Origin of the sequence: Sporomusa sp., assembly GCF_035561155.1 — a bacterium.
GTDB lineage: Bacteria > Bacillota > Negativicutes > Sporomusales > Sporomusaceae > Sporomusa.
The window spans coordinates 1-42,067 of sequence record NZ_DATMYD010000158.1 but is presented as its reverse complement, the minus strand read 5'-3'; the positions used below and the strand labels follow the sequence as shown (position 1 = coordinate 42,067).

Below are 42,067 nucleotides of genomic sequence, written 5' to 3'. Positions count from 1 at the left end.
CTCAGCCCGTTTAGTCTCACGCCTCAATCTACAGCCATGGTATCCACCGGAAGCACCGCTGCAGCCTGAGCTATATGCGCCGGAGCGGGTGAGCATTCCTTTACACCAACATATTGGGGCTCCGTCAGTCCCGGTTGTCAAAGAAGGGGACACGGTTACCGCAGGACAATTGATCGCTGAGATGCCGGCTGGTGCCTTAGGCGCTCCGGTTCATGCCAGCATAACGGGGATTTTTGAGCAGGTTTCACTGCAAGCGATTACGATTCGAAAAGGGGGTGGCTCCGAATGATTAATGCCATTGGCGTTGTTGAGTTTACCAGTATAGCGAAAGGAATTGAGGCCTCTGATATCATGGCGAAGACGGCTGACGTGACCCTGCTAGTGGCTAAACACCTTTGCCCTGGTAAATATATGGTGCTCGTGAGCGGGGATGTCTCGTCAGTCAGGCAATCGATCAATGCCGGCATTGAACTGGGGGCACAGCACACGGTGGATCACTTTGTCATCCCCAATGTGCATCCGTCCATTCTACCAGCCATCGGGGGCGGCAATGACTTAACCAATGTGAAAGCAATTGGCATTATTGAAACCTATAGTGTGGCGGCGTCGATTGAGGCCACCGATGCGGCTGTCAAAATGGCTGCAGTCATGCCGGTTAGGCTGCATATGGCGTTTGGCATCGGAGGAAAAAGCTACAGTATCGTGACCGGCGAAGTAGCTGCCGTCAAAGCGGCTGTTGCTGCCGGCAGCGAACTGGCAGCAAGCAAGGGGATGTTGGTATATAGCATAGTCATTCCCCGTCCTAATCAGCAGGTAATTGACAGCTTTAAATAAAGTCGGAAGGCGGGTGACAGGGGAATGACTACAGGACAAAAACAGCGAATGATTCAAGAATATGTTCCAGGCAAACAGGTAACTATGGCCCATATCCTGCCTAATCCGCAAGGAAACTTGCATGAGCGGCTGGGGATTGGCGGTGACGGAGCCTTGGGCATTATGACAATTACCCCCAGTGAGGCAGCTATTATTGCCGCCGATGCTGCATCAAAGGCCGGCAATGTTGAAATCGGATTTGTTGACCGGTTTACCGGCTCGCTCGTACTAACCGGGGACGTAGCCGATGTCGAGGCGGCTGTCCGGGCGGCAGTGAATACTCTTGTTACCATATTAGGGTTTTCAGCGGCGGAAGTGACACGGAGTTGACGATGAAAAACAAGATTCTTCTTATGGGCGGTATCGGCGCTGGCAAAACTACCTTAAAACAAAGGCTGTTGAACGAGTCGCTGGTATATTTAAAAACGCAATCATTGGATTACTCCAGCATTTTTATTGATTGTCCGGGTGAATATTTAGAAATACCGCGCTATTATCATGTGTTGATTGACGCCAGTTTTGGAGCAGTTGAAGTCTGGGCCTTGCATGATGCAACCCGCCGCAACTGTCCTTTTCCGCCTAAATTTGCCACAGCCTTCCGCAGGCCGGTTATTGGGATCGTTACCAAAGTAGATCATCATGATGCTTGCCCGGATATTGCCGAGAATAATTTGCGTAAAGCCGGTATTGTTGGCCGGATATATCATGTATCTGCTAAGAATGGCGATGGTATACAAGAACTTGCTCTACATATGTCAAGATTGACAAGTCAATCAGAATAATGAAAAGGGGGTGTGGGCGTGAAAAAACTAATTTCTGCTACAACCTTGCGGCAAATGGCTGAAACCGGTAAGCGAGTGGTAATTCCGCCACAGAGTGTATTGACTCCCTCGGCACAGGACCTAGCCAAAGAGCTTGGTATTCAGATTGTCCGGGGAAACTCCAAAGAGCTACAGGGCGAAAGTAGTCGGCAGGACATAACCAGCAATAGCGATGCTAAGCCTGCGGACACAGCCGGTGCTCTTGAAACAGAAGTTCGTAAAGTGTTATCCGAGCTTTTAAAACCAGCTTGCACTAATCCCAAAGTTACCCAAGTGAAAGGTGCAAGCGTAGTATTGCAGCCTTTTGATCAGGCACCTCCCGGACAAAATATAAAACTGATAGATGTAATTACTGCCAGGGAGGCCAATCTCGCCGCAGGCTTTATGGCATTTGACTGTTCTGAGCTTCCCTGGAATTTAACATATGATGAAGTGGATTATGTGGTAGAAGGTACTTTTACAGTAGAAACCGGCGGCAAAGTGTATACCTGTGTAGCCGGCGATGTACTCTATATACCAAAGGACACTCGGGTAGTTTTTGGGTCGCCGAATCAAGCCAAAGTATTTTATGTTACCTACCCAGCAAATTGGTCTGATTTATAAAGGGCAAATTACTGCATCTGAGGCACAGACGATTGTTTGGATTTTTAATACTACTCTTCAAAAAAAGGGGCTGACCTATTTTAATTAGGTTAGCCCTTGGGACTCTAAAGACAAAGCAAGCTTGTTTAAAGGCAGGGATAGCAAATGTATAAGCTAATCGTAGTAGATGATGAAGAATTGGAGCGGCAGGCCATTCGCTTTATTATAGACAGGCATTGCCCGGAAATATCGGTTGTAGGTGAGGCCAGTGACGGTGCACTGGCTTTGCAGGTTGCAGCCCAGGTACAGCCCGATATTGTTCTTATGGATATCCGTATGCCGGAAATGACCGGTCTGGATGCTGCTAAATATATGCGTGCAATCGTACCGGAGGCTAAAATAATTTTTTTAACTGCATCCGGCAATTCGAATTATGTAAAGGCTGCCGCTAAATTGGGGGCAGTCGATTATATGCTGAAACCTGTCCGTCCGGAGAAATTGGTGCGTAGTTTACATTGTATTACACATAGTAAGTCAGGTTAAGCAAAGCGGCTATTATCCTCCAAATATTCAAAGGTAGTATGGAACAATCAGAGACTGGCCATAGTCAACAGGAGGAAGATTTTTGAACTTACAATCAAATGTTTTAGCGGCTTTGTTTATCGCACTGAGTTTTATCGGGGCTAATGTAAAGGTGCTAGGGAGCATTGCCTTTGATTCCCTGCCAGGATTTTTGGGAACACTGGTCCTTGGCCCGGCGTATGGCGCCGTCATCGGTGCAGCCGGACATTTCCTCACTGCTGTGCTGTCCGGGTTTCCTTTGTCACTGCCTGTTCATTTGATAACTATGTGTATTATGGCGGCTACCATGGCTATTTTCGGCATAATATATAGGCGCTTGGCCGATGGTATCCAATTCTCTGTAAAAGGGGCGTTATTGTCCGGTGGAGCGGCAGTTTTAATCAATGGACCGATAGGACTACTTGTTTTATCGCCGTTACTGGTACCGATTATAGGGCAAACCGGAATAATCTATTTTGTGCCGATACTTTCCGGCGTCGCTGCACTTAATGTTTTAGTAGCATTTGTTATATACCGGTTGCTGGGCAAGGCTGTGCTAGAGTATAAAGGTTAAAAAATGAATATCAAAAAAGTAAGAGATTTAGCTTTAGTGGATCTGGGGCAGGGAAAACCATGGTGATTCCTGTGACAGTGGTGGGGTAGTATAGGGATGAAAGAAGGGGATGTGCTTAAGGATTCACCCTTTAATAGATAAATAATTAGACAATAATTAGATTATTAATATTGACATGACAGCAATTTGGTTATATTATAACAAATAATATATATGTGTGCATATACACGTTGGCTTTTGTAATATATAGGAAAGGCGTTAGTGCAATGAAGCATATTGCTGGATACTATCCTAAAAGTCCTAGCCCCTGTCTATGTCTTAATATACGGCGGGCTTCCCGGGCGGTGACCGAATTTTATGAAAAGGTTTTGGAACCAAGCGGAATTAAAATTACGCAGTATTCACTATTGCGGCATCTTGAGCAGGTGGAGCCGGTTACAATCAGTGACCTGGCCAAAGCCATGCGCATTGACCGAACTACTCTAAACCGGAATATGAAGCCGCTCGTTGAGATTGGTCTCATAGAGGTCAACACTGGTGAAGATCCCCGTTCCAGGATAGTAATGCTTACCGAAGCTGGAAAGTCTGCACTAAGTACCGCGTCGACGTTATGGGACGAAGCGCAGGCATCACTGCAGGAATACCTGGGTGATACAGAGGTAGAGCAGTTTAAGTATTTGATCTCAAAACTAGAAGCGCTAGTGCAATAATTTTTTTTTCATAAATTAGTGCATATACACATATATAATAAATGGGGAGTGATAGGTAATGGACAAACAAATTAGAGATTATATTTTGGAGTTAGGGGTGGATGACGTTGGTTTTGCCTGTGTCAAGGATTATCAAAGCCCGAAGTCATATGAAATTACAAAGTTTTTGCCTGATGCAAAATCGATTATTGTGTTGGCATTTAAACCGCTGACAAGTTGTGAAAGTCCCAGTATGAGTGCAGCTCAGAATGGTTATTTGGATTTAGGGTCATTTGCAAGAACTTCTAGCTACCGGATTGCGCGACTTTTGGAGAACAAATACAATGCAAAAGTGGCTACGATACCGCTTTCGTATCCTTTTGAAATGCATAATGACCGAAGAGCTATAGCTGATTTTTCCCAACGGCATGCAGCCATTGCTGCTGGCTTAGGAACTTTTGGCCGCCATAATCTCGTTATTCATCCCCGGTTTGGCACACGTGTTATTTTTACCAGTATTATTACTAATCTTGAATTACAGCCCTCTGCAAAATGCGACCAAGACTTTTGTATTCATTGTAATCTTTGTGTTGAAAATTGCCCTGCAAGAGCGTTAGATGAAGAAGGAAAAACAGATGTAATGAAATGCTTAGGCCATTCGCAACCTTATGGCTTGGGAGCCGATATTACTTTCCAAATGAAGCGTTTAGGTAGTTCGCCTGAAGAACAAAAAAATATGCTTATGGATGAACAATACGCCCGGCTGAGACAAGCGGCGTATTTAGGAAATCAGTATATGTGTTTCAACTGTCTGAAGAGTTGCCCTATAGGATTATCTTAGAGGGTGCAAAGACGGGAAGTGGAGTAGTCCGGTACAAAAGCACGCCACTGGCGTGCTTTTGTTGTAATCCAGCAAAACGAGGGGCACTGTCCTATAATAAAACTGTTAAAAACTGATTGCGGTATGGAAAAAGTTGTATTATAATAAGAAACGGGTCACACATATTTAAACCTCACAGACGAGGCGCCACATGGCGCCTCTATTTTTTTATTAAAGGGGGGGGAAAAAATGAATATACTAAAAATAATCTTAACGCTGATTCCTTTTATTTGGATCGTTGGCATGATTCCCTTTGTGAATAGGGTACACCCAATTATAATGGGTCTGCCTTTCTTAGCGTTTTGGTTAGTAGCCGGAATATTTGTAGCCTTTACCTGCTTACGAATAATCTACAAGATTGATTCACGCAACGGCAGCAATTCTTTAGAATAATGTTTAGAGGTGGTATGGAATTATGGGGGATGAAATAGTTTCACTTATAGTTATCTTTTTGTTTATAATTAGTGCCACGATTGTTGGTATAATGCCTGGTATGAAGAAGAAAATGAACCTTGAAGAATGGGCGGTTGGTGGCCGTAATTTTGGCAGATGGTTAAGTTGGTTTGTACTAGCTGGCGAAATCTATACCGCTTTTGCTTTTCTTGGTGCTAGCGGTTGGGCTTACAACCGGGGGGCTCCGACGTTTTATATGATAGGTTATGGTGCTTTGGCATACGTTGTAGGCTATTATGTATTGCCGAAGATTTCTCCACTTGGTAAAAAGTACGGATTAATGACCCAACCGGATTTAGTCGAACATTTATATAAAAGCAGAACATTAGCCGTAATTACCGCTATAATTGGAGTGGCATTCCTGCTGCCCTATTTGCAGCTACAGCTAACTGGATTAGGATTGATCATTGAAACTTGCTCTTATGGTCAACTTACACGTATTCCCGCTATGTTAATTGCCTTCGTTCTAGTGGCATCTTTTGTTTATTTAAGCGGGTTAAAAGGCGTTGCGGCAACGGCCGTGATTAAAGACGTTGCGATGATTGTTGCGGTTGCCTTCTTTGGCCTTTATCTTCCTATTCATTATTTTGGCAGTGTAGGCGGTATGTTTGAGGCTTTGGATGCCGCGAAGCCAGGATTCCTGACGCTGCCAGGGGGCACTAAGAATTTTGACGTAAGTTGGGTTATGTCCACTTTAACGCTTACAGGCTTAGGGTTCTATATGTGGCCACATTTTGTACCCAACAGCTTTAGCGCCCGTAATCCTGACGTTCTCCGGCACAATGCCGTTTACTTACCGCTTTATCAAATATGTTTCCTTTTTCCTATGTTAGTTGGCTTTACTGCTTTATTGGTTCTGGATTCGCCGTTAAAAACGCCGGATATGGCTTTTATGACAATGGTACAGAAGACTTTTCCTGGCTGGGCTCTTGGGCTGGTTGGAGGTGCCGGTGCATTAGCTTGTATGATTCCAGCGGCTGATTTGCTCCTATCTACTTCAATGCTGTTCACCAGGGGGATTTATTGCAAAACCATTGGGCAAGATGCTACCCCCGAGCACTTGGCCCGTCTCGCCCGTGCCACAGTATTGGTGATTACAGCGATCGCTTTATGTTTGGCTATATATCTTCCTAATATGCTGGTTAACTTACTTCTTACCGGCTACTCAGGTGTAACCCAGTTCTTCCCAATGATTGTATTGGGTCTTTTCTGGAAAAAGGCGACTAAACTAGGCGCATATACTGGATTAATTATTGGCGAAATTTTAGTATTCGCTTTAATTCTGGGTAAAATGGATCCGTTCCCAATTGCCGGAATGAATTTGAATGCCGGGTTTGTTGCTTTGGTTGTCAACTTGGTTAGTTATGTTGCGGTCAGCTTGATAACCTATAGTCCGGTAAAAGTCGAGAGTGAAAAGCACAACTACGCGGGTGCCGGGGTAGTTAGCAAGAAATAGTTATTTTAAGATGCGACAGGAGATGCGGCTCTCTTGTCGTATTTCTTTTTGTGTAATTACTAAAGGAAAATTAAGTCTACTAAAGAAATAGCAGTTAAAAGGTAGCATTCGACATCCTGTCAAGAAAGGAAATGTGATAAATGGAATTGAATCTCAAACAAGATGAAGTTATTGACCGGTATTTTACCGAAGCGGTAGCTTGGCGGCGTCAACTGCACCGCTGTCCACAGCCAGCTTGGCTGGAGTATTATGCCACCGGCCTGGTAGCTGAGAAACTTACCGAATGGGGCTATACAGTGTCCTTGGGGAAAGATGTGGTTGATTCAGAAAAACTAATACTTTCACCAACTACGGAGAAACACAACGAAGAGTTTCAGCGGGCGTTGCAGTTTGGCGTTAAAGAGAAGTTCATTACTCCTGCCAAGGGCGGGCTTACCGGTGTAGTCGGGGTATTGAAGGGAAGCCAGCCCGGCCCCACCATTGGTTTTAGGTTTGATATTGACTCCAATGAGGTGTGTGAAGCTAGTGATCCAGGACACCGGCCGGCGCGCGAAGGATTTGCCTCGCAAAATCCTGGCTATGCTCACATGTGCGGACATGATGTGCACACTGCTATGGGCCTGTTACTGGCCCGCTATTTTGCGGAAAACCGAGAGGCTGTGAAGGGCACAATCAAATTTATCTTCCAGCCTAACGAAGAAAATCTTTCCGGTGCGGCGGCCATGGTCTCGGCCGGGGTTGTGGATGACTTAGATTACTTGTTTTCGGGACATGTTGGCATAAATGTGAAACGAACTGGGCAAATCGCTTTAAATGTAAACAACTTCTATGCATTGTCGCGTTTTGAGGTTACATACCGTGGCCGGGCGTCCCATGCGGCGCTCCGTCCTGATGAAGGTATGAATGCCTTGCTTGGTGCTTGTGCGGCTGTGACGAACCTGTATGCTATTGCTCGCCATGGCACTGGGGCCTCTCGCATTAACGTGGGGACGATGACAGCCGGCACTGACTGGAATGTTATTCCTGATCGGGCTAGCTTCAAGCTAGAGACTCGGGGGGTTACTGACGAGATTAACAACTATATGGTCACCAAGGTACATGAAGTACTCAAAGGCGCTGCGGTAATGTATGGTTTAGAGCTTGAGATTAAGCCAGGAGCCGTATCCTGCGGGGGTAGCAATTCTCCTGAGTTGGTCGCAATAAGTTCAAAAGTAGCTCAAGTGCTTCCTTCTGTGAAGGAGGTTGTAGCTGAAGCCAGCCTAAATGCTTCAGAAGATGTAACGGCGATGATGGAGCGGGTGCAGAGCCGCGGGGGAAAGGCTATGTATGTATTATTTGGCACTCCTGTCGCTGGCGGCCACCACAACGCTGCCTTTGATGTTGATGAGAATGTAATTGCCAATGGCGCAAAATTTCTTGCGTCAGTTTATAAGGAAATTATGAATGGATGAGCAGGCAAACAGGATGATCAAGACTTTCAGCCCTTGGTAACTCTGATAGAATGTCAAGAATTGAAAAATATTAAATAGATAAGGAGGGCAATATGAATTATAAAGTATTAGGGAGAACGGGCGTCCTGGTTTCTAATCTTTGCTTTGGGACGATGACATTTGGCAGCGAGGCGGATGAAGGGGAAGCAACTCGCATGTTTCAGAAGTGCAGGGATGCCGGTGTTAACTTCTTTGATTGTTCTAACAACTATAGCGAGGGTAGGGCGGAAGAGATTCTCGGAAAAGTCATTGCAGATTGCCGGGATGATGTCATTATAACGACGAAGGTTTCACAACGTGTGGGCAAAGACGTTAATGCAGTAGGAGCGTCACGTCGCCACATCATGTGTTCGGTAGAACAAAGTCTCAAAAGACTAAAAACAGACCACATTGACCTATATTTTATTCATTACTTCGACCCAATTACAGCAATGGATGAGACCTTACGGGCGCTTGATGATTTAGTGCACCAGGGAAAGGTGCTCTATCTTGGCGCAAGTAACTGGGCTGCCTGGCAGGTAGCCAAGGCATTAGGTATTTCCGCCAAGGATGCCCTAGCCCGTTTTGAATGTATTGAGCCAATGTACAATCTTGTCAAAAGACAGGCGGAGGTAGAGTTACTTCCGCTAGCGGAATCGGAACAGTTAGGAGTTATTGCCTATAACCCCCTGGGTGCCGGCTTGTTAAGCGGTAAATACTCAAACAGTGTAAGGCCGCAGGCAGGACGAATTGTTGAAAAGGACCTCTATAGTAAGCGGTATAGTGATCCTTCATACTACGCGATAGCGGAGCGTTTTATTAATTATGCAAAGCAGATAGGGGTACACCCTGTAACTTTAGCTATTGCTTGGGTTCAGTCACACCCGGCGGTTACTGCTCCGATTATTGGTGCCAGGGATGTAAGCCAGTTAGAAGCATCATTGGCTGCAGTTGATTTCTCTATGAATCCCGAAATGCGTGAGGAAATCTCTAAGCTTTCTATAAGTCCGGGAAGTGCAACAGATCGGTTAGAAGAAGAACTTGAGTCAAAGTATAAACTCAGGAACAGATAGAGAACGGTATCCCGTAAATGACAAAATCGCTATTTGCCTTAGGATGGGCGAATAGCGATTTTGTATTTAACAAAGACGTTCGGCTAAAATTGAGTCTCGCAAAAGCACAAAGACTTAAGGCGCTCAATCGCAAAGTTTGAATTTGTCAGAATCTCTGGCCAGTATTTAATATTGTTAATAATCTTGTTCTGGGAAGTGGCACTTAGATTATCCCAGGGAATCAATAAAGGATGCGATTTTTTCTGCTCATTTAATATATCACAATATTTCCAGCCTGCTTCCTTCTTTTCCAGAGACCAGCGTTTATGTTCATATTCCGCTAATATCTGTAATTCCCTGTCGGTAAATTCAATAGCTGCTGGCTTTTCTTTTACAGAGACAACATCATAGTTTATTTTACGCAAAGCATTGGGGATATGCTTTACCAGGTTGCGGGCAGAAATTTTACACTCTTCATTAAGCTCATCCCAGGGCTGCATGCAGCTTAAATTTGGATTGTCAGTATCTTGGGTAGGGAGCACACATTTATTATGTAGATCCATAGCCAGCTGTTCAATCTTTTCACTGAAGAAGGCATCCTGCATTAGGTGACGTGAAAATTGTTCTTCATCTACATGGAGTTTTAGCTGCTCCTTGGAGGGCAGATGCGATTGTTCCCATTTTTTTGCATTGGATAGCCGGCTCATATCGAGTATAGCTTCCATTGATCTTGATTCATGTTTATATCTTGGTGCTTTAAGGAGGGCCCGTAACACCCCGTCATCGATTTGAGCTTGCCTGCTCTCATTGATAAGATGGGGCGTTTTGCGTTCTAACAGTGAGCGGAGCAGCATGGCCCTGCGGATGACAAATAAGTGATCCCAGTGTTCATCTGTTTGATTTGGTCCTAAAATATTGACATAGCCTCTGAGGCGGCTTACAAAGTCCGGTCCTTTGGCGCTTTGAAACTGCTTGAAAAACTGTTTGTACTCTGCCTCATCGTGAAGCGTTTCTCCGCAAAACTCAGTAAACGTACTGCTCGTGCCGCCGGCAAATACGAAAATGGCTTTACCGAGCGGATGCAGAGAATCTCCTTCACGAAATACTCCGTCTTGCATAGGTGCCAGAAAATACTTTAGCCATCCCAGGTTCCCATTAAACGCTGAATCAAACTCGTCAAAAAAGACGAGTGGAAGTTTACCTTCCAGTGAAAGGTCCCGCACTTTATGAAAGGCGGCTATTAAGTCAGACAGGCTCTGTAGTTGGGATAAATTAAAGTTCAATTTTTGAATTAAATTGGGGGCAATACTAGAAGCTACTTCAGTGACGCCAAACGACTTCCCTGATCCTGGGGTCCCAAAAACGGCGATCGATAGTGGACGGACGATGCTTTTGGCAGAAATATATTCCAGGATGAGGTTTTTAATGCTTCGATAGCCTTCAATCTCCGTTCTGTCCACAGTGATTAAATTTCCAAACTTGGCTATCGGGATGAATTTAAGCGCGCTCTTTTCTCCATTTTTTACGATGTCATACGCAATTTCCGACAAACCGGTAGAGCTTTTGTCTTTAATTATGTACCAGCAGGCCCGGCATTTTGGGTTATTTGAATTGCGAATCGGTACATCCTGGATATGCTCTTTGTAGATAAAGTCACTTTCGCCTTCAACAAATATCAAAGGATTGGGAAAATCGCTTTCCTCGATATTTTCACCAAAACCGTAATTATAGTATTTCTGGGCGGCGACAATCCCTTCGCGAATTCCTTCCTCAATTGACTTGCTTAGTTCCTCTTGGACTTGCATCCCGGAAACAATGCTATGGGCAAGACCTGCTACAAAGCAAGACGAAAGACCATACATTTTGCCTTGAGATTCTTTGATGAAACTACCCTCAAATTCATTTGTCATGAAGAATAAGCGAGATTCGGCTGCTATTCCGTCATTTCTATAATATATAGCGCCTTCCAACCCCAGCGGCACGATGAGATGACGGGAATTGGCCAGAAAGGCGAGATTGGGGTTATTATTAATCTGCCAAACAAAGTCCAATGCAGTTTTTTCCCAGGAGAGACCTTTACTTATATTAACTCCTTTGGCACGTAAGTCATCCCCATAGATAACCACAATGGTATTATCCATATGGAAGTTCTCTATTCGTTTCCAAATAGGATTTGAGCTGGTAGGATTATTCGTTTTATAGATAACAATAGGTGATGCATCAGGTGATTTTAAAGCTAAGGGCCAGTATTCTTCATGTGAGTTAAAACCGTCATTGTTATCGTCTAATATAACCATCCCGGCGTTTACATCATCGTCGATAATGGGTAGCAATGTAGGTGCTCCGGAAGCCGGCCCGGTAAAGCCAAGAAATTGTGCGATTCGATAAACTTTACTGTTGTTTTTTTCATTATTAGTTACAGGAAAAAGGTCTAATTCCAAAGTGGAACGCAGAATCTCCGGGGGCAGGCTCTGGCCCATATCTTGTATCTTGGGCGAATGTATGGAAGCTCCTGTCGATAAGGCGACAAGTTTTGCTAATAATAATGCTGTGCCACTCTTCATATCGTGGTGCAATTGCGGGAAATACTGCCAGTTAAACCCGGAGGTGGATTTGTGCCTAGTTCTCCACTGATGTACATTTACACATATATCGCCAGAGACTACAATATTTATTTTCGTACTTTTCACAGTTTGCTGCCTCCCTCTAGAGCGAATTTCAATTATATAATCAATACTTAACCATATGTATGCATAGTAATATTTATATTAAATAAGAATGTATCAATATAATGGTATTATGTCAAACAAATTATTAAAAGACAAGGGATACTATTTTCGGATGGTACACCCAAGTAAAAAAGGGCGTTAGCTACTAAGAGGGATTAGTTCAAACGGAGAGAATATATATTGATACATTTGTCCCTCAACGCCAAAAATGATATACTGAACCTCGAGGTGTTTGCTATGCCAAGGCAAGCAGGTGAATTATTGACGCTCAAAAAAAAGGTGATAGGATTAATTCTGATAGGATTGATGCTGTTCTCGGGACTTGTCGCCAGCGCTGACTTTGAAGCTGGCATTCCTGTCCTGCTGTACCATCATGTTGGAAATGACGACGGCGGATTACCCCGGCTGACAGTTACTGCTGATGAATTCGAACGGCAAATGTTACTGTTTCATCAGGCCGGTTTCGAGACCATCTCGCCGGAGCAATTGGTTGCCTACATGAAAGGGGAAGAGGTGTCCCTGCCGGAAAAGCCGATTATGTTTACTTTTGACGACGGCTATGATGACAATTACTCCTACGCTTTGCCCATCTTGAAAAAATATGGGTTTAAGGCTGTTTTTTTTGTGGTGGGAACTAATGTTGACAGCAACCGTCGGCTTTCGGCCCAACAATTACGGGAAATTGCCCAATCCGGGTTCAGCGTCAGCGGACATTCCATGACTCACCGTGATCTAACCAAATTGACCGAAGCGGAGCTAAGAAACGAAATCTATGGTAATAAACGCCAGCTTGAGCAGATAACCCACCGGGAAGCTGTGCTCTTTTCCTATCCCTACGGTTATTATAATCTGCCTGTCTGGGAAGCGGTGGAAGCTAGTGGCTATCAAGGGGCATTTACGGTATTAAGTGGCCTGAATAAACCGAGCAGGGACAATATCTTCTTACTAAGGCGAATTCCAATCTTCAATACTACTGATTTTGACACATTATTTAGGAGACTTAATAAAAATCAGACGAAATCGAATCTACTGGATTATTTACCTGAGGTTATGGATTCCAGTATATATTATTAGAATCTAACAAATGTCGGTGAAAATAGGGTGATGATTAATGGATAAAATTGTGGATGTCACAGGGGGAAAAGGCGGCAACGCTTTTTTAATACTGGGTGAAGAAAAAACAGCTTTAGTTGATTGTGGCATGGCATATTGCGCGTCTAATCTTATCAGCAACATTAAGCAAGTACTCAATACAAGGACGTTAAATTATATACTTATCAGTCATTCTCATTACGATCACATCGGTGCTATCCCCTATTTAAAAAAGGAATGGCCTAATAGTGAGGTGCTTGGGGCAGAATATGCCAAACAAATTTTAAATAGGCAAAATGCTTTAAACACAATTAAGAGTCTTAGTATGCAAGCTGCCGAGCTTTATGGTGCAGATGACCTAATCGAATATGATGATGCATTGCTGAAAGTAGATAACAGCATCGGTGATGGAGACATACTGGATCTAGGTGGCTTGAGCATTAAGGTGATTGAAACACAAGGTCATACAAAATGTTCATTATCATTTTTAATTAATAATGAGACTCTATTTCCGAGCGAAACGACTGGATATATGAGTAAATCCGGAAAGATTTATCCTGGCTTTATAACCAGTTGTTCTGATGCAATTGACTCCATTCATAAATGTCAGGCAACAAATCCTCGATTTATTATTTCTCCACATTTCGGTCTGGTGAATGAAAGTGATATGCTTGGTTACTGGACAAACTGTATCTCTGCCATAAAAGAAACCAAAAATTTTATTCTCCATTTGTCTGAGCAGGGATATAATGAAGAGGAAATTTTAACCGAATATGAAAAAATATTTCGTGATGAACAAAGCAGGCTGGAGCAGCCAACAAACGCCTTTAGATTGAATGCACAGGGCATGATAAAAACTGTATTAAAAGAAAAAATTTATACAAGAAACCGGCCATTCTGTTAATTTCAAGCAGCATGGCCAATTTTTTTTAGATTAATTGATTTAGACAGTAAGAGGATTCTTTGACTTACCCGGAACGATGTATTAAGCGAATAAAGGAGTTTTTATCAAAGGTTAATCCTATTCCTTAGCTGCGTGGTAATTGACTTTAAAAATAAAATTATATATCATGAATTATAGTTGCATAAATTTTACATTTATTAAATTTGCTATATTATTGGATTGGGGGGGAGAGAGTTGCGAATCAAGTTGATTGGCTGTCATTCCACTAAGAACGAAGTAGTGGAGTTGGGGCTTTCAACAAATGTCGACTGTGAGTTTCTGGACTTTTCATTACATGCCTTCCCAGAAGAATTGCGTGAAGAGATCCAGCGCAGAATTGATGACAGTCAGGCCTATGACATGATTATCCTGACCTACGGAAGGTGTTCTCATGCATTGGAGGGGCTGGTCTCCAGCGCAGTACCGATGGTGCTGCCTGTTGCCCACGATTGTGTCAGCTTATTATTAGGTTCAGACCTGCGGCGACAGCAACTTTCTGAACTTAATCCAGCGGTCTATTATTTTAGCCAGGGATGGCTGGACTATGGACGAGACCCTTATACTGAATACCTGGAATATGTAGATAAATACGGGGAGGCTGATGCTACATATCTAATCCAGACACTTTATGGCAGATATCAACAAGCTGTATTTATCCAGACCTGTGAGGGGGAAAAACTTGAACAATGCCGGCAGAAAGTAAGGCAGATAGCCGAATTCTTCGGCTGGGACGTTAGCGAGATTGTGGGGGATCTTGCCCTGTTGACTGCAGTTATTAACAGGAAACAACATCCGGATGTCATCCGGCTTGCTCCTGGCAAACCCATAGTACTAGAGGAGGGGAAATGGTATGCAGATCAAAGTAAACTCTGAAACGGTGCTTGTGTCAGAGGGGGAAAGTCTAATGGCGGCCTTGCTTCGCCATAATCTACCTGTAACTAATATCTGCAATGGGCAGGGGACTTGTGGGAAATGTAAAATAAGAATAGTAAGTGAAGCGCCGGAACCATCCGAAGTGGAATACCAAAAACTGAGTGCCGGGGAGATTGCCACTGGAATTCGCCTTGCCTGCCATGTTCAGCCCTATGAAGGAATGGCTCTGGTCTGTGGAGCGAGTGGACATGTGGACCGGAAGGAAGGACTCTTGTTTATTACAGAACAAGCAAGCAGTCAGCATTGCGGTTTACTCCAGGTACAAGTTAACCTGGATCAACCAACGCTCGCAGATGAGCGGGGCGATGGGGACCGGCTGTTTGCGAAATTGCAGGAAACCTGCTCACTTACTGACCTGACTATCGGGTTGCCGCAGTTGCAAACCTTGGCCCCTTTGATGAGACAAGAAAACTTTGCTGTTACGGCTATTTTATGGGACCGGCATATTTTGAATGTCTTACCAGGGGCAGGGAAAACTCCTGTTTACGGTGTGGCCATTGACATCGGCACAACTAACATTGCCGTTGCGCTATACGACTTGGAGACAGGTGGTCTGGTGCGGTTGGCGGCGGCGGAGAATGGTCAGACCGTTTTTGGGGCTGATGTAATTTCCCGTATTGAGTTTGCTAATCATAGCCAGAGCAATCGCGATTTACTTCGGAAAGCGGTAACCGATACCATTAATGGATTGTTGAATAAACTGTGTACTACGGCAGAAATTGACATCACCCAAATTTATAAGGTGGTTGTGGTGGGCAACACTACGATGCATCATCTGTTTCTGGGGCTTGATGTCTCCTATTTGGCTCTCTCTCCTTTTGTGTCGGTGTGTAATGCTTCTTTGGAACTCTATGCTACCGAGGTGGGGCTTGGTCTACATCCCCAGGCTAAAGTTTTTTTATTTCCCAATGTGGGTGGTTTCGTCGGTGGCGATACTCTGGGGGCAGTGCTTGGGGCAGAGGAACTTTTGGCCAATGGCCGCCATCTTTTAATTGATATCGGCACAAACTGCGAATTATATTTGCAAGACGGCTCACGGATGTGGGCTTGCTCCACTGCTGCCGGTCCCGCCTTTGAAGGGGCTGGAATTACCTATGGCATGCGGGCTCAGCCTGGGGCAATTGAACGGGTAATGATCAACGAACAGGGAGTAGCGATTTCTGTCATCGGTGGTGGAACAGCGACAGGCATATGCGGGTCCGGGCTCATTGAGGTAGTGCAGCAGATGCGACGGGCCGGTATAATCAATGAGCAGGGGGGCATTCAAGATCCTAATGATCCGGAGGTACAAGCCGAGTTGAATCCCGGACTGATAAAACATATTCGCGATGGACAGCAGGGCAGGGAGTTTGTCCTGGCCTATAACGCAAATGGCAATGATGTTGTTTTAACCCAACGTGATATCAGTCAATTACAATTGGCTAAAGGCGCGGTTTGTGCGGGTATCCGGACGTTACTGGATATTGCCGGATTGAAGGTTGGGGATCTGGACTCGGTAGTGCTGGCCGGAACCTTCGCGTCGCATCTTAATTTAGCAAGTACGGTGGACATTGGTCTTATTCCGCAGATGAGCATGCACAAACTGAAGACAGCAGGAAATGCGGCTCATGCCGGGGCAGTTAAGGCGCTGTTAGACCAGCGGGCGTTTAATAACCTGCGTCAGCGGGCGAATCATATTACTCACGTGGAATTGGGTGGCAGTGCTACGTTTAGTATGTATTTTATGGAGAGCATGTACATAGCACCATGCCAGATATAGTTTGTTTACCCCGATGCAATGTAAGACGTTTTGATGAGACTACGGATTGGGGTGAGTGAAGCCAATGATTGACAGAAATCTGGTCGACCTGCAATATCTCCAGGAAGTATTGGAGAACTTTTCTAAAGCAACCGGCCTGCATGTGGCGATTGTAAACAAAAATGGAGAGTCTTTCGGGCTGTTTGACACAGTCGAGCGTTGTGAATTTTGCCGGTATATTCGCAGTAAGCCCAGCGGGGTAGCAAAATGCCGGGCTTCTTATAAGCAAGCTACTCAGGAAGCATCCAAATGGGAGGAACCTTATTTCTTCCGCTGCCGTGCCGGCCTGGTTATCTGGGTTGTACCAATTAGCTTGCGAGGGATTTCGCTGGGGAGTATTATTTGCAGCCAAGTGTTACTGTGGAAACCTGACCGTTTTTTTTATCAGGAGCTGCGCGAATTGAACCCGGAAGTCGATGACTTTGCGGAAGTAGAAAGAAAAATAAACCAACTGGATATTATTTCCCCGGACCGTTTCCAGGCTGCGGCCGACGTTTTATATGTCACTGTCAATCAACTGATGCAACGGGACCTGCTTGTTTTGGAAAAAGTTGATACATATAAGATGCAGCAGCGGATTCGCAAAGAGTTGGAAGACCGCAAAAAGCAGCAGTTGTCGACCGCAAAAGAGGGAAATGATTATGGTGCATATCTCCAACGAGAGCGAAGCTTTCTCCGCTATATCCGGCTAGGGGATAAACCACGGGCCGAAAAAAACCTGCACACATTGCTGACCCAGCTTTTTGTTAAAGCAACCGGAGAGCAAACGACCATCAAAATGCGGATTATCGAATTGGCAGCTTTGGTTTCCCGAGCCGCTGTGGAAGGTGGCGCTGAACCTGAAGTAGTGATGGTAATGCTGCATCAATTTAATGAAAAGATCAATGAATGTCGCCAGATGGAAGAATTTTTTTTCCGCATGCAGAAGTTGGTTACCGCATTCTTGGATCAAAGCCTGTCGCTAGAGGACAAAAAACACTGCGGTTTGGTTAATGAGGCCAAAGGTTTTATCCTGGAAAACTATTCTCAGCCTATTAAAATCGACGATGTAGCGGCACAATTATTCATCAGCCCGTCTTACCTGTCACGTTTGTTCAGGCAAGAACTCAAATGTACCGTCAATGACTATATTACCCGGGTACGAGTAGAACAAGCAGTTGAGTTGATGAAAAAACCGGAGCTTAGTGTTGCCCAGGTATCTCAAGCAGTCGGTTTTCAAAGCCAAAGTTATTTTGCTAAGGTGTTTTGCAAACACATCGGTGTTGCGCCGTTGATTTATCGTAATAGCTTGTTTTAACGGGAGGGATGGCCATGATTTATGCCGAAATTACCGAAAAAGTCAAGGCCGGCGATGCAGAAGCCGTAATAGAACTTTGTTGCAAAGCTTTATCCCAGGGGTATCCGGCCCTTGCTGTTCTGGAGAAAGGGCTAATAGTCGGTATGGACAAGGTTGCCGATAAATTTAGTCACCGGAGGGTCATCGTACCTGAAGTATTAATGTCCTCTCGAGCTATGCATGCCGGCCTGACCGTCTTGGAACCGCAGCTGAAATATAAAGTAAAGCGTCAGACAACTGGCACCATTGTGATTGGTACTGTGGCCGGTGACCTGCATGACATTGGGAAAAATTTGGTGAAATTGACAGTAATGGGCACTGGTGCCCACATCGTCGATTTGGGGATTGATGTCACGCCACAAAAGTTTATCCAGGCAGTAGACAAAACAAAGGCGGAGATTCTGATGATGGCCGCATTATTGACGACTACTATGCCTGTAATGAGAAAAGTGATTAATGCTTTAGAAGATGCCGGTATGCGACAAGGAATGATTGTTGCCATCGGTGGTGCTCCGGTGGATGAAGCCTTTGCCCGTGCTATTGGTGCTGATTGCTATTTTAAATGTGCCAAGGACGCCAAAAGCTTTTTGGAACACAATTTAAATAAGATTGTACTGAGACGGAAGCTGGCCACATAAGAAGCAAACAGCCGCCCTTTAATAAGGGGCGGCTGTTTTGCTTTTTGGGGAGGTTTACTAAGCTGCTTTGTATTATTAATAATGGACTTTTAGCTGATACAGACGAATTCAACTTGTTTTTTTCTTCACAATATTGATTATGCACGGATTGCACTCAAAAGTACACAACTGTTGCGAATTTTCAAAACAGCAGTAATGATATAATGAAAACAGTTAAAGGAAATATATGGAACAGTATGGTCAGAAGGAGGTGGATACGCCGATTCCAGATGACGGAGCATATATGGACAATGGCGACTTAAGTGTGATGAATGTAGAAGAACACCATCAGAAAACAAGGGGAGGAAGAAAAATGGATCTAAATCAACTTTCACTTAATGTACAAAAAGGAAGTGCCGCAAAGGTAAAAGAAATGGTATCTGAGGCCCTGGCACAGAATGTACCGCCGACAGAAATATTAAATACCGGGTTGATTCAGGCTATGGCCGTAGTAGGAGAAAAATTCAAAAATAACGAAATGTATGTACCAGAGATGTTAATGGCAGCAAAAGCCATGAATGCAGGTATGCAAGTACTAGAACCGATTTTGACGGCTACAGGGGTCAAACCTATCGGCAAGGCTGTTATCGGTACTGTAAAAGGAGATTTGCATGATATTGGTAAAAATTTGGTACGTATGATGCTAAAAGGCGCCGGTATCGAAATGTATGATTTGGGGATTGACGTATCTGCCCAGGCGTTTTTAGATAAAGCCAAAGAGGTTGGGGCCGATATGGTTTGCCTCTCCGCCTTGCTTACTACAACAATGCCGTATATGGACAGTGTAATCAAAGAATTCGAAAAAGCCGGCGTACGGAGCCAGTTTGTATTCATGATTGGCGGGGCTCCTGTTAGCGAAACCTACGCCCGGAGCATTAATGCAGACTATTATGCTGAAGATGCTGTTGTGGCGGTTGATGTTGCCAAAAAAATACTGGCGAAAAAACAGTAATGATTTTGGGGAGGTATATCTAAATGGCTAGAACTTTTGATAAATTGGCTTATAATTCATTAAACGATTTTGTATATGGCAGCGCGCCCAATCCTGTTAAATGCAAAAACGGGATGGTTATCGGTGGCGGCGAAATCTATCCTGAGCTTAATTTTACCTTGCCACCCATGGAAGTTAATGCAGGCACCATGCCGGAAATCAAAGAAATTTATAGCGAAATGATTAATGGGGTTCTAAAACGGGCCAAAGAGTTATATGCACCCGGACTTGTGGTAGAATTCGAAATGTTGCCTGAGATGACTCTTGTACCCGAATGGGGCATCGAAATCAGCAATCTTCTCCGCAATGCCATGTCTGAGTATGAAGCCAAATATGGGCTAAAAAGCGCTCTGCGCAGCACGCCCGGCGATGTGCGGGAATTTAAGCGTCCGCCGCTTATGCGCAGCGGTGAAATTTTTGATAATCTTCTTAAGACAATTGAAGGATCTGCCAAGGGCGGGGCTGACTTTATCGCCATTGAATCAACCGGCGGCAAGGAAATCCACGATGACGCACTTGTTAATGCCGACCTGACTAAAGTTATTTTTGCCTTGGGAATTATGGGTACGCGGGATATGAAGTTCCTTTGGGAGCACATCGTACGGATTTCCAAGGAAAATGGCGCCCAGGCTGCTGGTGATACCGCTTGTGGCTTTGCCAACACCGCCATGGTCTTAGCACACAAAGGCTTTATCCCCAATGTATTTGCGGCAGTAGTACGGGTAGCAAGTGCGGCGAGAACCCTCGCTGCTTATGAAGCCGGCGCTGTTGGTCCGAATAAGGATTGTGGTTATGAAGGCGTTTATGCAAAAGCCATCGCCGGAATACCGATTGCCATGGAAGGAAAGTCGGCAGCCTGTGCTCATTTAAGCGCTGTAGGCAATATCGCCGCCGCTGTAGCCGACCTGTGGAGCAATGAATCGGTAACTAATGTTCGTCTCTTATCAGACATCGCACCTGTTGTTTCTATTGAACAGTTGATTTATGATTGCCGGCTGATGAATGTGGCCAAGCAAAAAGGCTATGGCATTACCTTCCGGGATCTACTGGCTGACTCTGATTCCAAATGGGATCCCCAGGCTTATATTCTGCGGCCTGATGTGGTCTTTGATATCAGTAAAGAACTGGTCAAAGCCAAGACTCCTTTCCTGAGAACAAAAGCCGGGGCTAAGTTAGCTATTGACGCAATCAGAAAAGCCGTGGATAACAAGGAAGTCTTTATTGCAGAACGGGAGAAAAACTGGCTGGATATTATGGATGATCAGGTGGCTGCTATTCCTGATGATGAAGAAAAATTCTGGCACGAATTAAAGGGCGAGTTAGAACTGGATAAGTTTATCCCTTCCGAGTACGATCTTGACTAACAGTTAATCGAGAAACCGGAAATCAGCGGGAGACGTATGGAGAAGGAGGACAAAAAATCACATGATAGTTGTTGGTGAGTTGATCAATTCCAGTCGCAAAGCCATCGCTGCGGCTATAGAAGCTCAGGATGTTGAACATATTCAAAAAGTGGCCAAAGACGAGTTAGCAGCCGGAGCAAATTATATTGACGTAAACGCCGGAATTTTTGTGGGAAAAGAAGCAGATTACCTCAAATGGCTGGTTAAAGTAGTGCAAGAAGCAGTAGATGCGCCCTGTTGCATTGATAGTCCTGACCCGAAATGCGTAGAGCAGGCTCTTGCGGTCCATAAGGGAACAGCGATGGTCAACTCGATCTCTTTGGAAAAAGAGCGGTATAATGCTTTACTGCCTGTTGTCGCCGGAACGGACCTCAAAGTAGTGGCATTGTGCATGAGTGATGACGGTATGCCGGAGACCACTGAGGCTAGGTTGAGAATTGCTGATAAGTTGATTAATAACTTAACAAAACACAATATACCTATAGACAACATTTACGTGGATGCTTTGGTTCAGCCAATAGCTACAAGTGACTCTTTTGGTATCGAATTTTTGGATGCTATCCAGGCCATTACAGCCAATTATCCAGGAGTACATACAATTTGTGGTCTATCCAACATTTCCTACGGGTTACCTAACCGTAAATTTATGAATCAGATGTTTGCGGTGATGGGGATTGCCAAGGGGTTGGACGGGTTGATTATTAACCCACTGGATAAAGCCATGATGGCCAGTATCGTTACGGCTGAAACACTGGCCGGACGCGATAATTTCTGTGTAAACTATCTTGAGGCCCATCGCCGGGATGCTTTTGTCTGGTAGCCATTATATTTGCAAGGGGGCTGTCTCCAACAGTGTGGGGATAGCCCCTTACTGCCGTAAGGGTACAATCCTTTATGAAGGAGGAAAATATGCGGATTTTGCTTTTTGGCGGTTTTTTAGGATCTGGCAAGACGACAACTATTCTGCAGGTAGCGAAATACCTAACAACCACTCGCCAAGAAACAGTAGCCATTGTCGAAAATGAGATCGGTGCAGCCGGGGTTGACGACAAACTTTTTTCTGACAGTGGTTTGCAAGTGAAACGGCTATTTGGCGGATGTGTATGCTGTCAAATTACCAGCGACTTGATAAGTGCTATGGATGAAATTCATGCGACCATTAAACCGGATTGGCTGATGATCGAAATGACCGGTCTGGCGTATCCCTCCAAGACGGCCAAGATGATCAAAAAATATAGTAGGGTGTACTCCGCTTTCAAAACCGTCACTATTGTCGATCGGGGACGATGGTCGGAACTTGTAGCGATGTTAAAGCCGCTTGTTATTGGACAGGTGGAAGGGAGCGATCTAATTGTGCTCAACAAAGCCGATCTTGCCGGTGATGACACCCAGAAGATTGAAAGAGATTTACGGGAAATTGACGCCAACTTGAAGGTTGTAATTACCAGCGCAGCAAAAGAGTTGCCTGTTACCATACTAGAGGAGGTCGTTTGCTGTGAATAGTGACGCAACAGTCTTTAGCCAGAACCATCGTATTGTTTTTGAGAAGTCACTTACAACCCTGGAGGTTGAAGGCTTATTACAAGACTTCATAGCATCGATTGGTAGAGCACTGTCACGTAATGAGGTTATTTTAGGACATATTAAAGTGTTAGCCAAATTGTCAGAATCAGCGCCAGAACAGTTTCTCTTTTTGTCACATACCAGCTTAACCCGGGTAGATATCACCCCCTCAAAGTGTTGGCCTAACGGAGAAGAGGTTAGCTTAAATAGTTTAGAACTGTGTGTGAACGTTCTTGTCTTTGGATACACAATGAGTGAAGTAGTAAAAGTAGTAACTGAAGCACTCGACGATCTGGGAGGGTGTGTCTATAGAACACGAAGCAAATCTCCTTATACAGCGGGCGGCAGGAAGCGGATTATATATTAATCATTTTGATCTTTATATTAAATATGACCTTACCGCAATTTTAATGTATCACACATGTTACCTGTGTTCATAAAATCGCGGTAAGGTCAACATTTATACCGATGATCGTAATAAGAACCGCCTAAATCAATATATCAAAAGACAAAATCAACATCGGATAGGCGTTGTTTTATCTCAGTAATAATTCGGCGTTCGTCTTCTAAGTCTTTGGCTTCGAAAGTGACGGAGAATCGAATATAGGATCCGGCATCATCCCAGGGAACAGTCGAAATTAGCTTTTCAGTAATAAGATATTCGGAAAAATCCTCTGCAGAATTAAATACCCGCCCAGCCCTTGTTCCTTGCGGGATGCGAACGTAGAGATAAAACGAAGCCTTGGGTTTTCTCACAGAAAAACCAATACTACTCAACGCTGCAACAAGCATGTCGTGACGACGGGAGTACTTTAAGGCCGTTTTCTCCGTTATTTCCGGGTGTTGCAGGCAGTAGACACCTGCTTTTTGGATTGCAGCAAATTGGCCTGAATCATTGTTGTCCTTTACTGCGGCAAAGCCTTTGACAACTAGCTCGTTACCGCAGATGAAGGCTAATCGCCAACCTGTCATGTTATAGGCTTTAGACAATGAGTGAATCTCTACGCCCACGTCTTTAGCTCCGTCTACTGACAAAAAGCTCAGTGGTTTTTCCCCGTCAAAAGTAAGGGATGCATAGGCTGCATCAGCGACGACGATAATTTCGTTTTCACGGGCGAATTTGACTACTTTTTCGTAGAATTCCTTAGTTGCCGTTACGCCTGTTGGGTTATTTGGATAATTAATATATAATAATTTGGCTTTACGGCGTTGTTCGGCAGTGAGTGAATCCAAGTCAGGCAGGAACGCATTTTCTTCTAGTAGTGGTAAATTTAGAACTTCGCCATACAAAGCTTTTGTCATGGTACCCATAACAGGATAACCTGGCACCGTCATGATCGTAATGTCGCCGGGGTTAATAAATGCCAGCGGCAGGAGTGCCAAAATTGGTTTGGAACCAATGCCATGGTTTACTTCAGTTATAGGATCTAAACCGGTAACTTGATATACGGACTCCATATAGCTGACGGCTGCATCCTTAAAATCCTGAATTCCGTTATCGGTATAGCCGCGATTTTCTTTTTGTTTGGCTTGATTGTATAAGATTTCAACAACCTCTGGTTCTGCCATCCAGTCAGGTTCCCCGACTCCCAAATCGATCAGGGCCATTCCAGGATTCTTTGCTATTGCGGCCCGTTTGGCTCTTTTTATTTTTTCGAACTTATACAAAACCGTATCTTTACCAAACAAATTGCCCCCAATGCGTTGAGCAAACAACTGTTGAATAAAATTGTTTACCATTTGTTTAACTCCTTTCAACTAAACTAGTAATGCCGTACTAAATCTTCTAACGTTTCTCTGCGACGGATCAGCACATCATCGCCGTGGTTTGTGATCAGAACTTCGGCAGGGCGAAGACGATTGTTGTAATTGGATGCCATGGAATAGCCGTAGGCGCCAGCATCCAGCACCCCAATAATGTCTTCTTCAAAGATTTCCGGTAGTTTTCGATCCTCGGCGATAATATCGCCACTTTCACAAATGTTTCCGACAATAGTGACTGCCTCCTGGTTGCGTGACTGCGCATTACTGCTGCGGTAGATTTCGATATCATGATAGGAATTATACAGAACCGGCCGCATGAGTACATTAAAGCCGATATCTGTCCCAATATACTTTGTTGAATAATTAGTCTTTATAGTATGGATATTTCCCAGGAGAATACCGCATTCGGCTACCAAATACCGGCCAGGTTCGACTTTAAATCGCACCTGTTTACCGTATTCATTTACCCAATCGGTGAGAACTTTGCTTAATTTTTCGCTCAAAGCAGCCAAGTCCAGGCGCGGTTCATTTTGGTATTTATGATATGGTATGCCAAACCCGCCGCCGAGGTCGACAAATTCCAGGTTCGAAAATTGCGCTGCAACGTCCAGCAGTGCTTGAACACCGCTTATATATGAATCAGTATCCATAAATAGTGATCCGATATGTTGATTAATTCCGATGAGGCGCAGATGATATTTTTTAAGAATATCCTTTACCTCTGGTATGAAAGCAGACTCGATCCCAAATTTGGTTTTTTTGCCCCCGGTGACTACTTTTTGGTGGTGCCCGGCACCAACTCCGGTATTAAACCGGGCAACGACATTGCTGTGTGGGTTGATTTTCCCATATAACTCTAATTGCGACAGCGAATCAACGCTCACCAGAATGCCCTGATTACTGGCGTATTTCATTTCCTCTGCCGAGACATTGTTGCCAATGTAAAGAATTTGTTCGGGTTTAAATCCTGCCTGCAATTGAACGTAGATTTCACCAGGTGACATAGCGTCCACACAACAGCCTTCATCGTGGATGATTTTTAATAATGCCAGATTGCTATTGGCCTTTGCCGAGTAATTTACAATAAAATCCGGACCTTTCACTAGCTTCTTGATGTCCCGGCACCGTTCCCGTAGTATTCGCTCGTTGTAAACGTATAGCGGGCTCCCATACTTTTTGATGAGATCGACCGGGTTGTGCTTACCATAGAAATTTGTTTGCTGGGTCACTTTGGCTTGAACATACTGCATAAGTTTTATACCTCCTAACGTTTTATAATATTTGTATAATACAAGTATTGATGAAAAAATTATCTGCTCTGATTATTTGACTGTTCTACTGCTGTCAGCAGCAGTTCAACTGCGCTCATTACTTCTCGTACATGACCGGGTGGGAGATGGGATATTACGTTTTTATAATAGTCACGGATGCTTTCACGTAATTTGTTGGCTTCATGCTTTCCCTTCTCGGTAAGAGCCGCTTCAACAACTCTTTTGTCATGACTAAGCCGGTTGCGTACAAGGAGTTGGTCTCGCACCAGATTGTCCATAATTCTCGTAATGGTGCTTATCTCCAAATTCATCTTGGTGCTGATTTCATTTATCGTCAATGTATCGTTCTTGAGAATCTCCAGTAGTATATAGCATTGTGAACTGGTAAATCCATGGACTTTGATTTGCTCGCGTTCAAATAGTTGGCAGATCCGTACTGTCCGTTGCAGTAATTCGCCGATGTCTTCTACGCAGCGATTGTATTTATCTATATCAATAGTGTGATCTGTCATTTATTGGATCGCCCCTTTATGTTATTTGTATCATACAAACAAATATTTGTCAATGATGTCCTTATACTAATAAGCAAATATATATGAAACTAAAATTCTGGCTCTCGTGCATTGATCTGAAAGGGTTGGAAGGAAATGGTGGATTCTTCCCGAAGTATAAAGCAAATACGATTATAATATAAGAAGGTGATTTTTCGATGAAAATGCCAGTACTGTTTGTTGGGCATGGATCCCCTATAAATATCATTGAAGACAACAGTTATACGCGTAGCCTAGCTGATTTGGGAAAAAAGCTTCCAAAGCCAGAGGCTATTGTTGTCGTTTCGGCCCATTGGCAGACCAGAGGAACCTATATTACAGGTTCTAAGGCGCCACCAACTATCTATGATTTCTATGGCTTTCCTGAAGCGTTATATCAGGCAACATACACTTGCCCTGGGTCGCCGGAAATGGCAGCCTTAGTGCAGGAAATTACGCAAAGGGAGATTCAAGTCGATAATAATCGGGGAATTGACCATGCGGCTTGGGCAGTTTTGAAACATATGTATCCGAGTGCCGATATTCCTGTCCTGGAAATAAGCCTTGATGTAAGAAAATCTCCTCGTGATCATTATGAAATGGGAAGACAACTTGCACCTTTAAGACAAGAGGGGGTTCTTATTATCGGGAGTGGTAATATTGTGCATAATCTTTCAAGGATAGATTTTTCGCAGCTATATAGTGATGTCTATTCCTGGGCTGCGGAGATTGACGGTCAAATAGCGGAGGCGCTAGTAAATCGTGACCATGCAAGCTTAATTAACTATGAAAAATTGCCTTATGCAAATATAGCTGTTCCTACCAATGAGCACTATTTGCCAATGCTTTATTCAATAGCATTACAAGAAGAAAGCGATAATTTGCATTTTACCTGCACCGACATCCAGAATGGGTCAATATCTATGCGCAGTTTTATTATTAGTGACTGAGAGTAATAGATTTTATTACTGCCAAGTGTACGAATATTAAGATTGAAACAAGATGTCGTGCTGCAAAAGCCGAAAGGATGGATAATGCAATGAATCACTTAGACTGTAAGGCGAAATTATTAGAAAGGTTCTTTCGATACGCCGCAGTTGAGAGCCAGAGCAAGGCAGGGGGCGCCACTATTCCCAGCACCCCTGGACAAATGGAGTTAGCGCAATTGATCAAAGGTGATCTGGATGATCTGGGACTTATTGATATCAAGCTTACTGAACAGGCGATCCTCACGGCGAAGCTGCCCGCTAACTTTCCACAGGGTTATGCTGGACAAGTACCTCCCCTCGGATTTCTGGCCCACCTGGATACCGTGGATGTCAGCATAAGTCCAGTCGTTAACCCACGCGTAGTGAAAAACTATGCCGGGGGCGATATTCTGCTCAATAAGGAGTTGGATATTTGGATGAAAGCCTCTGAGCATGAGGAACTCCTAAAATATATAGGCCAAGACCTTGTTGTCACAGATGGTACTAGCGTGCTGGGAGCCGATAATAAGGCCGCGATCGCCTCGATCATGGTGGCCCTCGAAAAACTTACAGCAAATCCTTCTTGCTACCATGGCGATATCTACGTGGCTTTCGTTCCGGATGAGGAGATAGGATTATGCGGTTCTAAGACTATGGATCTAGCTGACTTTCCTGTTGCTTTCGCCTATACCATAGATTCCTGTGAGATTGGTGAAATCGTCTACGAAACATTCAACGCTGGCAGTGTGATGATCAATATTACAGGGGTAACGGCTCATCCCATGTCGGCAAAAGGAGTACTGGTCAATCCGATTTTGATCGCGAATGACATCATCAACCATTTGGATCGGAAAGATACGCCCGAGCATACCGATGGAAAAGAAGGTTATTTTTGGGTAAATAGACTAACAGCCAGCCAGAATGCCGCCGAAATGAACATCAATATCCGGGATTTTGATAAGAATCTTTATGAAGCAAGGAAAATATATATCGCCGATTTGGTGAAACTTATCTCTGCACGTCACCCGAAAGCGCAGATTTCCTGCGAGATTAAGGATACATATGGAAATATTGCAGATTCATTAACAACTGAGAGCAGGCAATGCATCGATTATATTTATATGGCGATGGAGAACTTGGCGATTACCCCCAAATTGATTGCCATGCGCGGAGGAACAGATGGTTCAGCTCTCTCGGTACGGGGAATACCTACACCTAACTTTTTTACGGGCGCTCATAATTTTCACTCAAATTGCGAGTTCTTACCTGTTAATGCTTTTGAAAAGTCTTGTCTTATGGTAGTAGAGATTGCCAAATTGGTTTATGAAAAAAGTCGTAGATAATAACCGATTATAGGTTAAAAATGATAGCAGCTCTATCAAAAGCGCTTTTGATAGAGCTGCTATCGTTTTAGCTTATAATGAGCGATCGCTACCCCTTATGGCTAATCAAGTGCAGACGGATTAAGGCAGAGTAATCTTGGTGAGACAAAGACACCGTTTTTGCGGATCAGCACGTCATCGAAGTATATCTCACCGCCACCATACTCGGGCGTCTGAATGGACAGTTTCATTCTCCCTTTCTATGGTAAGTCGAATTGGCTAGGCCTTCATGAATATGTGTGTTCCACGTCAGATTACAACCTAGCGCCATACCTGTCAACTAAGAATGCGGTTAATAAGCGAAAACATTTAATTTTCATAATCTTCGAATTCGCTAGCAAACCAGCCATTGTGGTGTGATTTTGTGGGAACTATCGAAAAAACCGGGAAACCCAAGGATTGACAACTGTGGACATAATATCCTATTGTGGTAATATATAGTTTTTACATAAAAAGGCAAAAATCAAAGGGGTGGTAACTTGTTCATTAAACACAAATGTAAGGCCGTTTTAGCAGTTGTTCTCAGTATTATTTTATCTGCTTCACTTTTCGCGGGGTGCGGCGCTGGGGAAAAAACCGCCGGCAAGGTGAAGGACGTCGTTACTGTCGGCACTGGGTATGACGCCAAGACGCTCGATCCAATTGCCACTAATGACGTAGCATCCTCTAATGTAATGAACCAGATTTATGGGACTCTCGTGGAGGTAAATGAAAAAGGTGAGCTTGTACCAATGCTTGCTGAATCGTTTAAAAAAATCGATGATACGACGTATGAGTTCAAACTGAAAAAGGGCGTGAAATTCCACAACGGTGAAGAAATGAAAGCAAGCGACGTGAAATTCACGCTCGAAAGGGCAGCTTCTCCTCTCGGCGCAGCTGTTGCTCATTTGTTCGAGCCGCTGGATGTAAGTGCTTTAAAGGTTATAGACGACTATACCATACAAATTAAATTAAAGTACGTTTTCCCGCCGTTTATTAGTACATCTCTCACACATACGGGCGGCAGCATCTTGAATGAAAAGGCAGTCAAAGCCGCAGGCAAAGATTATGGACAAAATCCTGTCGGAACCGGCCCTTTCAAGTTCGAAAAATGGATTAAGGGCGATCGTATCGAGCTTACTCGCTATGATGGCTTCTATGGCAATAAACCCGCATTTAAAACGCTTGTTATTCGTCCCATTCCGGAGGTCACTAACAGGGCGATCGAATTGGAAAGCGGCGGCATTGACGTCTGTTATGAGGTTTCGGCAAATGATTTGAAACGGCTCCAGGACAACAAGGAGGTAAAGGTCCTCCGTGTACTTGACAATGGCACTGCCTTCATGGGGATGAACACGAAGAAGAAACCCTTCGATGATGTCCGTGTGCGTCAGGCCATCAGCTATGCGATAGATACTCCGACTGTTGTCAACACCGTGTGGAGAGGCATAGGCCAACCAGCTGCCAGCCCGGTTCCTCCCAACATCAAGTATCATAATCCAGCGTTGAAAACCCATGAGTACAATGTGGATAAGGCTAAACAACTGCTGAAAGAAGCAGGCTATCCAGATGGCTTCAAGACATCGATCTGGACGAATGATCGAAAAGAACGGATTGATATGGCCACAATTATGCAGAGCCAATTGGCACAGGTTGGCATAAGCGCTGAAATCAAGGTAGTTGAGTGGGGTGCTTACCTCGAAGGCACTGCCAGAGGCGATCAAGACATGTACATCATCGGCTGGACCGCGTCCGGTAATGATCCCGACATTTCTCTATTTGCCATGTTCCACAGCTCAAAACACGGCGCAGGCGGTAACCGTGCATTCTACAGTAATGAGAAAGTGGATGCACTGCTAACGCAGGGGCGCCAGATGGAAGACTCTGATGCTCGTAAAAAGATTTATTTTGATCTGCAAGATATGGTTAAAGCAGATGCTCCCTGGGTCTTCCTCAACAATAGTGAACAGGTCGTTGCTGTCCGGAAAAACATCAGTGGGTTCCAGCCAAGTCCTGTCGGTTACCATGTGTTATACAATATTAAGTTCGAAGGTCAATAACCTGTAGAAGGTCTCACATAGACTGTTAATGTTGCAGGGGGTAGATTTATGCCCCCTGCACAAGTTTTTAATCGAAAGAGGGGATTGAGTCTATGATCAGGTACGTGCTGCGCAGGATGCTATTCCTGATCCCTGTGCTATTCGGTGTTACATTTATCGTATTTACTTTGATGTATATTACTCCTGGTGACCCTGCGAAACTGATCCTCGGTGAACAGGCTTCTCCAGAGACCATTCAAGCCATGCGCGAGGAAATGGGGCTTGACCAGCCTTATCTCGTTCAGTATTACAACTATGTTAAAAAGGCCATATTGCAGCAGGATATAGGCCGATCCTATGTGACCAATAGACCTGTCCTGCAAGAGATCATGGGAGTATTTCCGGCGACGTTCAAACTGGCAACATCCGCAATGCTGGTCGCTATCCTTATAGGCATTCCTATCGGAATTATTTCTGCCATCAGGCAGTATTCCATATTTGATACTGTATCAATGCTTATTGCGCTTCTCGGTGTTTCCATGCCGGTTTTCTGGCTGGGGCTGCTGCTGATCATCTTGTTCACCGTTAAACTGGGCTGGTTGCCGGCTTCAGGCTTCAGCAGCGTCAAGCATATGATTCTGCCGGCGTTGGCGCTCGGCGCAATGACAGCAGCTATCGTTACCCGTATGACACGTTCAAGTATGCTTGAGGTCATTAGGCAGGACTACATTCGTACGGCTCGGGCTAAAGGTCAGAAGGAGTCAGTAGTTGTCTTGAAGCACGCCCTTGGCAATGCGCTTATTCCGATTATTGCTGTTATCGGGCTTCAATTCGGCCAACTATTAGGCGGCGCGGTATTAACAGAATCTATATTCTCTATACCTGGCGTCGGACGGCTGATGGTAGACTCTATAAAGATGCGCGACTTCCCGGTTGTGCAGGGCGGTGTTTTATTTATTGCCATTTCGTTCAGCATGATTAATCTGCTGGTCGACCTGCTATATGCATACGTTGATCCGCGGATTCGGTCCCAATACAAATAACGGCGCTAAAGGAGTGCAAAGTATGGAACATCATGAAATAATAGAAGAAATTGTTGCGCCGAAAAAAAAGAAAAGCTATCTAAACGAAATATGGCGTCGTATCAAGCGCAGCAAGCTGGCCGTTGCTGGCCTCATCATCATCGTCGTCTTGATCTTCACTGCAATATTTGCCGATATAATTGCTCCTTATCCCTATGACAAGCAAAATCTACAGGAGAACTTCCAGTCTCCAAGTTTACAACATCTATTTGGTACGGATGAATTCGGGCGTGACATTTTCAGCCGCGTCGTCTATGGATCGCGTATCTCGCTGCAGGTTGGCTTCATCGCAGTCGGGATTTCACTGGTTGCCGGCGGATTGCTTGGCGCACTTGCTGGTTATTATGGGGGTAAGGTTGATCAAGTTATCATGCGGGCTATGGATGTTTTGCTTTCCATTCCTGGCATCTTGCTTGCTATCTCTATCGTTGCAGCTCTTGGCCCAGGCCTCGTAAACCTGATGATTGCCGTTGGTATCTCTTCTATCCCTCAATACGCCCGCATCGTGCAGGCTTCGGTTCTGTCGATCAGGGGGCAAGAATTTGTCGAAGCAGCCAAAGCTGTAGGATCAAGCGATCTTCGGATTATTTTTAAGCATATTATCCCCAATGTCCTGGCACCGCTAATTGTCCAGTCTACACTTGGTATTGCTACCGCCATTTTGACGGCCGCCGGCCTTAGTTTTATCGGCCTTGGCATACAACCGCCCACACCGGAGTGGGGCGCTATGTTGTCTGGGGGCAGGGGCTATATCCGCAACTACTGGTTTATGACCATGTTCCCCGGTTTGGCGATTATGATCACGATTTTTGGTTTGAATCTTCTTGGCGACGGCTTACGGGACGCGCTTGATCCGCGGCTGAAAAACTGATTGAAAGGGAGAGGTGAAATATTGTGAACGAAGCGCCGCTCTTAGACATTAGAGACCTTACAATCCACTATGTGACACATGAAGGGACCGTTCGTGCCGTGGAAGACTTAAACCTCCGCCTCGGTCATGGCGAAACCTTAGGCTTCGTTGGTGAGACAGGTGCCGGAAAAACCACGACGGCCCTCGGCATCATGCAGCTTATTCCGAATCCGCCCGGTAGGATCGTTAAAGGACAAATCCTGCTGAATGGGGAGGATTTACTAAAAAAAAGCGATAAAGAAATGCGGGAAATACGTGGCAATAAAATCGCAATGATTTTCCAGGACCCAATGACCTCGTTAAATCCCGTATTGCCGGTAGGTGAACAGATCGGTGAGATGATCCGCCTACATACGGATATGACGAAAGCCGAAGCGCTAAAAAAGGCGGGGGAGATGTTGGAGACCGTAGGCATCCAGGCAACGCGCGCGCCTGACTTTCCCCATCAGTTTAGCGGAGGCATGAAGCAAAGAGTTGTTATTGCCATAGCCCTAGCCTGTAATCCCGGCCTTCTAATTGCCGATGAACCGACGACTGCGCTCGACGTGACCATTCAGGCACAGGTATTAGCCTTAATGAAAGATCTGAAGGACAAATACAAAACATCCATGGTTATGATTACACATGACCTCGGCATTGTTGCGGAGATATGTGATAAAGTTGCAATTATGTACGCAGGCAATGTCGTGGAATATGCGGACAAACGCTCCCTTTTCCTTAATCCGCTTCACCCTTATACCGTCGGCCTGTTCAATTCCGTGCCAGATATAGATACAGATGAGGAAGAACTTCAGGTCATCAAGGGTCTAATGCCTGATCCAACAGACCTGCCCAAAGGCTGTCGGTTCCATCCGCGCTGCCCGAAGGCTGAGCCGGCGTGCTCAAAAGAACGTCCGGCAAGTATTGAAGTAGAACCGGGGCATTATGTGTCTTGTATCCTGTATGGAGCAAACAAGGAGTGTGGGGGGAAGGCAAGTGGCTGAGAAATTATTGGAAGCCCGGAATCTGACCAAATATTTTTCGACGAAAAAGGGCCTACTGCATGCCGTAGATAAAGTGTCTTTCCACATCGACAAGGGAGAAACGCTTGGGCTTGTTGGGGAATCAGGCTGCGGGAAATCGACAACAGGCCGGGTCCTGATTCGTCTTTTGGAAGCTAACAGCGGTCAGATCCTGTATAAAGGCAAAGATGTGCTGAAATATACTGCGCAGGAGATGAAAGAGGCGCGGCGGAAAATGCAGATCGTATTCCAAGATCCCTATTCTTCGCTGAATCCCCGCTTAACAGTCTTCGAACTGATCGCAGAACCGCTATACGTTAATAGCGTATACAAAACCCAAAAAGAAACTGAGGCGCGAGTCAAGGAATTAATGGATACAGTTGGCCTGGCCCAACGCCTTATCACTACATACCCTCATGAACTGGACGGCGGTCGCCGTCAACGGATCGGCGTCGCTCGGGCCCTGGCCCTGAAACCAGAGTTTATTGTGCTAGATGAGCCGGTATCGGCTCTTGACGTCTGCATCCAGGCGCAGATCCTTAACCTGCTGAAAAATTTGCAGCGAGAGTTCGGCCTGACGTTTCTCTTTATCTCCCATAACCTGAGCGTAGTGAAACATGTCAGTGATCGGATCGCAGTCATGTACCTGGGAAAGATTGTGGAAGTGTCGGATTATAAGTCTGTTTTTACCAACCCGATACATCCCTACTCGCAGGCGCTGCTCTCTGCGATTCCTCTCGCAAAGCTTGATGTCAAACGCGACCGGGTTATTTTGGAAGGCGATATTCCCAGCCCAGTCAATCCTCCAGAGGGGTGTCGGTTCTACGGACGATGCTTTTACCGGCAGGAAATCTGTTCAGAACAAACTCCGGAATTGCTTCCGGTTGGCGAGGGCCGATTTTCGGCTTGCCACTTCAGTAATAATCTGGTTCGACGTGCTCAGTAAATCTTGACGCTTTCGACTTCAGAGTTACAACCCAAATGAGTAACCCCAGATTCGGATAAGAGTCCGTAAATCCAGTTTTTTAGAGGAGGATTTTATGATCGCATTAGTTGGTGGAAAAGTTTTCACAATGCGCGGCGAGCCGATAGAGAACGCGATTGTTTTAGTAGAGGACGGTAAAATTTTAGCAGTTGGTAATGATCTGGGCGTGCCTGACGGATTTTACCCTATAGACGTATCAGGTAAAATTGTAACCCCAGGAATTATAGACGCCCACACTCACTTGGGCGTCTACGGTGAAGCCATGGCTTGGGCTGGTGAAGATGTAAATGAGAAAAGCGACCCTATCACTCCTGGCATGCATACTCTTGATGCCATAAACCCAGCCGACATCGGTCTTGCCGAGGCTTATCAAGGCGGAATTACCACCGTCATGATCGCCCCTGGCAGTGCGAATCCTATTGGCGGTCAGTGTGTTATCGCCAAGACTAAACGCAAGTCGACTGCAGATGAAATGGTTATCTGCAAATATGCGGGACTAAAAATCGCCTTTGGCGAAAACCCGAGGCGCTGCTACGGCGTCGAACAAAAGAAGGCGCCAATCACCCGCATGGCAACCGCGAGCCTCATCAGAGAGACATTTTACAAGGCGCATCAATACATCAAAAAGCAAGGCGAAAAGGATTGTCAATTCAACCTCGGGATGGAAGCCGTTGCCCGTGTTCTACGTAGGGAGATGCCACTACGGGCACATGCGCACCGCGCCGATGATATCGTTACCGCTATCCGCATCGCTAAAGAGTTTGACGTAGACATTATCATCGAGCACGCGACAGAGAGTTATCTAGTTGCCGATGTAATGGCGCGGGAAAACGTTCCTGCCGTACTCGGACCGACACTGACAACTCGTGTCAAACTTGAGTTAAAAGATAAAAGTATGGAGGCCCCTGCTGCTCTCTATCAGAGCGGAGTCACCTTTGCCATGATGAGTGATCATCCAGTTATCCCCAGCTGCTTCTTACCTGTTTATGCTGGTCTAGCCACCCGCTTTGGCCTGCCGGAAGAGCATGGGTTGAAAATAATCACTTCAGAAGCTGCCAAAATCCTCGGTCTTTCCAACCGCCTTGGAAGTATCGCCCCTGGACTCGATGCTGACCTAGTCGTCTGGAGCGGTCATCCCTTTCATCTCTCCAGTCGTCCGGAACTCATTATGGTTGACGGCGTCGTGGAAAGTTCATATCCCCCCAGTCACGCTTTCTAGGCCGCTAAGCTCGGCATGATGTTGATGTCCAACGGTAAGCAGAATGAGCAGTTGGGCAATTTAATTGGAGGTTACAATGACTGTCCAGAAGAAAATTCTAATGATTGTTACCAGTTTTGATCAGATTGATGAGCATCATTCCACAGGATTATGGTTAGAAGAGTTTGCTGTCCCTTATCTGGAGTTTTGTGCAGCGGAATATGGGGTGACAGTTGCAAGCCCGCGGGGTGGTGCAGCGCCGATTGATGCGCAGAGTGTTTCAGGTAACATCCCCAATCAGTGGCAAGAAGCTGTCAGCATCCTAAATAATACGGAAATCCTATATGAAATGAATGTTGAAGACTACGATGCCGTTATATTTCCCGGTGGGCATGGCCCGATGTTTGATCTGGCCAAGGACGAGCAGCTTGCCAGGCTACTGCAGTATTTTGCAGCGGCAGGCAAGGTCATCGGCGCTGTATGCCATGGGCCTGCTGCCCTGGTGAGGGCTATTATGCCTGATGGAAGACCGTTGGTTGCCGGGAAAAAGGTTACTGCCTTTACTAATGAGGAAGAACAAATGACACACTTGAACACATTAGTCCCGTTTACGTTAGAGACTAAGCTCAAAGAGTTGGGTGCTGAGTTTCTAAAGAATGAACCATGGGCCAACAACGTTGTAATCGATGAAAATCTAATTACAGGGCAAAACCGGCAGTCAAGTTTTGATTTTGCAAAAGCTGTTTTAGCGATATTGGCAAATAAGGTCTTATGAATCGGCTCAAGCCTCGACTCAGGTGGCTGGTTCGGTTACTGCTATAGCTCATGGAGCAGACATGCAGCGGAATGCAGTGGAAGAGACCGCGGCGGTGGTAGACAAGATGTCGGTCAGCATTGAACATGCGGCTATCGATGCCAACCAAACTGTGGCTAAATCCTCGCAGGCTGCTGACAAAGCTAAAGAAAGCAGTGTTTCTATCAGCAGAGCCGTTCATCAGATGGCACTTATCGAACAGACGGTTAATAATTCAGCCCAAGTAGTAGCTGGCCTCGGTGAGCGGTCAAAGGAAATTGGGCAGATTGTTGACACGATATCAGGTATTGCCGGACAGACAAATTTATTGGCGTTAAATGCTGCGATCGAAGCGGCGCGTGCCGGTGAACAAGGACGAGGTTTTGCTGTGGTAGCTGAGGAAGTCCGCAAATTGGCGGAACAGTCACAGGAAGCGGCTAAACAAATTGCCAGTCTTATCGGGGAGATACAGAAACATACGTCCAAGGCGGTCACTGCTATGGGTGATGGTACTCGCTCAAGTTACTAAAATATCTTTGGCAATGAAAGAGCTGGATGGTGGCAGTCGGCAGATTGTGTCCTCGGTTAAGGTTATCGATGACTTAAGTAGAACGGCGGCGGCAGAAGCCGAGACCGTATCGGCTGCAACTGAAGAACAGCCGGCCTCTATGGAAGAAATTGCTTCAGCCAGTCAAAACCTCGCTGAAATGGCACACCAACTACAGGAAAACATCAGCCAGTTTCGGATTTAACCAAGTCAGACCCAGCAGCTAATTATATAGCTGCTGGGTTTTCTTTTTAGGTTAGTACTCGGGGCCTGGATTACTCCTAAGCATTTTTCCGGGATAGGAAATCGTGGTGAGGGGCGCTTGCCTTATTGACTTTTTAAGGCTGATGACAGTAAAATATTTACAGACAACAACATTAACCGAGAATCTAAAACGGCTAGAAAAACACGGTTCAATTGCGAGAGCGCTATACATCGAGTGATTGAGCGGAATAACAGAGCGCTGTGTTTCTAGTCTGGAGAGGGTGGATACAAAGCATGCAGTACCGTACATTGGGTAAAACTGGGTTAACCATATCTGAAGTAGGGTTTGGTTGTATTCCGATTATTCGCTTGGAAACTAGTCAAGCTGTCAAGACACTGCGTCATGCCTATGATCGGGGTATTACATTCTATGATACCGCGAATGCCTACCGCGATAGCGAGGATAAGATCGGCCGTGCTTTTTCGGGGATGCGTGACAAGATTGTAATAGCAACAAAGACTGGACGACGCGATGGGGCTGGAGCGCTGGAACACCTGGAAAACAGTTTGCGTATGCTGCAAACAGAGTATATTGATCTATACCAGTTGCATCAGGTTTCACGCGAGCAAGATTGGGAGGTAGCAACTGCCGCCGGAGGAGCACTTGAGGTTGTAACCAAAGCTCAGGAGCAAGGTAAGATAAGGCATATTGGTGTCACCTCCCACAGTCTGTCGATGGCTCTGCGGCTAGTAAAGACCGGGCTATTTAGTACAGTCCAATTTCCTTTTAACTTTATTGAAGATGCTGCCAAAGATGATTTGCGCGAGCTAGCGATAAAAATGAGCATTGGTTTTATTGTTATGAAACCGTTTGCCGGTGGAATGATTGACAATGCGACTATTGCCTTCAAGTTTTTGCGCCAGTTTCCGGAGATGCTACCCATTCCGGGCTTTGATTCACCTGAGGCGGTTGACGAGATTTTGGCTTTTTATAACGAAGTGAATACTGTGACTGACGATGATCTGGTATTGATGGACAAATATCGCGATGAATTGGGCAAACAGTTTTGCCGGCGCTGCGAATACTGTCAGCCTTGTCCGCATGGGGTAAGTATCACCCCGGCAATGGGGTACCAGGTAATCGCGCGGCGGATGTCGCCAGCGGTTGCCGTTGATTTTGCCCGGCCCGCGATGGAGTCAGTAGAGCAGTGTGTAGAGTGTGGAGAATGTCTTTCGCGCTGTCCTTATGACCTGCCGATTCCGGAAATGCTGAAAAAACATTATTCAATGTACAAAAATCACCTTGCAAGTACGAAATAAAAAGAATAGTGTTGACACCGGGTGGATTTTTTTGTAACATAACAATAATAAACAGTATAAAAATGTAATGACGATGAACGGAAGAGTAGTTATATCACGATATTTATAGCGAGCTGGAAATGGTGTGAGCCAGCAATATCAAATATAATGAAAATCATCCGTGAGTTGCGGGCTGAATGTTTAGTAAGCCGCGCCGGGTTCTCTTCGGAGAAATTGCCGCCCGTTATTGCGGCGAGGTATCGAGGTTTCTCTGTACCTATGAGCGGCTATGGGTAAAACCATAGTAATTTGGGTGGTATCGCGGAGTAAACTCCGTCCCTTATGTAAGGGGACGGAGTTTTTTTATTGCGTAAGCGAATACCACATGCTGTGCATGTGGTTCCAAAAAGCTTATAGCTATGCGTCCAAAAAGGGGAATAGGTATGGGTTTTGTATAAAGATATTGTGCAGATATAGGCAATAAAGAGGTAATTGCGAAATATATATGGGAGCAATTACAAGAATAGAGTTGCCGACCAATTAAGTTAAAAGACCCGTGCCAGGAGAACCAATACGGCCCCTTTAGGGGCTAAAGAAGAGGTTATGCAGTTGGCGGACTTTTCGATGAGTCTTGAGACTCGGCTAGTAGCATGCCCTTATAGGGCGTAATCAAGCCACCCGTTATACGGGTGGTCCTGACTTTCCTGACAGAAAGTATAACTTTCTGCTGGATAAGGGCAACATCGGCTTCCGCTTTCGCCAAAGGCTCGGCGCAAGCCGTGTTTTCTTTATACCTATGACTATTTGTTACATTTTAAATACTTGTATGAGAAGCAGAAGGAGGGTATTCGCTTGAAGATGTTGGGGGCTGAAGCGGTTATTGAATGTTTGAAAGCTGAAGGAGTGGAGATGGTATTCGGCTATCCGGGAGGCTGTGTATTAACACTGTATGATGCGTTGTTTAAACTTAAGTTTCCCCATGTTTTGACCCGTCATGAGCAAGGTGCTGTTCATGCCGCCGATGGCTATGCTCGCGCAACAGGTAAAACGGGAGTTTGCTTCGCAACATCAGGTCCTGGCGCAACCAACCTGATAACCGGAATTGCAACAGCGTATATGGACTCTGTTCCGCTGGTGGCAATTACCGGTCAGGTGGGGGTAGCGGTGATTGGAAAGGATGCCTTTCAAGAGGCCGATGTCTGCGGTATCACTACACCCATCACTAAGCACAACTATCTGGTCAAAAAAGTCCAGGATTTGCCCAGAGTCATGAAGGAAGCCTTCTATATTGCCCGTACCGGGCGACCAGGGCCGGTTGTTGTCGATATTTCTCGAGATGTTTTTAACACTACTTTTGATTTTGAATATCCGGAGACTGTTAAGCTGCGGGGCTATAGTCCGCTGTTTGACGGTGATCCGGAACACGTTGAGCTAGCTGTGCAGGCGCTTGAAGCAGCTAAAAAACCGGTGGTTTTCGTCGGAGGCGGCGTTAATATTTCTGATACATCAGCAGCGTTGCGTAAATTTACCGATCTGACTGGCTTTCCCGTGTTTTCCAGCCTGATGGGATTGGGGTGTATTCCCTCTGATTCACCTCAGCATTTGGGCATGGTTGGTATGCATGGCACTTACGCCGCCAATATGGCTACGACCGAGTGCGACCTTTTACTGGGGATTGGAGTCAGATTTGACGACCGTGTAACAAGTTTAGTTAAAGATTTTGCCCCAAACGCGAAAATAGTACACTTTGATATTGATCCTGCCGAGGTAAATAAGAATATAGGTGCTGATCTGCGGGTGCTCGGAGATCTCCGTTGGTCATTACCGCTTTTATGTGAGAAGGCATCCAGGCGAACCTCCGAGCAATGGCAGAGCTCAATTGCTGACTGGACTGAGCGTGTACAGGCGTGGAAACAGGAAAGACCCTTAAGCTATAACCAGACAGTAACAAGCATCATGCCGCAAACAGTTATTGAGAAAGTGAGCCAGCTTACCCAGTCTAATACCGTCATCGTAACAGATGTTGGACAACATCAGATGTGGACTGCGCAGTATTATAATTTCCCTAAAGAGCGTTCTCTGCTGACCTCAGGCGGGTTAGGCACTATGGGCTATGGTTTACCGGCAGCGATTGGCGCTCAGATGAGTTTGCCGGATAAGACGGTTGTATTGTTTACCGGGGATGGTAGTATCATGATGAATTGTCAGGAACTTGCAACGGTGGCTGATAATGGTTTGCCAATTAAAATTATTGTCATGAATAATCAGGTTCTTGGCATGATCAGCCAGTGGCAACGGATGTTTTACGGGCAGCGTTACTCTCACTCAACCACCAAGGGACGCACCGATTTTGTAAAACTTGCTGAAGCTATGGGCGTTGTCGGTTTACGAGTGACCAATCCTGACGAATTGGTTCCCACTCTGGAAGAAGCTTTGCGGATACAAGGTCCGGTACTTGTTGAGATTTTGGTACCTGAAACGGAGGATGTGTTACCCATGGTTCCACCGGGTGGACGTCTGGATCAAATGGTGTTGGGGGGATAAATGCATGAAACATACATTAGCTGTTTTAGTTGAAAATAGACCTGGGGTTTTGACACATATATCCGGACTTATTAGCAGGCGGGCTTTTAACATTGAGAGCATTGCCGCCGGATATACCGAAGAGGCCGATACTACCCGGATTACCATTAGTGTTGAGGTAGACAGCGAGGTCGAACTGGAGCAGGTAGTCAATCAATTATCTAAATTAGTCGACGTTATCAAGATTGTGAACCTCACCTATGTCGAGTCGATTGAGCGGGAATTGGCACTTATCAAGGTAAAAGCCAGTAAAATAAACCGTTCTGATCTGGTAAATGTCGTAGAAATCTTTCGGGCCAAAATTATTGATGTAAACCGGGAAACAGTGGCTATTGAGCTTACCGGTGAGGAAAGTAAAATAGATGCCTTTTGCGAAGTGCTGCTTGATTTTGGAATTATTGAGATTGTCAGGACCGGCAAAATTGCGCTCTCACGGGGGCCGGTTCCTGCAAAAGAGATGTAGGCGCCACAAAGAACGGGGCAGGTATAGCGAAAGCCGGGAGTTATCCCGGCTTTTTTAGTATATCAGAATTTATAAGTTTAAAGAGCCTGTAGCAGGAGAACTGGCGTGGGTTTGCGGAAACAGAGCAGAATGAAAAAGAACATCTTATGGCAGATCTTTTTTGATGGAAAACAGAATTGGAAGCGGTTCGTGGA

Annotated in this window: 39 protein-coding genes, 2 pseudogenes and 1 other annotated feature; of the genes and pseudogenes, 37 read left to right on the top strand and 4 right to left on the bottom strand. The window is 45.3% G+C overall.

What is annotated here, in order from left to right; all coding sequences use genetic code 11:
- The 13 genes and pseudogenes from VN447_RS23340 to VN447_RS21910 all read left to right on the top strand — a co-directional run.
- A pseudogene (locus tag VN447_RS23340) lies at positions 1-289 on the top strand (NADH-quinone oxidoreductase subunit J); the annotation flags it as partial.
- The gene (locus VN447_RS21965) at positions 286-834 is read left to right on the top strand and encodes a BMC domain-containing protein (protein ID WP_325528378.1); all 549 of its coding nucleotides are present in this window, start codon (positions 286-288) and stop codon (positions 832-834) included. The pseudogene VN447_RS23340 and the gene VN447_RS21965, both read left to right, overlap by 4 nt.
- A 24-nt stretch (positions 835-858) precedes the next feature.
- Positions 859-1,203 (top strand): BMC domain-containing protein, encoded by a 345-nt coding sequence (locus VN447_RS21960; RefSeq protein ID WP_325528376.1) that lies wholly within the window; start codon positions 859-861, stop codon positions 1,201-1,203.
- Between the two features lie 2 nt (positions 1,204-1,205).
- Positions 1,206-1,655, top strand: coding sequence for a EutP/PduV family microcompartment system protein (locus tag VN447_RS21955; RefSeq protein WP_325528374.1), 450 nt, complete (start codon positions 1,206-1,208; stop codon positions 1,653-1,655).
- An 18-nt stretch (positions 1,656-1,673) separates the two neighbouring features.
- Positions 1,674-2,297, top strand: a complete 624-nt coding sequence (locus VN447_RS21950) for a cupin domain-containing protein (RefSeq protein WP_325528372.1) — start codon at positions 1,674-1,676, stop codon at positions 2,295-2,297.
- 144 nt (positions 2,298-2,441) lie between these two features.
- Positions 2,442-2,819, top strand: a complete 378-nt coding sequence (locus tag VN447_RS21945) for a response regulator (protein ID WP_325528370.1) — start codon at positions 2,442-2,444, stop codon at positions 2,817-2,819.
- An 82-nt stretch (positions 2,820-2,901) separates the two neighbouring features.
- Positions 2,902-3,411: an ECF transporter S component gene (locus VN447_RS21940; RefSeq protein ID WP_325528368.1), complete on the top strand. Its 510-nt coding sequence runs from the start codon at positions 2,902-2,904 to the stop codon at positions 3,409-3,411.
- A 266-nt stretch (positions 3,412-3,677) separates the two neighbouring features.
- Positions 3,678-4,121, top strand: coding sequence for a MarR family winged helix-turn-helix transcriptional regulator (locus tag VN447_RS21935; RefSeq protein WP_325528366.1), 444 nt, complete (start codon positions 3,678-3,680; stop codon positions 4,119-4,121).
- A gap of 58 nt (positions 4,122-4,179) precedes the next feature.
- Positions 4,180-4,941 carry a 4Fe-4S binding protein gene (locus VN447_RS21930; RefSeq protein WP_325528364.1) on the top strand — a complete coding sequence of 254 codons (762 nt, stop codon included), beginning with the start codon at positions 4,180-4,182 and terminating at the stop codon, positions 4,939-4,941.
- 228 nt (positions 4,942-5,169) lie between these two features.
- Positions 5,170-5,373 (top strand): DUF3311 domain-containing protein, encoded by a 204-nt coding sequence (locus VN447_RS21925; RefSeq protein WP_325528362.1) that lies wholly within the window; start codon positions 5,170-5,172, stop codon positions 5,371-5,373.
- Between the two features lie 22 nt (positions 5,374-5,395).
- Positions 5,396-6,889: a sodium:solute symporter family protein gene (locus tag VN447_RS21920; protein WP_325528360.1), complete on the top strand. Its 1,494-nt coding sequence runs from the start codon at positions 5,396-5,398 to the stop codon at positions 6,887-6,889.
- 140 nt (positions 6,890-7,029) lie between these two features.
- Entirely contained in the window at positions 7,030-8,340 is a 1,311-nt protein-coding gene (locus VN447_RS21915) for an amidohydrolase (protein WP_325528358.1), read from the top strand.
- A gap of 92 nt (positions 8,341-8,432) precedes the next feature.
- Positions 8,433-9,431, top strand: coding sequence for an aldo/keto reductase (locus VN447_RS21910; protein ID WP_325528356.1), 999 nt, complete (start codon positions 8,433-8,435; stop codon positions 9,429-9,431).
- Between the two features lie 83 nt (positions 9,432-9,514).
- Here VN447_RS21910 and VN447_RS21905 read toward each other — a convergent pair whose 3' ends face one another.
- The gene (locus VN447_RS21905; protein WP_325528354.1) at positions 9,515-12,100 is read right to left on the bottom strand and encodes a RyR domain-containing protein; all 2,586 of its coding nucleotides are present in this window, start codon (positions 12,098-12,100) and stop codon (positions 9,515-9,517) included.
- Between the two features lie 276 nt (positions 12,101-12,376).
- Here VN447_RS21905 and VN447_RS21900 point away from each other — a divergent pair, with 276 nt between their 5' ends.
- The 11 genes from VN447_RS21900 to VN447_RS21850 all read left to right on the top strand — a co-directional run bounded on the left by VN447_RS21900 (position 12,377) and on the right by VN447_RS21850 (position 23,242).
- Entirely contained in the window at positions 12,377-13,213 is an 837-nt protein-coding gene (locus tag VN447_RS21900) for a polysaccharide deacetylase family protein (RefSeq protein WP_325528352.1), read from the top strand.
- Positions 13,214-13,250: 37 nt separating this feature from the next.
- Positions 13,251-14,135 carry an MBL fold metallo-hydrolase gene (locus tag VN447_RS21895; protein ID WP_325528350.1) on the top strand — a complete coding sequence of 295 codons (885 nt, stop codon included), beginning with the start codon at positions 13,251-13,253 and terminating at the stop codon, positions 14,133-14,135.
- A gap of 234 nt (positions 14,136-14,369) precedes the next feature.
- On the top strand, positions 14,370-15,047 hold the full coding sequence (locus VN447_RS21890; RefSeq protein ID WP_325528348.1) for a DUF1638 domain-containing protein: 678 nt from the start codon (positions 14,370-14,372) through the stop codon (positions 15,045-15,047).
- On the top strand, positions 15,025-16,866 hold the full coding sequence (locus VN447_RS21885) for an ASKHA domain-containing protein (protein WP_325528346.1): 1,842 nt from the start codon (positions 15,025-15,027) through the stop codon (positions 16,864-16,866). Before VN447_RS21890 ends, VN447_RS21885 begins: the two co-directional genes overlap by 23 nt.
- A 64-nt stretch (positions 16,867-16,930) precedes the next feature.
- Positions 16,931-18,202, top strand: coding sequence for a PocR ligand-binding domain-containing protein (locus VN447_RS21880; protein WP_325528344.1), 1,272 nt, complete (start codon positions 16,931-16,933; stop codon positions 18,200-18,202).
- A gap of 14 nt (positions 18,203-18,216) precedes the next feature.
- On the top strand, positions 18,217-18,879 hold the full coding sequence (locus VN447_RS21875; protein WP_325528342.1) for a corrinoid protein: 663 nt from the start codon (positions 18,217-18,219) through the stop codon (positions 18,877-18,879).
- 352 nt (positions 18,880-19,231) lie between these two features.
- A complete protein-coding gene (locus tag VN447_RS21870) occupies positions 19,232-19,870 on the top strand; it encodes a corrinoid protein (protein ID WP_325528340.1) in 639 nt (212 codons plus the stop codon).
- Positions 19,871-19,893: 23 nt separating this feature from the next.
- Positions 19,894-21,273 (top strand): methyltransferase MtaB domain-containing protein, encoded by a 1,380-nt coding sequence (locus VN447_RS21865; RefSeq protein ID WP_325528338.1) that lies wholly within the window; start codon positions 19,894-19,896, stop codon positions 21,271-21,273.
- Positions 21,274-21,334: 61 nt separating this feature from the next.
- Entirely contained in the window at positions 21,335-22,132 is a 798-nt protein-coding gene (locus VN447_RS21860; RefSeq protein ID WP_325528336.1) for a methyltetrahydrofolate cobalamin methyltransferase, read from the top strand.
- Between the two features lie 89 nt (positions 22,133-22,221).
- Positions 22,222-22,815 carry a GTP-binding protein gene (locus tag VN447_RS21855; protein ID WP_325528334.1) on the top strand — a complete coding sequence of 198 codons (594 nt, stop codon included), beginning with the start codon at positions 22,222-22,224 and terminating at the stop codon, positions 22,813-22,815.
- Positions 22,808-23,242: a hypothetical protein gene (locus VN447_RS21850; protein WP_325528332.1), complete on the top strand. Its 435-nt coding sequence runs from the start codon at positions 22,808-22,810 to the stop codon at positions 23,240-23,242. Before VN447_RS21855 ends, VN447_RS21850 begins: the two co-directional genes overlap by 8 nt.
- 134 nt (positions 23,243-23,376) lie before the next feature.
- Here VN447_RS21850 and VN447_RS21845 read toward each other — a convergent pair whose 3' ends face one another.
- Genes VN447_RS21845 through VN447_RS21835 form a run of 3 tightly spaced genes read right to left on the bottom strand, consistent with a single transcriptional unit; the run spans position 23,377 to position 26,422 of the window.
- Complete coding sequence (locus VN447_RS21845; protein WP_325528330.1) at positions 23,377-24,615, bottom strand: LL-diaminopimelate aminotransferase; 1,239 nt, start codon at positions 24,613-24,615, stop codon at positions 23,377-23,379.
- A 23-nt stretch (positions 24,616-24,638) separates the two neighbouring features.
- Entirely contained in the window at positions 24,639-25,889 is a 1,251-nt protein-coding gene (gene lysA / locus VN447_RS21840) for a diaminopimelate decarboxylase (RefSeq protein WP_325528328.1), read from the bottom strand.
- Between the two features lie 59 nt (positions 25,890-25,948).
- Positions 25,949-26,422, bottom strand: a complete 474-nt coding sequence (locus VN447_RS21835; RefSeq protein WP_325528326.1) for a MarR family winged helix-turn-helix transcriptional regulator — start codon at positions 26,420-26,422, stop codon at positions 25,949-25,951.
- A gap of 197 nt (positions 26,423-26,619) precedes the next feature.
- Here VN447_RS21835 and ygiD point away from each other — a divergent pair, with 197 nt between their 5' ends.
- From ygiD to ilvN, 13 genes and pseudogenes are all read left to right on the top strand, one after another.
- On the top strand, positions 26,620-27,390 hold the full coding sequence (gene ygiD / locus VN447_RS21830) for a 4,5-DOPA dioxygenase extradiol (RefSeq protein WP_325528325.1): 771 nt from the start codon (positions 26,620-26,622) through the stop codon (positions 27,388-27,390).
- Between the two features lie 89 nt (positions 27,391-27,479).
- On the top strand, positions 27,480-28,751 hold the full coding sequence (gene pepT / locus VN447_RS21825; protein ID WP_325528323.1) for a peptidase T: 1,272 nt from the start codon (positions 27,480-27,482) through the stop codon (positions 28,749-28,751).
- A 518-nt stretch (positions 28,752-29,269) separates the two neighbouring features.
- Positions 29,270-30,829, top strand: a complete 1,560-nt coding sequence (locus VN447_RS21820; RefSeq protein ID WP_325528321.1) for a glutathione ABC transporter substrate-binding protein — start codon at positions 29,270-29,272, stop codon at positions 30,827-30,829.
- A gap of 92 nt (positions 30,830-30,921) precedes the next feature.
- Complete coding sequence (nikB, locus tag VN447_RS21815) at positions 30,922-31,851, top strand: nickel ABC transporter permease (RefSeq protein WP_325528319.1); 930 nt, start codon at positions 30,922-30,924, stop codon at positions 31,849-31,851.
- A 22-nt stretch (positions 31,852-31,873) separates the two neighbouring features.
- A complete protein-coding gene (gene nikC / locus VN447_RS21810; protein WP_325528317.1) occupies positions 31,874-32,761 on the top strand; it encodes a nickel transporter permease in 888 nt (295 codons plus the stop codon).
- Positions 32,762-32,784: 23 nt separating this feature from the next.
- Positions 32,785-33,783, top strand: a complete 999-nt coding sequence (locus VN447_RS21805) for an ABC transporter ATP-binding protein (protein WP_325528315.1) — start codon at positions 32,785-32,787, stop codon at positions 33,781-33,783.
- Positions 33,761-34,747 carry an ABC transporter ATP-binding protein gene (locus tag VN447_RS21800; RefSeq protein ID WP_325528313.1) on the top strand — a complete coding sequence of 329 codons (987 nt, stop codon included), beginning with the start codon at positions 33,761-33,763 and terminating at the stop codon, positions 34,745-34,747. The genes VN447_RS21805 and VN447_RS21800 overlap by 23 nt, the downstream gene beginning before the upstream one ends.
- A 94-nt stretch (positions 34,748-34,841) precedes the next feature.
- The gene (locus VN447_RS21795; protein ID WP_325528311.1) at positions 34,842-36,005 is read left to right on the top strand and encodes an amidohydrolase; all 1,164 of its coding nucleotides are present in this window, start codon (positions 34,842-34,844) and stop codon (positions 36,003-36,005) included.
- A gap of 76 nt (positions 36,006-36,081) precedes the next feature.
- Entirely contained in the window at positions 36,082-36,759 is a 678-nt protein-coding gene (locus VN447_RS21790; protein WP_325528309.1) for a type 1 glutamine amidotransferase domain-containing protein, read from the top strand.
- A pseudogene (locus tag VN447_RS21785) lies at positions 36,758-37,529 on the top strand (methyl-accepting chemotaxis protein); the annotation flags it as partial. The gene VN447_RS21790 and the pseudogene VN447_RS21785, both read left to right, overlap by 2 nt.
- Before the next feature lie 293 nt (positions 37,530-37,822).
- The gene (locus VN447_RS21780; protein ID WP_325528307.1) at positions 37,823-38,848 is read left to right on the top strand and encodes an aldo/keto reductase; all 1,026 of its coding nucleotides are present in this window, start codon (positions 37,823-37,825) and stop codon (positions 38,846-38,848) included.
- 64 nt (positions 38,849-38,912) lie between these two features.
- Positions 38,913-39,171, top strand: a binding site (T-box leader).
- A gap of 508 nt (positions 39,172-39,679) precedes the next feature.
- Entirely contained in the window at positions 39,680-41,371 is a 1,692-nt protein-coding gene (gene ilvB, locus VN447_RS21775) for a biosynthetic-type acetolactate synthase large subunit (protein ID WP_325528305.1), read from the top strand.
- 4 nt (positions 41,372-41,375) lie between these two features.
- Positions 41,376-41,873, top strand: coding sequence for an acetolactate synthase small subunit (gene ilvN / locus VN447_RS21770; RefSeq protein WP_325528303.1), 498 nt, complete (start codon positions 41,376-41,378; stop codon positions 41,871-41,873).
- The last annotated feature ends 194 nt before the right edge of the window (positions 41,874-42,067 follow it).

Excerpts from the sequence above, each read along its gene's own strand:
- VN447_RS21965 (WP_325528378.1), top strand. The coding sequence starts at position 286 with ATGATTAATGCCATTGGCGTTGTTGAGTTTACCAGTATAGCGAAAGGA.
- VN447_RS21960 (WP_325528376.1), top strand. The coding sequence starts at position 859 with ATGACTACAGGACAAAAACAGCGAATGATTCAAGAATATGTTCCAGGC.
- VN447_RS21955 (WP_325528374.1), top strand. The coding sequence starts at position 1,206 with ATGAAAAACAAGATTCTTCTTATGGGCGGTATCGGCGCTGGCAAAACT.
- VN447_RS21945 (WP_325528370.1), top strand. The coding sequence starts at position 2,442 with ATGTATAAGCTAATCGTAGTAGATGATGAAGAATTGGAGCGGCAGGCC.
- VN447_RS21935 (WP_325528366.1), top strand. The coding sequence starts at position 3,678 with ATGAAGCATATTGCTGGATACTATCCTAAAAGTCCTAGCCCCTGTCTA.
- VN447_RS21930 (WP_325528364.1), top strand. The coding sequence starts at position 4,180 with ATGGACAAACAAATTAGAGATTATATTTTGGAGTTAGGGGTGGATGAC.
- VN447_RS21925 (WP_325528362.1), top strand. The coding sequence starts at position 5,170 with ATGAATATACTAAAAATAATCTTAACGCTGATTCCTTTTATTTGGATC.
- VN447_RS21920 (WP_325528360.1), top strand. The coding sequence starts at position 5,396 with ATGGGGGATGAAATAGTTTCACTTATAGTTATCTTTTTGTTTATAATT.
- VN447_RS21915 (WP_325528358.1), top strand. The coding sequence starts at position 7,030 with ATGGAATTGAATCTCAAACAAGATGAAGTTATTGACCGGTATTTTACC.
- VN447_RS21910 (WP_325528356.1), top strand. The coding sequence starts at position 8,433 with ATGAATTATAAAGTATTAGGGAGAACGGGCGTCCTGGTTTCTAATCTT.
- VN447_RS21900 (WP_325528352.1), top strand. The coding sequence starts at position 12,377 with ATGCCAAGGCAAGCAGGTGAATTATTGACGCTCAAAAAAAAGGTGATA.
- VN447_RS21895 (WP_325528350.1), top strand. The coding sequence starts at position 13,251 with ATGGATAAAATTGTGGATGTCACAGGGGGAAAAGGCGGCAACGCTTTT.
- VN447_RS21885 (WP_325528346.1), top strand. The coding sequence starts at position 15,025 with ATGCAGATCAAAGTAAACTCTGAAACGGTGCTTGTGTCAGAGGGGGAA.
- VN447_RS21880 (WP_325528344.1), top strand. The coding sequence starts at position 16,931 with ATGATTGACAGAAATCTGGTCGACCTGCAATATCTCCAGGAAGTATTG.
- VN447_RS21875 (WP_325528342.1), top strand. The coding sequence starts at position 18,217 with ATGATTTATGCCGAAATTACCGAAAAAGTCAAGGCCGGCGATGCAGAA.
- VN447_RS21870 (WP_325528340.1), top strand. The coding sequence starts at position 19,232 with ATGGATCTAAATCAACTTTCACTTAATGTACAAAAAGGAAGTGCCGCA.
- VN447_RS21865 (WP_325528338.1), top strand. The coding sequence starts at position 19,894 with ATGGCTAGAACTTTTGATAAATTGGCTTATAATTCATTAAACGATTTT.
- VN447_RS21860 (WP_325528336.1), top strand. The coding sequence starts at position 21,335 with ATGATAGTTGTTGGTGAGTTGATCAATTCCAGTCGCAAAGCCATCGCT.
- VN447_RS21855 (WP_325528334.1), top strand. The coding sequence starts at position 22,222 with ATGCGGATTTTGCTTTTTGGCGGTTTTTTAGGATCTGGCAAGACGACA.
- VN447_RS21845 (WP_325528330.1), bottom strand. The coding sequence starts at position 24,615 with ATGGTAAACAATTTTATTCAACAGTTGTTTGCTCAACGCATTGGGGGC.
- lysA (WP_325528328.1), bottom strand. The coding sequence starts at position 25,889 with ATGCAGTATGTTCAAGCCAAAGTGACCCAGCAAACAAATTTCTATGGT.
- VN447_RS21835 (WP_325528326.1), bottom strand. The coding sequence starts at position 26,422 with ATGACAGATCACACTATTGATATAGATAAATACAATCGCTGCGTAGAA.
- ygiD (WP_325528325.1), top strand. The coding sequence starts at position 26,620 with ATGAAAATGCCAGTACTGTTTGTTGGGCATGGATCCCCTATAAATATC.
- pepT (WP_325528323.1), top strand. The coding sequence starts at position 27,480 with ATGAATCACTTAGACTGTAAGGCGAAATTATTAGAAAGGTTCTTTCGA.
- nikB (WP_325528319.1), top strand. The coding sequence starts at position 30,922 with ATGATCAGGTACGTGCTGCGCAGGATGCTATTCCTGATCCCTGTGCTA.
- nikC (WP_325528317.1), top strand. The coding sequence starts at position 31,874 with ATGGAACATCATGAAATAATAGAAGAAATTGTTGCGCCGAAAAAAAAG.
- VN447_RS21795 (WP_325528311.1), top strand. The coding sequence starts at position 34,842 with ATGATCGCATTAGTTGGTGGAAAAGTTTTCACAATGCGCGGCGAGCCG.
- VN447_RS21790 (WP_325528309.1), top strand. The coding sequence starts at position 36,082 with ATGACTGTCCAGAAGAAAATTCTAATGATTGTTACCAGTTTTGATCAG.
- VN447_RS21780 (WP_325528307.1), top strand. The coding sequence starts at position 37,823 with ATGCAGTACCGTACATTGGGTAAAACTGGGTTAACCATATCTGAAGTA.
- ilvN (WP_325528303.1), top strand. The coding sequence starts at position 41,376 with ATGAAACATACATTAGCTGTTTTAGTTGAAAATAGACCTGGGGTTTTG.